The 55,891-nt window shown below is 70.6% G+C and carries 53 protein-coding genes, 1 tRNA gene and 5 pseudogenes (1 of these 59 cut by a window edge); 27 read left to right on the top strand and 32 right to left on the bottom strand.

Going from position 1 to position 55,891, the window contains the following annotated elements:
* The 4 genes and pseudogenes from GXP76_RS06410 to GXP76_RS06390 form a co-directional block, all read right to left on the bottom strand.
* Positions 1-1,068 carry the 5' portion of a glycoside hydrolase family 3 protein gene (locus tag GXP76_RS06410; protein ID WP_242570438.1) on the bottom strand. 738 nt of this gene lie to the left of the window's left edge, so only the first 1,068 of its 1,806 coding nucleotides appear in the window; it begins with the start codon at positions 1,066-1,068; its stop codon lies beyond the left edge, outside the window.
* A 223-nt stretch (positions 1,069-1,291) separates the two neighbouring features.
* Positions 1,292-2,353 carry a peptidoglycan-binding protein gene (locus GXP76_RS35990; RefSeq protein ID WP_374359941.1) on the bottom strand — a complete coding sequence of 354 codons (1,062 nt, stop codon included), beginning with the start codon at positions 2,351-2,353 and terminating at the stop codon, positions 1,292-1,294.
* 356 nt (positions 2,354-2,709) lie between these two features.
* Positions 2,710-2,904 (bottom strand): annotated as a pseudogene (locus GXP76_RS06395) (trypsin-like serine protease); the annotation flags it as partial.
* A gap of 256 nt (positions 2,905-3,160) precedes the next feature.
* Positions 3,161-4,162: an aldo/keto reductase gene (locus GXP76_RS06390; protein ID WP_242570437.1), complete on the bottom strand. Its 1,002-nt coding sequence runs from the start codon at positions 4,160-4,162 to the stop codon at positions 3,161-3,163.
* A 567-nt stretch (positions 4,163-4,729) separates the two neighbouring features.
* Here GXP76_RS06390 and GXP76_RS06385 point away from each other — a divergent pair.
* The gene (locus GXP76_RS06385) at positions 4,730-7,606 is read left to right on the top strand and encodes a toll/interleukin-1 receptor domain-containing protein (RefSeq protein WP_242570436.1); all 2,877 of its coding nucleotides are present in this window, start codon (positions 4,730-4,732) and stop codon (positions 7,604-7,606) included.
* Positions 7,607-7,765: 159 nt separating this feature from the next.
* Positions 7,766-8,437 carry a hypothetical protein gene (locus tag GXP76_RS06380; RefSeq protein ID WP_242570435.1) on the top strand — a complete coding sequence of 224 codons (672 nt, stop codon included), beginning with the start codon at positions 7,766-7,768 and terminating at the stop codon, positions 8,435-8,437.
* A gap of 400 nt (positions 8,438-8,837) precedes the next feature.
* On the opposite strand, the gene GXP76_RS06375 is transcribed toward GXP76_RS06380, so the two are convergent.
* Positions 8,838-9,203 carry a DUF6223 family protein gene (locus tag GXP76_RS06375; RefSeq protein ID WP_242570434.1) on the bottom strand — a complete coding sequence of 122 codons (366 nt, stop codon included), beginning with the start codon at positions 9,201-9,203 and terminating at the stop codon, positions 8,838-8,840.
* A gap of 229 nt (positions 9,204-9,432) precedes the next feature.
* Here GXP76_RS06375 and GXP76_RS06370 point away from each other — a divergent pair, with 229 nt between their 5' ends.
* Both GXP76_RS06370 and GXP76_RS06365 read left to right on the top strand, forming a co-directional pair.
* Positions 9,433-10,572 carry a sensor histidine kinase gene (locus GXP76_RS06370; protein ID WP_242570433.1) on the top strand — a complete coding sequence of 380 codons (1,140 nt, stop codon included), beginning with the start codon at positions 9,433-9,435 and terminating at the stop codon, positions 10,570-10,572.
* The gene (locus GXP76_RS06365) at positions 10,569-11,231 is read left to right on the top strand and encodes a response regulator transcription factor (protein ID WP_242570432.1); all 663 of its coding nucleotides are present in this window, start codon (positions 10,569-10,571) and stop codon (positions 11,229-11,231) included. Before GXP76_RS06370 ends, GXP76_RS06365 begins: the two co-directional genes overlap by 4 nt.
* Before the next feature lie 126 nt (positions 11,232-11,357).
* Here the strand turns inward: GXP76_RS06365 and GXP76_RS06360 are convergent, their stop codons facing one another.
* Positions 11,358-12,617, bottom strand: coding sequence for a DUF6357 family protein (locus GXP76_RS06360; protein ID WP_242570431.1), 1,260 nt, complete (start codon positions 12,615-12,617; stop codon positions 11,358-11,360).
* A gap of 260 nt (positions 12,618-12,877) precedes the next feature.
* Here GXP76_RS06360 and GXP76_RS06355 point away from each other — a divergent pair, with 260 nt between their 5' ends.
* The gene (locus GXP76_RS06355) at positions 12,878-13,276 is read left to right on the top strand and encodes a hypothetical protein (RefSeq protein WP_242570430.1); all 399 of its coding nucleotides are present in this window, start codon (positions 12,878-12,880) and stop codon (positions 13,274-13,276) included.
* A gap of 250 nt (positions 13,277-13,526) precedes the next feature.
* Here the strand turns inward: GXP76_RS06355 and GXP76_RS06350 are convergent, their stop codons facing one another.
* The gene (locus GXP76_RS06350; RefSeq protein WP_242570429.1) at positions 13,527-14,756 is read right to left on the bottom strand and encodes a PQQ-binding-like beta-propeller repeat protein; all 1,230 of its coding nucleotides are present in this window, start codon (positions 14,754-14,756) and stop codon (positions 13,527-13,529) included.
* 152 nt (positions 14,757-14,908) lie between these two features.
* On the opposite strand from GXP76_RS06350, the gene GXP76_RS06345 reads away from it, so the two are divergent.
* Positions 14,909-15,088 (top strand): hypothetical protein, encoded by a 180-nt coding sequence (locus GXP76_RS06345; protein WP_242570428.1) that lies wholly within the window; start codon positions 14,909-14,911, stop codon positions 15,086-15,088.
* Here the strand turns inward: GXP76_RS06345 and GXP76_RS06340 are convergent.
* The 3 genes from GXP76_RS06340 to GXP76_RS06330 all read right to left on the bottom strand — a co-directional run bounded on the left by GXP76_RS06340 (position 15,070) and on the right by GXP76_RS06330 (position 17,882).
* On the bottom strand, positions 15,070-16,077 hold the full coding sequence (locus GXP76_RS06340) for a DUF3048 domain-containing protein (RefSeq protein WP_242570427.1): 1,008 nt from the start codon (positions 16,075-16,077) through the stop codon (positions 15,070-15,072). The two genes, GXP76_RS06345 and GXP76_RS06340, sit on opposite strands and share 19 nt — an antisense overlap.
* Positions 16,078-16,755: 678 nt before the next feature.
* The gene (locus tag GXP76_RS06335) at positions 16,756-17,358 is read right to left on the bottom strand and encodes a DinB family protein (protein WP_242570426.1); all 603 of its coding nucleotides are present in this window, start codon (positions 17,356-17,358) and stop codon (positions 16,756-16,758) included.
* Positions 17,359-17,645: 287 nt separating this feature from the next.
* The gene (locus GXP76_RS06330) at positions 17,646-17,882 is read right to left on the bottom strand and encodes a hypothetical protein (protein WP_242570425.1); all 237 of its coding nucleotides are present in this window, start codon (positions 17,880-17,882) and stop codon (positions 17,646-17,648) included.
* An 86-nt stretch (positions 17,883-17,968) separates the two neighbouring features.
* Between GXP76_RS06330 and GXP76_RS35815 the strand changes: the two are divergent.
* A pseudogene (locus GXP76_RS35815) lies at positions 17,969-18,058 on the top strand (uracil-DNA glycosylase); the annotation flags it as partial.
* On the opposite strand, the gene selB reads toward GXP76_RS35815, so the two are convergent.
* From selB to GXP76_RS06315, 3 genes are all read right to left on the bottom strand, one after another.
* Complete coding sequence (gene selB, locus GXP76_RS06325; protein WP_242570424.1) at positions 18,021-19,793, bottom strand: selenocysteine-specific translation elongation factor; 1,773 nt, start codon at positions 19,791-19,793, stop codon at positions 18,021-18,023. The pseudogene GXP76_RS35815 and the gene selB sit on opposite strands and share 38 nt — an antisense overlap.
* A gap of 66 nt (positions 19,794-19,859) precedes the next feature.
* Positions 19,860-21,179 (bottom strand): L-seryl-tRNA(Sec) selenium transferase, encoded by a 1,320-nt coding sequence (gene selA / locus GXP76_RS06320; protein WP_242570423.1) that lies wholly within the window; start codon positions 21,177-21,179, stop codon positions 19,860-19,862.
* Between the two features lie 21 nt (positions 21,180-21,200).
* A tRNA-Sec gene (locus GXP76_RS06315) sits at positions 21,201-21,294 on the bottom strand.
* A 56-nt stretch (positions 21,295-21,350) separates the two neighbouring features.
* On the opposite strand from GXP76_RS06315, the gene selD reads away from it, so the two are divergent.
* Complete coding sequence (gene selD / locus GXP76_RS06310) at positions 21,351-22,394, top strand: selenide, water dikinase SelD (protein WP_242570422.1); 1,044 nt, start codon at positions 21,351-21,353, stop codon at positions 22,392-22,394.
* Between the two features lie 58 nt (positions 22,395-22,452).
* Here selD and GXP76_RS06305 read toward each other — a convergent pair whose 3' ends face one another.
* The 8 genes from GXP76_RS06305 to GXP76_RS06270 all read right to left on the bottom strand — a co-directional run bounded on the left by GXP76_RS06305 (position 22,453) and on the right by GXP76_RS06270 (position 29,263).
* Positions 22,453-23,391 (bottom strand): penicillin-insensitive murein endopeptidase, encoded by a 939-nt coding sequence (locus tag GXP76_RS06305; RefSeq protein WP_242570421.1) that lies wholly within the window; start codon positions 23,389-23,391, stop codon positions 22,453-22,455.
* 47 nt (positions 23,392-23,438) lie between these two features.
* The gene (locus tag GXP76_RS06300) at positions 23,439-25,187 is read right to left on the bottom strand and encodes a glycoside hydrolase domain-containing protein (protein ID WP_242570420.1); all 1,749 of its coding nucleotides are present in this window, start codon (positions 25,185-25,187) and stop codon (positions 23,439-23,441) included.
* A gap of 546 nt (positions 25,188-25,733) precedes the next feature.
* Complete coding sequence (locus tag GXP76_RS06295; protein WP_242570446.1) at positions 25,734-26,228, bottom strand: hypothetical protein; 495 nt, start codon at positions 26,226-26,228, stop codon at positions 25,734-25,736.
* An 81-nt stretch (positions 26,229-26,309) separates the two neighbouring features.
* Positions 26,310-26,498 carry a hypothetical protein gene (locus GXP76_RS06290; protein WP_242570419.1) on the bottom strand — a complete coding sequence of 63 codons (189 nt, stop codon included), beginning with the start codon at positions 26,496-26,498 and terminating at the stop codon, positions 26,310-26,312.
* On the bottom strand, positions 26,499-27,416 hold the full coding sequence (locus GXP76_RS06285) for a peptidoglycan-binding protein (RefSeq protein ID WP_242570418.1): 918 nt from the start codon (positions 27,414-27,416) through the stop codon (positions 26,499-26,501).
* Positions 27,413-27,943 (bottom strand): hypothetical protein, encoded by a 531-nt coding sequence (locus GXP76_RS06280; protein WP_242570417.1) that lies wholly within the window; start codon positions 27,941-27,943, stop codon positions 27,413-27,415. Before GXP76_RS06280 ends, GXP76_RS06285 begins: the two co-directional genes overlap by 4 nt.
* The gene (locus GXP76_RS06275; protein ID WP_242570416.1) at positions 27,919-28,554 is read right to left on the bottom strand and encodes a MauE/DoxX family redox-associated membrane protein; all 636 of its coding nucleotides are present in this window, start codon (positions 28,552-28,554) and stop codon (positions 27,919-27,921) included. The genes GXP76_RS06280 and GXP76_RS06275 overlap by 25 nt, the downstream gene beginning before the upstream one ends.
* A gap of 7 nt (positions 28,555-28,561) precedes the next feature.
* Positions 28,562-29,263: a hypothetical protein gene (locus tag GXP76_RS06270; protein WP_242570415.1), complete on the bottom strand. Its 702-nt coding sequence runs from the start codon at positions 29,261-29,263 to the stop codon at positions 28,562-28,564.
* Between the two features lie 209 nt (positions 29,264-29,472).
* Here GXP76_RS06270 and GXP76_RS06265 point away from each other — a divergent pair, with 209 nt between their 5' ends.
* A complete protein-coding gene (locus GXP76_RS06265; RefSeq protein WP_242570414.1) occupies positions 29,473-29,868 on the top strand; it encodes a hypothetical protein in 396 nt (131 codons plus the stop codon).
* 297 nt (positions 29,869-30,165) lie between these two features.
* On the opposite strand, the gene GXP76_RS06260 is transcribed toward GXP76_RS06265, so the two are convergent.
* Together GXP76_RS06260 and GXP76_RS06255 are read right to left on the bottom strand one after the other, a co-directional pair.
* Positions 30,166-30,588 (bottom strand): adenylyltransferase/cytidyltransferase family protein, encoded by a 423-nt coding sequence (locus GXP76_RS06260; RefSeq protein ID WP_242570413.1) that lies wholly within the window; start codon positions 30,586-30,588, stop codon positions 30,166-30,168.
* Between the two features lie 699 nt (positions 30,589-31,287).
* Positions 31,288-31,458 (bottom strand): hypothetical protein, encoded by a 171-nt coding sequence (locus tag GXP76_RS06255; protein WP_242570412.1) that lies wholly within the window; start codon positions 31,456-31,458, stop codon positions 31,288-31,290.
* A gap of 127 nt (positions 31,459-31,585) precedes the next feature.
* Here GXP76_RS06255 and GXP76_RS06250 point away from each other — a divergent pair, with 127 nt between their 5' ends.
* The 14 genes from GXP76_RS06250 to GXP76_RS06185 all read left to right on the top strand — a co-directional run bounded on the left by GXP76_RS06250 (position 31,586) and on the right by GXP76_RS06185 (position 45,338).
* Entirely contained in the window at positions 31,586-31,927 is a 342-nt protein-coding gene (locus GXP76_RS06250; protein ID WP_242570411.1) for a DUF5713 family protein, read from the top strand.
* A 326-nt stretch (positions 31,928-32,253) separates the two neighbouring features.
* Complete coding sequence (locus tag GXP76_RS06245; protein ID WP_242570410.1) at positions 32,254-33,252, top strand: substrate-binding domain-containing protein; 999 nt, start codon at positions 32,254-32,256, stop codon at positions 33,250-33,252.
* A 79-nt stretch (positions 33,253-33,331) separates the two neighbouring features.
* The gene (locus tag GXP76_RS06240; RefSeq protein ID WP_242570409.1) at positions 33,332-34,867 is read left to right on the top strand and encodes a sugar ABC transporter ATP-binding protein; all 1,536 of its coding nucleotides are present in this window, start codon (positions 33,332-33,334) and stop codon (positions 34,865-34,867) included.
* A gap of 11 nt (positions 34,868-34,878) precedes the next feature.
* Positions 34,879-35,898 (top strand): ABC transporter permease, encoded by a 1,020-nt coding sequence (locus GXP76_RS06235; RefSeq protein ID WP_242570408.1) that lies wholly within the window; start codon positions 34,879-34,881, stop codon positions 35,896-35,898.
* Between the two features lie 43 nt (positions 35,899-35,941).
* The gene (locus tag GXP76_RS06230; protein ID WP_242570407.1) at positions 35,942-37,024 is read left to right on the top strand and encodes a zinc-binding dehydrogenase; all 1,083 of its coding nucleotides are present in this window, start codon (positions 35,942-35,944) and stop codon (positions 37,022-37,024) included.
* A 3-nt stretch (positions 37,025-37,027) separates the two neighbouring features.
* On the top strand, positions 37,028-38,311 hold the full coding sequence (locus GXP76_RS06225) for a DUF4380 domain-containing protein (RefSeq protein WP_242570406.1): 1,284 nt from the start codon (positions 37,028-37,030) through the stop codon (positions 38,309-38,311).
* A 59-nt stretch (positions 38,312-38,370) separates the two neighbouring features.
* Positions 38,371-39,156 (top strand): FadR/GntR family transcriptional regulator, encoded by a 786-nt coding sequence (locus GXP76_RS06220; protein ID WP_242570405.1) that lies wholly within the window; start codon positions 38,371-38,373, stop codon positions 39,154-39,156.
* Complete coding sequence (gene dgoD / locus GXP76_RS06215) at positions 39,153-40,301, top strand: galactonate dehydratase (RefSeq protein WP_242570404.1); 1,149 nt, start codon at positions 39,153-39,155, stop codon at positions 40,299-40,301. The genes GXP76_RS06220 and dgoD overlap by 4 nt, the downstream gene beginning before the upstream one ends.
* Positions 40,302-40,383: 82 nt before the next feature.
* Positions 40,384-41,016: a bifunctional 4-hydroxy-2-oxoglutarate aldolase/2-dehydro-3-deoxy-phosphogluconate aldolase gene (locus GXP76_RS06210; protein WP_242570403.1), complete on the top strand. Its 633-nt coding sequence runs from the start codon at positions 40,384-40,386 to the stop codon at positions 41,014-41,016.
* Positions 41,013-41,978, top strand: a complete 966-nt coding sequence (locus GXP76_RS06205; RefSeq protein ID WP_242570402.1) for a sugar kinase — start codon at positions 41,013-41,015, stop codon at positions 41,976-41,978. The genes GXP76_RS06210 and GXP76_RS06205 overlap by 4 nt, the downstream gene beginning before the upstream one ends.
* A gap of 77 nt (positions 41,979-42,055) precedes the next feature.
* Positions 42,056-43,054, top strand: a complete 999-nt coding sequence (locus tag GXP76_RS06200; RefSeq protein WP_242570401.1) for an SMP-30/gluconolactonase/LRE family protein — start codon at positions 42,056-42,058, stop codon at positions 43,052-43,054.
* Positions 43,051-43,824, top strand: coding sequence for an SDR family NAD(P)-dependent oxidoreductase (locus GXP76_RS06195; protein ID WP_242570400.1), 774 nt, complete (start codon positions 43,051-43,053; stop codon positions 43,822-43,824). Before GXP76_RS06200 ends, GXP76_RS06195 begins: the two co-directional genes overlap by 4 nt.
* A 348-nt stretch (positions 43,825-44,172) precedes the next feature.
* On the top strand, positions 44,173-44,346 hold the full coding sequence (locus tag GXP76_RS06190) for a hypothetical protein (protein ID WP_242570399.1): 174 nt from the start codon (positions 44,173-44,175) through the stop codon (positions 44,344-44,346).
* 323 nt (positions 44,347-44,669) lie between these two features.
* Positions 44,670-45,338 carry a hypothetical protein gene (locus tag GXP76_RS06185; RefSeq protein WP_242570398.1) on the top strand — a complete coding sequence of 223 codons (669 nt, stop codon included), beginning with the start codon at positions 44,670-44,672 and terminating at the stop codon, positions 45,336-45,338.
* Between the two features lie 136 nt (positions 45,339-45,474).
* Here the strand turns inward: GXP76_RS06185 and GXP76_RS06180 are convergent, their stop codons facing one another.
* Positions 45,475-46,242: an ABC transporter permease gene (locus tag GXP76_RS06180; RefSeq protein WP_242570397.1), complete on the bottom strand. Its 768-nt coding sequence runs from the start codon at positions 46,240-46,242 to the stop codon at positions 45,475-45,477.
* 95 nt (positions 46,243-46,337) lie between these two features.
* On the opposite strand from GXP76_RS06180, the gene GXP76_RS06175 reads away from it, so the two are divergent.
* Positions 46,338-46,823, top strand: coding sequence for a hypothetical protein (locus tag GXP76_RS06175; protein WP_242570396.1), 486 nt, complete (start codon positions 46,338-46,340; stop codon positions 46,821-46,823).
* On the opposite strand, the gene GXP76_RS06170 is transcribed toward GXP76_RS06175, so the two are convergent.
* The 6 genes and pseudogenes from GXP76_RS06170 to GXP76_RS06150 form a co-directional block, all read right to left on the bottom strand.
* On the bottom strand, positions 46,816-48,021 hold the full coding sequence (locus GXP76_RS06170) for an IS110 family transposase (RefSeq protein ID WP_374359946.1): 1,206 nt from the start codon (positions 48,019-48,021) through the stop codon (positions 46,816-46,818). The genes GXP76_RS06175 and GXP76_RS06170 overlap by 8 nt on opposite strands.
* 571 nt (positions 48,022-48,592) lie before the next feature.
* On the bottom strand, positions 48,593-48,844 hold the full coding sequence (locus tag GXP76_RS35985; RefSeq protein WP_374359944.1) for a hypothetical protein: 252 nt from the start codon (positions 48,842-48,844) through the stop codon (positions 48,593-48,595).
* A gap of 37 nt (positions 48,845-48,881) precedes the next feature.
* Positions 48,882-49,031 (bottom strand): annotated as a pseudogene (locus tag GXP76_RS06165) (DNA-binding response regulator); the annotation flags it as partial.
* A 58-nt stretch (positions 49,032-49,089) separates the two neighbouring features.
* Positions 49,090-49,256: pseudogene (locus GXP76_RS06160) on the bottom strand (response regulator transcription factor); the annotation flags it as partial.
* A 647-nt stretch (positions 49,257-49,903) separates the two neighbouring features.
* Positions 49,904-50,467: a hypothetical protein gene (locus tag GXP76_RS06155; protein ID WP_242570395.1), complete on the bottom strand. Its 564-nt coding sequence runs from the start codon at positions 50,465-50,467 to the stop codon at positions 49,904-49,906.
* A gap of 329 nt (positions 50,468-50,796) precedes the next feature.
* Complete coding sequence (locus tag GXP76_RS06150) at positions 50,797-51,567, bottom strand: M15 family metallopeptidase (protein WP_242570394.1); 771 nt, start codon at positions 51,565-51,567, stop codon at positions 50,797-50,799.
* A gap of 538 nt (positions 51,568-52,105) precedes the next feature.
* On the opposite strand from GXP76_RS06150, the gene GXP76_RS06145 reads away from it, so the two are divergent.
* Complete coding sequence (locus tag GXP76_RS06145) at positions 52,106-52,330, top strand: hypothetical protein (protein ID WP_242570393.1); 225 nt, start codon at positions 52,106-52,108, stop codon at positions 52,328-52,330.
* Between the two features lie 247 nt (positions 52,331-52,577).
* Here the strand turns inward: GXP76_RS06145 and GXP76_RS06140 are convergent, their stop codons facing one another.
* Together GXP76_RS06140 and GXP76_RS06135 are read right to left on the bottom strand one after the other, a co-directional pair.
* Complete coding sequence (locus GXP76_RS06140; protein ID WP_242570392.1) at positions 52,578-52,838, bottom strand: hypothetical protein; 261 nt, start codon at positions 52,836-52,838, stop codon at positions 52,578-52,580.
* A gap of 496 nt (positions 52,839-53,334) precedes the next feature.
* Positions 53,335-53,940: a lytic polysaccharide monooxygenase gene (locus GXP76_RS06135; RefSeq protein ID WP_242570391.1), complete on the bottom strand. Its 606-nt coding sequence runs from the start codon at positions 53,938-53,940 to the stop codon at positions 53,335-53,337.
* A gap of 685 nt (positions 53,941-54,625) precedes the next feature.
* Between GXP76_RS06135 and GXP76_RS06130 the strand changes: the two are divergent.
* A pseudogene (locus GXP76_RS06130) lies at positions 54,626-54,746 on the top strand (telomere-binding protein TapR2); the annotation flags it as partial.
* A 710-nt stretch (positions 54,747-55,456) separates the two neighbouring features.
* Complete coding sequence (locus GXP76_RS06125) at positions 55,457-55,825, top strand: hypothetical protein (RefSeq protein WP_242570390.1); 369 nt, start codon at positions 55,457-55,459, stop codon at positions 55,823-55,825.
* Positions 55,826-55,891: the final 66 nt, after the last annotated feature.

Below are 55,891 nucleotides of genomic sequence, written 5' to 3'. Positions count from 1 at the left end.
GAGCATGTCCACCCCGGCCTGAAGCGCCTTGACCGGTACGACTTCGTCCGGATAGGTCTCCCGGACCCCGGCCATGGAGAGGGAGTCGGTGACGACCACGCCGTCGTATCCGATCTCGTCGCGGAGCAGTCCGGTCATGATCGGCTCCGACAGGGTGGCGGGGTCGCCGGTGGGGTCGAGCTCGGGGAACTGGATGTGACCGGTCATGACGGCCCCGATGCCGGTGTCGACGGCCCGCCTGAAGGGGGGCGCGTCGATTTCCCGCCACTGTTCGAGAGTGTGGGTGATGACGGGCAGACCGACGTGGCTGTCCACGTCGGTGTCGCCGTGCCCGGGGAAGTGCTTGGCGGTCGCGACCACGCCCGCACGCCCGCTCTGGTAGCCGCGCACCTGTGCCTCGGTCAGATCGGCGGCGAGCTTCGGATCACTGCTGAAGGACCGTACGCCGATCACCGGGTTGGCGGGATTGACGTTCACATCGGCGACCGGGGCGAAGTTCTGGTTGATGCCGACCGCCCGCAGCTCCGCTCCGGCGATCTTCCCGGCCTCACGCGCGTCCCGCTCGCTGCCCGAGGCGCCCAGCGCCATGTTCCCCGCGAACTGCGTCGCGGGCGGGCCGAGCCGCTGGACGATGCCGTGTTCCTGGTCGGTGCTGACCAGCAGCGGCACTTCGGCCGGCTGTCCGAGCGCGGCCTGCTGCAGTCCGTTGGAGAGCGCGGCCACTTGCTTCGGGTTCTGGAGGTTGTCGGACCAGGCGAAGTAGATGACGCTGCCGAGGTGATACTTGTCGATCGCCTGCTGTGCGTTGTCGACGCCGAGCCAGTTCTGGTTCCTCGTGACGTCGGCGGCCTTGTCGGTGTCGGCCGACGCGCCGTAGGCGTACGTGGTGAACAGCTGGCCGACCTTCTCCTCCAGCGTCATCCGGGCCATGGTCTTCTCCACCCATCCCCGCGGCGCCGGCGCCTTGGCCGACACGGCGGCGGGCATGGACAGCAGCAGACCGCACACCGCCGCCGTGACCGTGATCTGTCTGCGGAAGCGTCGGTCGCGGCGCATCGCGTGAACCATCGCGCACTCCTTTGCCGTTGGGCGGGTTGGCGTGGACTCGACAGGCCTGTGCCTGTGTCTATGGCTCATTCGCACCTCAGGTCAAGAGGATGAGCGTGCCTTGATGACAGGCATTCGCGCAGGTCAGCGGTACTACAGTGGTGTAGACCACTGGCTGCTCGCCCCTGTCCGCGCGGCTTCACCGCGCGGACAGGGGCGAGGAGGGGGTGCTTTGCGCCGTTCGCTACTTGCCGCCCTGGAGGGCGCCCCAGGTGGCCGGACCCGCGATGCCGTCGACGCCCAGTGCCCTGGAGGACTGGTAGGCACGGACGGCCTGTTCGGTCTCCGGGCCGAAGGAACCGTCGATGCCGACCGTGCTGCCGAGCGCCGCGGTCAGCGCACGCTGGAGCCTGCTGACGTCCTCACCGCTGGAGCCGCTCCGCAGCGTCGGGGTGGAGCCGTGGGACAGCAGCGCCGTCCAGGTCTTCGCACCGATGACGCCATCGACGCCCAGCCCCACATCGGCTTGGAAAGCCCGGGTCGCGGCCTGCACATTCGGTCCGAACGCGCCGTCCGGCGCCCCCGGGTCGTTGCCGGAGTCCTTCAGCCGGCACTGTGCGGCCTTCACCAGATCACCGCTGGAGCCGCTGCGGATCGTGGCGTACGCGGAGAAGTCCAGGCCGACCGCGGAGCAGCCGGTGGGGGGAGTACCGCCGCAGTCCCGGGCGACGTTGCGCCAGGTCCGGCTGTTCGACTGACCGTATTCGACCCCGCCGAACCAGGGCCTGACCCGTTCGGAGGTCGATGTGCCCCAACTGGCCTCCCCGTTGCCGTTGGCGTCGTAACCGAGCTCGAAGTGGAGATGGGGATGGCCGTTGGAGGTCGGGCCCGTCTTCCCGACCCTTCCGATCGTCTGATCCTGCGTCACGCTGGCGCCCACGCCGACGGAGCGCGACTGGAGATGCAGATAGGTGGTGAAGTAGCCGTTGCCGTGATTGATCTGGATGACGTTCCCGGCGTTGGCGTGGGAGAAGGACATGTTGACGACGCCGTCCGCCGCCGCGACGAGCACGGCCCCTTCGGTGCCGACCTGGTCGGGTTCGCGCACCATGTCCAGGGCGGGCGCGTGTGCCCAGGTGTCGAGCCGCCACTGCTGCCCGCACGTGAAGGGCAGCTGGAAGTCGATGGGCGGCGCCGACCGGGCGCGGCCGCCCTCGGCGGAAGCCGGCGCACCGCCCTGGAAGGCGAGTACGGCGGAAGCCGCGACGGCCACGAACAGCTTTCCTGAGCGAAGCAGTCGTTTCATCTTTCCTCCTCGGTGTGCCGACTTCCCGGCCGGCGTGCAGGGCTGCGCTCCGGACCGGCCCGGCCCGCACGCGCTCGGGCCCGCTCGGCCGAGGCGCGACCGCGACCGGGCACGCCGGACTGTGGACACAAGAACGCCGGGTGACGACGGATCACCTGGGTGAACGGCGTGCGGGCAGGCTCAGTTGACGGGCTTTCCGAGAATGGCACAGGAGATCCGCAGGTCAAGATGCGAGCCCAAAGTGTCAGAGGTGGCACCAATGAGCTGCCCCGTGGATGGCTCACGGAGGTTCCCCCCTGCCCTTGCCTTGCCCTGCACCCGGCCGCCCGGCACCGGGCGGCCGGGGCGAGGCCGGATCAGGTGAGGACGGCGCCGTAGGCGGTGAGGATCTCGTTGATCGGCTGCACGAAGGAGGTGCCGCCGGAGGTGCAGTTGCCGGAGCCGCCCGAGATCACCCCGACGGCCAGTGCTGTCGTGCCGTCCCCGGTGAGGGTGAACACCGGGGCGCCGCTGTCGCCGGGCTCGCAGCAGAGGGTGGTGCGGATGAGCCCGTCGAGGCGACGCCCCGCAGGCTCTCGGACGGCCCGCCGCGATCGGAAGTCAGTCCGCGTAGACGGAGATCAGGCACACAGCCGCGAACGGCACGACCGACACCCCGAGCAGCGCCGACGTCGCGGGGGCGCAGCGGTCAGCCGTTCCCTCGTGCCCAATCCCCCAGGGTGGCCGCGATTCGGTGTCGCCCGTACGTTCGGGCAGACCGTCCGGTCACGGGCCCCGGGTTCGGGGGCTCCCGGCATCGTCAGGTCGTCACGGGCCGGGGGCCGGGCGCCAGGAAGGCGGGATCACGCCCGCGTCTCTCAGGTCCGACCACATCCGGTCGGGGATCGGACGCGCGAGCAGGTTGGCCGACTCCTCGATCTCCTCCGGCGAGCGGGCCCCGACGACAACGGCGGTCACGGCGGGGTGTCCGAAAGGGAACTGGAGCGCGGCCGCCGTCGGCGGCACCCCGTGCCGTGCGCACACCTCACGGAGAGTTCTCAGCCTGGCCGCCGTCGCGGGCCCGGCGTTCTGATGTACGGCCGAAGCGCCAGGGCCGGGGTCGGCGAGAAGTCCCCCGCCTTGCAGGACTCCGGCCGCCAGGACCGCCACGCCACGCTCGTGGCACAGGGGCAGCATCTCAACGAGGCCCGACTGGTCGAGAAGGGTCCACCGCCCGGCCAGCATCACGCAGTCGGGGCCGGGTTCGGGGGCCTCGCGGAGAAAACGCGCGGCGACGTCGGCGTGGTTCACTCCGATCGACACGGCCTTGATGACTCCAGCACGACGCAGGTCGTCCAAGGCGCGGTAGGCGTCGCCGACAGAGCGGAGGAAGTCCTGCTCCGGATCATGGACATGAAGCACGTCGACACTGTCCAGGCTGAGCCGCTTCAGGCTCTCCTCAAGGGACCGGACCACACCCTTGTACGAGTAGTCCAGCCGTACTCCGAGGCCCGGGGGCGGATCGGCCCAGATCGGCTGTGTGTCGGGGCCGCCCTGTTCGACGAGCCGCCCGACCTTGGTGCACAGCACATAGGAGTCGCGTGACTCGTCGCGCAGAGCTGTGCCGGCACGGGTTTCGGAGAGCCCGTAGCCGTATACGGGCGCGGTGTCGAAGAGCCGTATCCCGAGTTCCCGGGCGCGACGGACGGTATCCAGGGCCTGTTGTTCCGGTACGGACTGGAAGAGCCCTCCGATGGAGGCCAGCCCGAGACCGAGCCGGCTGACCGTCAGACCGGTCCGGCCGAGAGGGACTTGGTCCTCAGCGCGCATGGAGCTCCTCACTGGTCGGTACGGTCCGCTCGTACCAACCATCGCCCTCTTCAGGGCGGCCCGTCCCCGATATCGCGGTATTCCGCCGGGGCGCTGGGTACGGAGCGTCAGTCGCGGCGTCAGCCTCCGAGTCCGGAGCCCGTCCGGCCGCGCCCTGGCAGAGACCTACGCCCCCTCGGCCAACTCCGTGCCTCCATCGTCCGGCGGTCCTTGGACGCACAATTCGACTCCCTTGCCAGGCCGGCGTGACGCGCGTCCTCCCGGAGACGATCCATCCGCGCCGCACGGCGCAAGGCGCTGCGCAATGGCGTCGGACCGGGCACCGGGCCGGCCCGGCGCGCAGCAGTGAGGACTTACCGCGCCGGACGGGGCGACGACGACCAGCGGGCTGTGATCGGTCAGACAGAGCGCTCCACGTTGTGCGTTCGTTTATCGCGGCCTCCTACCCTGACACCGATCCCTCCGGCCGGTTGGCTCGTACGCCTTCAATAGGCCGGGTATGCATAGAAGTCGGCCCCGCACGCAGAGGGGGCGGCACGAAGGCGGGAACGGGACACGGGGGACGCCATGGGCGAGGCTGTGGAAGAGGCAGAGGCGCGAGATGTCGAGTCGGACGGTGAGAGGCAGCGCGACGCCTTCATCTCGTACAGCCAGAGCAAGAACGCGCCGCTCGCGAAACAGCTTCAGCGAGGTCTGGAGCGGCTGGCCGTGCCGCGCTTCCGGCCCATGCGGATGAGCGTGTTCCGTGACATCACCAGCCTGCCCGCGAACCACGACCTGTGGCAGTCGATTCAGCGCGAACTGGCACGCTCCCGCTATCTCATCCTGCTCGCCTCCCCGGACGCCGCCGCCTCGCCCTGGGTGGCCAAGGAAATCGACTACTGGCTGCGTGAGCGCGACACGGAGCACCTGCTCATCGCCGTCGTGGGAGGTGAGATCAAGTGGGATGAATCGGCCGGTGACTTCGACTGGCGGAGGACCACATGTCTGCCACGGAACCTGGCCGGCCACTTCACGTCCACGCCGCTCTGGGTGGACCTCCGCGAGATCGAGAGACAGAGCCGTCTCTCCCTGCGCTACCCGCCGTTCCGCGCCGCCGTCGCCACCCTGGCCGCACCGTTGCACGGCCGTCCGAAGGAGGAGTTGGAGCACGACGACTTCAGGCAGGTCCGGTTCGTCAAACGGCTTGGCTGGTCGGGTGTGGCCCTGCTCGTGGCGCTGCTCATGCTCGCGGTCTACGGCTTCGTCGATGCCGGCAGACAGCGTGACGAGGCCGTCGCACAGGCCCGCACCTCCGCCTCACAGGCGCTGGCCGCCCGCTCCGGGCAGCTGCTCGCGACCAGTCCCAACCAGGCCGCGCAGTACGCCCTTTACGCCGACGAGACCCGGTCCACCCCCGAGTCCCGGCGCGCCCTGGCCCAGGCCGTGGCCGCCGCGCCGTATGCCAAGCGGCGGCTGCGGGCGGACGCCGACTCCGTGTTGGGCAACCAGGGCGCGGGCAACCCCGCCGACACGGACGTCGTCCTCAGCGCGGACGGTACGACAGCCGCGTACAGCTCGGAATTCGACGAGGCACCGGGCGTACGCCTCTACGACGTGCGCTCCGCCCGGCAGTCGGGCGTGCTGCGCACCGAAGGCAGGCCCAGGGCGCTGAGCCGCGACGGCCGCGTCCTGGCCACGGAGGTCTACCTCAACCGGGTCCAGCTGTGGGACACCCGGACGGGCAAGCTTCTGCGCACGATGGCCACGGGGCACACGGAGGGCCTTCCCCGCGTCGGGCAGGGGCTCTACGCCCTCGCCTTCTCGCCCGACGGACGGTGGGTCGCGGTCTCGCACCTCACTCCCGAGGGCGAGGCGTTCCTGGTCGTGTGGAGCGTGTCCGACGGGCGCGAGATCACCCGGCTTCCGGTGAGCGACGCCCGGGTGGGGCTCGGATTCTCCGCGGACGGCTCCCGGATGACCCTGGTCGACACGGGGCGTCAGGAGGTCCGGGAGTTCCTGACCGACCCGGCGCGCTGGGAGTCGGCCCGGTCCCTGCCCGGAATGACAGGCACCCCGACGGAGGCTTTGAAGCACAGTGAGGTCCTGCTGTTCGACGGGGCACGCAAAGCCCTGACCCGGACGCCGGAGCGCGCCGAGGTGTGGGACCTGGAACGGCGCCGCCGGATCGCCGAACGGTCCTTGGGCGCGTACGAGAACATGACGGTCGCCGACGGCGAGGGGACCGTTGTGGTGGGCGGGCGGGACGGCAGGGTTCGGCTCTACGACGCCGCGCTGCGGCCCAGTACGACTCTGGGCCGCCTGGTCCGGCCGGCCGGCGCTCTCGCCGTGTCGGCCGACGGCGCCCACGTGGCGGTCGGCTCGTACGGCGGCGAGCTGAACCTCTTCACCACCGGGGCCCGGCGGGGGCAGCGAGTCGCCCTCAATGACGGCGAGTTCTCCGCCGGGGACCTGACGCCCGACGGACGGATGGCGGTGCACCGGACCGAGGGGCACACCGAGTTCTGGGATCCGCGCACCGACCGCCGCCTCGGCGCGATTCCGTACGCCAACCTGTCAGTGAACGAGGACGACACGGCTTACGCGCTCAGCGCGGACAAGCGGTACGTCGGCATGCGGAGTGTGGAAGGCGGCGAGAGCACAGGGCGGTTTGACATCTGGGACCTGCGCACCGGGAAGCGCACGGGCTGCGGCCTGACCATCGACGGAGTCTCCGGCGGGCTCCGCCGCCCCGGTGTGTTCTTCCTCCCTGGCGACCGTCACGTCGTCGGCGACTGGAACGGCGCCGTGGAGGTCCTCGACACCCGAACGTGCACCCGCAGTACGGTGACGTCGGGCTCCCGCGACCTCGCCCTGAGCGGGGACCGCAAGACCCTGGTTCTCCTGGATGGTGCCAGTGTCGATGCCTGGCGCTGGGACGGCGATCACTCCTTCGAGCACACCGCCCACACCACCCTGCCGGACGGGGGCCCGGCCCTGGGCATCGGCGTCGACCACGACGGGAACCAAGCGGCCTTCTCCTACAGGGAAAGCCATGTGTACGTCGTACGTCTCGACTCCGGACAGCGGGTACGCGCCACCGGATACCTGCCGGAAATGGCCGGCGACGTGGCGTTCAGCCGGGACGGCACCCTGGTGTTCCAGGGTTTCAGCACCGAGAGCACCCAAGGCGTGCGCGTTCTGGACGCGAGCAGCGGCGATCAGCTCGATGTCTGGACCACTGATCCCCCGGCCGCCTCCGCGGAGCCCGGCGCCGGCATGCAGGTCGTCCCCGGCCCTGCCGAGGACATCCTCACTCTCGGACCCGACCGCAAAGTCGTCCGCCGTACGGTCGGCGTGGAGCCGTGGCGCGACCTGCTGTGCGGGCTGGTGAGTCAGCCCCTGCCCGCCCGCGAACGGGACCGTTATTTGGAGGGCGTGGACGTGGAGGCGCCCTGCCGCTGAACGGCGCGTGATTCTCGCCCCTGCCCCTCGTCGCGCCAGGGGTGTTCGGCATGATGTGCGGCCATGGGACGTCAGCCGGTGGGCATGGACAACCAGGAAACTCCCGGCAGCCACAGTTGACGGGGCATCTGACACGTAGAAAGCACCAGCGAGGTATCGATGACGAGGTTGTTCGGCGGACGTATAACGCGTGTGGTCCTCGCGGCCCTGGCAGGCTGCGGGGCCGGCGTCGCTCTCCACGCGATCAGCAAGGCCGACGGCAGCTACGCGTTCGCGGTCATCGGAGCCGTCGTCGGCGTGACGGTGGCTCTGGCGACGCAATTCTACCGAAGCACAGCAAGGCTGACCGAGGTAAGAATCACCGTGCCCCAACTGAGCGAGCTCACTTTCGTGGTGAACAACGACGCTCAGCAGGTGGCGTGGCAGTTGTTCGTGGAATCGGTCACCCGAACCTCCACCCAGCGTCTCGGTGACGACGAAGGACTGATCCGCGAGGCGCTCACCTCCCTCTACGGCCTGTTCGCCACCACACGCGACACTCTCAAAGCCAGCCGCCCGTCCACGCTGAGCGTGGGCTTCACCGTGGAGAACCTGGCGGTGACCCTGCTCAATCGTGAGCTGCGCCCCTTCCTCTCCAAGTGGCACCCACTGCTGCGCGAGTTCGAGAATGCGAACCCCGACCAGCCGGAGTCGGTCTGGCCCCGTGCAGCGGAATGCCGCGCTGAACTGCGCCAATTGCAGACAGCCACGCGAGAATACGTCCTCGCGTTCGCGAAGCTCGCCGGCGTGCAGGACCCGCACATCATGCTGGGAACCGAATCCGGGGATTAGGGCCTGACCGGAGGATCCTGTGACAGCCGGGCCTTCGGTTCGTTGTGCCCAGCATGTCGGGGTGATGTGACTCATGCCGGATGGGTACGACCGGAGCCGCACTTGCCGGTGCCCCCTCTGTGAACGGCACCGGCGTCGCTCGGCGGGCGGGCACCGGGGCTACGGATCGTCGACGGCGCCGGGTCACCGGCTGCGGCGGCACCCGACAGCGCGGGTGCCGGCCGGCCTCGGCGATAGTGAACTTCTGGACGTCGCGGTGGCAGAGCAAGCCGCCCGAGTCTCCCTGTGCGCCGCGTGCACCCCACGCAGCTTTCGGACCGCATCTCCCAGGTGGGCCGGTACGGTTGAACGGGCAGCTCGCGTTGTCCGTCCCCACCACGACCCGGCCGTGCTCAGCCGGTCATCGGACCGCCGGCTGCCCGGCGCCGCGGGAGCGGGTCAGTGCGCGACGGCCGAGAAGTACGCCGCCCAGCCCCAACGGCACCGCCACGACGGCGCCGACGAGCCCGTTGCCGGTGCCGGGGCCGCCACTGGAGGTGGCCAGGTGCAGCACCGCGAGGACGATGCAGGCCATACCCACCGCGATGGCCGACATGCCGCCGGTGCGCGCGTTGCCAGTGCTGATCCGGCCGTTGGCGCGACTCAGGGCCAGCATGCCGAGCACCAGGCCGACGAGTCCTGCCCCGAGGGCCAGGTTGGCCCCGGTCCGTCCGTCCCCGATGATCCCGCCCTCGGCGGCCACCATCAGCGCCACTGAAGCACTCATACCGCTCTCCATCCACTCCGTCGGTCACTGCGAGTTCCGATACGCCGTGAGCATGAACCCCCGGTCGCCTGCTGGTCGTCCAGCGGGCGCAGGCACTCCCCACTGCCGACGCCGCGGTATCCGGCTACTGCGGATGCGGCAGCCGGCGCGCGAGTACCGCACGCGCGGCAGCCGGCCTCTCGTCCTCAGGCCGGACTCGCCCGCGGCCGCGTCCGGATACGGTGCGCCCATGAACAGAGGGCGGTTCGCTGTCCCGGCCCGGGTCACCGACTGGTTGGTCGCCGTGGGTGTCGCGGCGCTTCTGCTGGGCTCCGGGCTGTCCGGTCCACACCCTTCCGGGGGACGGGAGTTGCTCGGCTGCACGCTGCTGGCCGTCGGCGGGCTGGCGCTGGCCGTTCGCCGCCGGGCACCGCTCGCGGTCCTGGCCGTCGCCGGACTGTCCGCAGTGGGCTACCAGGCGGCCGGGTTCGACGTGCTCGCCGTCTCCTACCTGGTCGCGGCCTACGCCGCCGTACGCGCCGGGCACCGCACCGCCGCACTGGCCGCCACCGTGGGACTGCTGGCCGCGCTCCAACTCGCCGCCCTGGTCTCGCACGACGGTTCCGCGCGCGAGTCCGTGACACAGGCCCGGACCACCCTGGAGATCGCCTGGCTGATCGCCGCCTTCTCCGCGGGGGAGGCGGTGCGGCAGGCCGAACGGAGGGCGGAACAGGCCGAGCGCACGCGCGAGGAGACCGCCAGGCGCCGGGCCGACGAGGAACGGCTGCGCATCGCACGGGAGTTGCACGACTCGCTCACCCACCAGATCTCGGTCATCAAGGTGCAGTCCGAGGTCGCCGTCCACGTGGCCCGGCGGCGGGGTGAGCCGGTGCCGGAGGCACTGCTGGCGATCCATGAAGCCGGCCGGGAGGCGAGCCGGGAGCTGCGCGCGACACTTGAGGCACTGCGCGACGACGACACCACCCCGCCGCCCGGACTCGACCACGTACCCCACCTGGTGAGACAGTTCCGAACGACCGTCCTGGAGACAACGCTGACGATCGACGGGCACCCGCACGCCCTGCCGTCCGCGGTGGGCCGCACCGCGTACCGGATCGTCCAAGAGTCGCTCACCAACGTCTCCCGGCACGCCGCCGCCACCACCGTCTCGGTGCTGATCGACTACCGGCCGGACACCCTGGTCATCCGCGTCGACGACAACGGAAAGACCACCCAGGCCACCGCACACGACACCACGCCAACACCCGGCCTCGGGCTGCTCGGCATGCGCGAACGTGTCACAGCCCTGGGCGGACGCCTGAACACCGGGTCACGCGGAGCGAGCGGTTTCACCGTCCAGGCCGAACTTCCCACCGGCGGAGCATCGTGATCCGTGTCCTGCTGGTCGACGACCAGCCACTCATCCGCAGCGGCTTCCGCGCGCTGCTCGAACTCGAGGACGACATCACGGTGGTGGCGGAGGCCGCCAACGGCGAAGAGGGCTTGGCGCTCGCGAAGGAGCACCTCCCCGACGTCGCGCTCGTCGACATCCAGATGCCTGTCATGGACGGCATCGAAGCGACCCGCCACATCGCCGCAGACCCGGCCCTGGCCGGCGTGCACGTCGTCATGCTCACCAACTACGGCATGGACGAGTACGTCTTCGACGCGCTGCGCGCAGGCGCTGCCGGCTTCCTCGTCAAAGACATCGTGGCCGAGGACTTCCTGCACGCCGTACGCGTCGCCGCCCGCGGCGACGCCCTGCTCGCACCCTCGATCACCCGCAAGCTCATCGACCGCTACGTCACCCAACTCCCCTCCACCCGCTCCGGCAGCGGCCTGGAGGAACTGACCGGCCGCGAACGCGAGGCGGTCGCCCTCGCCGCACAGGGCCTGTCCAACAGCGAGATCGCCGACCGTATGGTCATCGCCCCGGTGACCGCCAAGACCCACATCAACCGGGCCATGACCAAGCTCCACGCCCGAGACCGCGCCCAACTCGTGGTCCTTGCCTACGAATCCGGCCTGGTGTCGCCGCGCAACTCCTGACCCCGCGGTGCCGTCGGCCGGCCATGCACGACAGCCCGCGCCGTCCAGAACCTCGCCTGTCGGCTCCTCCAGCGTCCGACCGGACCAGATGGCGACGACGGCGCCGAGTGCGGCTGCCCCCGCGGGCTACTGGGTGTCGCGCCGCCGGCGCGCGCGTTCGAACTCAGCGACATCCGGCATCCAGGGACCGTGCCGGTCGAGTGCGGCGCAGCCGCCGCGGACGAAGGTGCTCACCAGCTTCCGGTACCCGCCGATTCCGTCGACCAGGCTGTACTCGACCCGGTACTCGGGATCCGCCCCGCCCTCGCCCTCGTGCGCCGTCGTGATCCGGGCGATGGAGTCCGCGTAGAAGTGGAGCTGGATCCCTTCGCCCATCTCCTCGTCCTCGATGGTGAACACTTCGTTGTCCGAAGCGGAGCGATCGCCGACGAACTCCCAGAACTCCGCGGTGGCACTACGGGCACTGCCCGAAGCCCACTTTTGCTCGACCCCCTTGTCGTCGGTGAACGACAGGATCGTCTTCCTCGCACTCCCGCCGAAGTCGGCGCGGTCGTCGCCAGCGTCGTCGTCCTCCATCGGTGTGCTTTTGGATCGGTCCGCGGCCTCCGAGCACATCAGGAAGCTCACGGTACGCACCGCGTCGTCGACGAGCTCAGGGTGTGCACCGCGCACTGCCGCGTCGACCGTCGTCGCCATCCGGTCCCAGTCGCGCTTGTCCGTGGCGCGCTTTCCCCGTCGCGGATCGCGGCCGATCCGCATCCCGGCGCACGCCTGTTCCGCCGAGGCGATCACACGCATGACCTCGGGCAGCAGTGCGGGGTCGACGGCATCGGGGGTCCGCCGGGGAATCGTCGCGCCGTGCAGATACTGGCCCGTGTACTTCAGAATCGCGGCGTCGAGTGGACCGAGTACTGTTCCGCGCTCGGCGCGACGGCGGTTCGCGTGGTACTCCTGACCGCGTTTCTCGTCGGACGTCTCTGTCGCCGCGCGCATCGCCGCGCAGACCTGACCGCGCTCAAGCAGATCGATGTCGGCCCCATGGGCGATGAGCCGGCGCTTGTCCCACCGGATGCGCCGGAAGAGGGCGTCGACGTCCGCGGGCGTGGAGAGGAGGATCGGGTCCAGGAGCGCGCCGGCGGCGTTCTCGTCGAGCCGGCCCCGGGTTCCGGCGGCATCGCACAGCGGAAGGACCGCACTCCACAACAGCAGATGCCTGGCCAAGTCCTCGCGGATCACCGCGAGATGGGCTTCTCCGATGGAGAACGTGAACGTGCGAGGCTCGTGGTTGGCGTCGGCCCCGGCACCGAGCACCAGCTTCAACTCACCGTCCTCGCGGACCACCTTCGGGATCCAGCCGCTCTCGCGCGTGAAAACGATGTCCCTCATGGACCATTCCTTCCCGGAACGGCACCGGCCGGACACGGTCGCCCCGGACCCATGGCGAGCATCACGGCGATGCCGAAGCCCCGCCCCGCACCATCTGTTCACGATCATTGTCACATTCGACGTCGAGGCGTGGTTCGGCGCGCACCCAGGCTTCGCCCCCGACGAGGCCTCGTTCAAGGCCGCCTGCGACTCGGGGCGCGGCAACCGCCCCTGAGCGCAGGCGCTGAAGGCCTCACGGAGATGGTGAGACGATGCCAAGCGTGACCGAACCCACCGTGACGCTTTTCAGCTCCGACCTCCTGTCCAAGTGGGGCTTCAACGACGGCGACACCCCGGAGTCGTGGCTCCACTGGTGCGAAACACAGGGGGTCGACCACAACGCGTTCTCCTTCCCCTGGGCCGCCCTGGTACGCAAGCACCTCGTCCCCGCGATCGAGCAGGACGTCACCGTCCTGGAGATCCTGACCATGCACAACCCGATCAGGGCGCAGACGGTCGACGGGATCGACGTGACCCAGTTGTGGCGCGGCGGCGGGGGAGGGGCGCCCACCCTCACCCCCGAGCTGGTAGAGGTGCCCATGGCCGAGGTACTGCGCCTCGCACTGGAGGAAGCCGGTCTCTCCGAGGCGCGTCGCCACCAAGGCCCGAGCCCGCGCTGATAACGGCGTACTGCGCGAGGTCGTGCACCGCGGACCAAGTACAAGCGGATGAACGCGCGCACCGTCGTCGTCGACTCCGGCCGCGACATCGTGATGCAGCGCGTCGAAGCGGTACGGCATCCAGGGGCGCCAGTAAAGTCCCGCCGCCCCCGGGGCCGCGTCGTGCGGGCCGACCGCTCGCGGCCGCCGGTCTGGGGCCCGCTCCGGCGACGAGGTGATCACAACGCCGCCGCGCCGGGGACGTAATCCGCTACGCGGGCAGGGCATGCAGCTTCTTGCCGTGCAGCGCGAAGACACGCTTGCCATCGGTGGCCACCAACCACGCGTGAAAGTCACCGGACTTGTCGTTGAAGGTCCAGCGCAGCTCACCGGTCTTGGCGTCGATGGCGACGACACCGCCCCGTTCATCGAGGCTCGTGGCTCCGTAAAGGACGCCACCCACCTTGACGTACTGTCGGGGCGTCTGGACCTCGTCCTTCGCGAGGGCCTTGGACTGCCAGATCTCCTTGCCGGTACCCGGCTCGACGGCCCGCAGCGTCCGGTCGCTGTCGGCGATGTAGAGCACGCCCTCCACGACGGCCGGCTCCTTGAACGTGGTGAAACGCTCGGTCTTCATGGACCACTTCTCGGTGCCGTCGGACAGGTTGAAGGCCTGAAGCGTCTGCCCCTGCGGGACGATCACCAGATCCTCGTGCACAGCGAAGAAGCCGTAGTTCGTCTTGGTCGTCTTGTGTGTCCACACCTGCGTACCGGTGGCCGTGTCGCGCACCGTGAGGTTCTTCTTGAAGTCGGTGTACACGAGATGGCGGCCCTTGACGGCGGCGTGGATCCCCATCTCCATGGTGCCGAGGTCCCGCTGTTCACTCCACGCCACCTTGCCCGTGGAACTGTTCAGCGCGGCGATCACGTTGGTCCGGGACGAGCCGTCGTCCTCCAGTATCTCGGCGATGACATACACCTGCTTCTCGTCCACCGCCATCGGCTTCGGCTGCCGGTAGCCCTTGCCCAGGTGGCTGCGCCAGGTCTCCCTGCCCGAAGCCGGGTCGTAACCGGCGACGGAGCCGTCGTACTTGCCACTGGCCAGGTACAGCGTGCCGTTGCCGACGAGCATCGGCGCACCGGGCACCGCACCGCTCTCCAGCGCCCACCGCTCCTTGCCGGTCGCCGCGTCGAAGGCGGCGAGCGGATCGCCGCTCGCGATCACCACGCCTCTCACGGCCACCAGTTCGTCGTTGTCACCGTAGGTCTGCGCCGAGGTCGTCTTCGTCCACAGCGGCTCGGGGGCCTGTCCGGCCCCGCGAGCGTCGCCCCCGGAGGGCTTGTCGTCCCCGGCTACTTCGGAACCCCCGCCGTCCGCCACGTCCTCGCGGCAGCCCGCCGTCCCGGCCGTCAGGACTGCGAGCGTGAGACCGCCCCCGGCAAGCCTCAATACTCGCCGCCGAGAAGACCTGCCACCCGACGTACCGATTCCCATGGCCATCTCGCCGTACCCCCGTGAACTCGTAAAGCAGAAACATGCACAGTCCGAAGCCGTGACGTTTTACGGCCCCGCGACCATGAACGTTAGTCACCGCCGGGCGCTACGGGAGATGCCGTTGACCAACCGGGACAACGCCGTGGACCAACCGGGACATGATCGCCGCATGCCCGGTTGACCTCGTGCTCGGCACCTGCCCGCCCGAGCGTGCCGCGCAGCTGGAAGCGGACGTCCGTACGGCGCTCGGCACCCCGGCGCCGGCCGCCCCGGTGGCCGAGGTCCTGCCGGCCGGCACCGAGCAGCCCGACGGTCTCGGTTACTTGGCCTCTTCGTAGACGACCCAGACCTGGCCCCGGTCGAAGGCCATCGGCTCGCCGTCGGCCCGGGTGAAGGTCGTGCCCGCCTCAGCGGTGGGCCGGTCCCAGACGGTCTCGTACGCCTGGCCGTCGCGCAGTACGGTGGCCGAGCCGGTGCCGACCGTCTCCTCGTACGGGGTCTCACCACCGGAGTCCGGCGGCATCGCGACCTTCTGGACCACGATGGTCTTTCCGCCGAGCCGGTCGCCGTCGCTGCTCATCGCGGGGGCGTCGTCGAAGGAAGCGAGCCAGCGGTCCTCCTCCGCCGACCAGTTGAAGGAGGTGGTGGCGGCGCCGTAGTTCACGGTGCGGTTGGCGGTCGGCGTGCCGCCCGCGGGCGCCTCGTCCCCGAAGCGGAAGCCGATGTCGTCGCTCGGGCTGGCTTCGGGAGCCTCCCCGAGGATCTTGTCGGGGTATCCGTAGAGGTTGTGGGGAGCCTCGTGGTCGGTGCCCCGGAAGTAGTCGTCGGGGAAGTCCTCGTGGGACACGCCGTAGAGCGGGGACGCGTTGATCATGTCCACGACGTCGGCCCGTGCGCCGGAGTACGCGAGCGCGGGCCGGTCGAACATGCGGAGCTGCTCGATGTTGTACTCGCGAGCGCTGCGGACGGGTCCCACAGCCTCGGGCAGCTTGCTGGAGTAGAGGCCGAGCAGCCGGCTCAGGCCGCCCTCGACCTTCTCGACGAAGACGATGTCCGCGTCCTCCAGGGCGGTCTGCGGCCGGGCGCCCTTGTGGTTGTCGATCTTTACAGCCAGTACGGGGGCCGGCTCGGCGGGCAGCCCGGTGAAGGGCGAGGTGGCTTCCGCCGGCGCGGAGTCCCCTGGCGGGGCGCTCTCTCCCGCCCAGGAGTTCGCTGCCGTCCCTGTTGCCAACGCGCCCACCACGGCCAGGGAGGCCAGCAGGCGCGGGGTTATCCGCGCACCTCGGGTTGTTCCGGTGGGGGGTGGTGAGGCGGTGTCGCCGAGCATGAACGGCCTTCCGTCGTGGGGGAGTCGGATGGACAGCTACCTCATCCCCCTCGGGGCGTCGTCGTCAATACCGTTGTCCGACTCGACCGCACTTCGCGAACGCGACCACCGGTGGCCGCGATCGGCCGTACGGGCGAGGACAACCGCCCTCCCTCGTTCCCCGACCGTGGGCCGAAACGTGGCCGAGATCGGCCGTCTGTCCGGTACTACGGAGACCGGTAGCGGCGCTGGGGCTGTGCGCGTCCGCCGTGTACGCCGCTGGGGCGTGGGACGTGCCCTGCGGGGACGGGGACGGGCGGTGCAGTGGACAGTCGGACAACTGGCGGGAGGCACCCGCGCTTTGGCGCGAACGGAGGCCGCGTCGACGATCGCTGAGGTCCAGTCCACCTCGCGCCGGGTCCCGAGTTCGTCCAGCACCGCCCGGTGCAGCCGACGCCACAGGCCGGCCTCGGTCCATACCGTGATGCGGCGGTGCGCGGTGGCGAAGGACGTGCCGAACGTCGGCGGCACGGTGAACACGGCCCGCTCGTCACGCGGAGCGGTCCCGCCACCTCGCGGTCGAGCCGCGAACGTCGGCGGTAATTGGAGCGACCAGCTCCCAGAACTGATGCTGATCAGGAACCAGACGCTTCGACAGATCAGCACTCACCGCCGGCATCATGTCGCTCGAACATCACGTCACGTGGCACAGCTCTTCCGTGCCTTGACTGATGCGGCCGATCTGGCGGCCTGCTCGATCTTCGCGCAGTAGGCGGCGCGGGCTTCCTCGTCGATCTGCATCTCGTGCTCGGGGCGCATCCCGGATCGGCCGTCGACGCCTTCGCGCAGGATGTCGGCGTGCCCGGCATGCCGGTTGGTCTCGCCGAGAACGTGAACCAGGACGGCGAACAGGTTCGTGTCGGCATGAGGCTGCGGCCACCACGGCACGTGGCCGGGGGCATCGAGGGCAAGCTCGTCGATCGTCGCGTCCGAGTGCTCCCACGTGCGCCGGTAGAACTCGATGATCTGATCGCGCGTTTCGTCCTCAGCCGCCCACAGATCGCTGCCGTCGTGGTCCTGCCACCGGGGCAGCTGTTCCGGAGACGGCCGGTCGAAGACCTCGCCGAAGTACCTGGCCTCGACGCCGGCGACGTGCTTGACCAGGCCAAGGAGGTTGGTCCCCGTCGCAGTCAAAGGTCGGCGGGCGTCGTATTCGGACAGGCCGTCGAGCTTCCAGAGCAGCGCCTCGCGGTCCCGCCGCAGTCTCCCGTGGAGGTTGTCCTTCGCGAACTCATCGATCATGCGGCATGAGCCTGCCATGGGTTACTCGTGGCCCCAAGATCCCGTACGCGGACCGGCAACGACCGGCAGAGCCGAAGCCAGGCCATGGCCATCGCCCTGACCTGCTCCAAGAAGCTCGCGGAACCTGCCACGTCAGACAACCTCTTAGTCTGCTGCTTCTCGTCGGCAGCCTCAACGGATTCGGGGAGTTGGGACTGGATGGCTGGATGGTAGGCAGTCACAACATCCTGCCTGCCTGAGTACGAACCCCAACCCGCAGCGGCCAGGTGACGGTTCAGACTCACCAGTCAGTCTTCCTCTGGCCGAAGACGTCGGCGAGCGGCCTCAAGCCGCTGGTCACAGTCAGGCGCGAACAGCCCGGCAAGCGACTTGTCCAGCGTCCCGGCGATGCGATGGATCGGCGCCCAGACCGCTGGATCGTCGACAACCCGGCTCAGCTCCGTCATCTGCAACTTCTCCAGCCGGTCGGACAACACCAGCGCCTCGTCACTCGTGAGCTTGATCGTGACCTGGCCATCACCCATGCACACCCCTCCGGCTCGGCCCCATCCTCGACCACGCCAACCTATTGGCCTTCGGCCTTGACCCAACACATAGGGATCCCCAAGTCGCGTACCCCTCTCCCGTGTCCGCGGACCGGGGCTTCTTCGGCTCGTGTCCCCTCAGCCGGGCCCACGGCCTCGGGGCGCGCACCGGCGGCGTCTGTCGGGGAGCAGTTCGGTGATGCCCTGGCCGTCGCACTGCTCCAGCAGGGGAACGGTGACCCGTCGGGTGGTGTCCAGGGCGCGGCTCGCCGCTCCCACGGTGAAGGGCTGGTCGAGTCCGCTCAGCCGGTCGGCCGCCAGCGCGGGGGCGTCCGGCAACAGCACCACGTGCTCGGCGAGTCGCAGCACCGCTCCGTGGCGGACAGCAGCGGCGAGCTCGCGGCGGCCGAAGCCGAGTTCCGCCAATCGCTGGGCCTGCGGTGCGGCGAAGGGCCGGCCGATGAGCTCCTTGGTGAGCCGGTGCACCGCGTCCGCCACGGCGACGGGCAGCGACGCGGGCCCGACGGTCACACGACCGCGGCTCAGCCGCAAGGGCGGCGTGACCAGTGCCTCCACCAGAGAGGCGGCCGGCAGCCCCAGACGGTGCCGAGCGGCCTCCAGCGGCATGCCCTCCTCTGTGGGCCGCCGGGAGATGTACCCGGTGACCAGTTCGGCCAGCCGGGCCCTCAGCGCGGTCCAATGGGCGGGGTCCGCAAGCCAGTCGCCGGCGACGGGAGTGGTACGGACGGTCACCCCCATCGCGGTCAGCTCCCCGCACCTGACCAGTAGCCGACGCCGTAGCTCGGCCGCCTCGTCCGGAGTACCACGAGCGTCGCCGAGCTCTGCCGCGCGCCGTGCCGCGGCGCCCCGGCGCCGCAGTTCCGGTGGCTGGGGGTCGAGCACCTCCAGGCCGGCCAGCACACGCCGCAGACCGGGATCCCGTAGCACCGCGCGGTCACCGATACGCAGCGGCAGTTCGGCCGGCAGGGTCAGTCGGACGACATCGGCGCCGAGCACCCGGACGCGTACGGGTACGGCCGCCGAGCCGATGTGGGCGACCGCGGTGCGGGGCAGCGCCGCGACCGGTGTTCCGCCGAGCAGACGCACGTCGCAGCGGAGGCTGGGGAGGAAGCTTTCAGGGGTGAGCAGGGCGTCGCCGCGGCCCGTCGACTCCTTGTCGAGGTCCCTGAGGTTGACGGCGACCCTGGCCGTGGCCCGGACCAGATCGGTCTCCTCGCCGAGGGCCTGCAGAGCCCTGACGCGCACAGATCGGCCTGTCCGGGCGGTCACCAGGACATCGCCCCGGCGGATCCGCCCCGCACCGAGTGTGCCGGTGACCACCAGCCCGCTGCCGCGCACGCTGAAGGCCCGGTCGATCCACAGCCGCACGGGGGAGTCGGCGTCCCCGTCCGGCAGCCGCGCGGCCAGCCGGCCGAGGGCGGCGCGCAGCTCGACAAGGCCCGTGCCGGTGCGGGCGCTGACGGCCACGGCCTCGACGTCGCCGAGGGTGCTGGCGCGGATCCGTTCCCGTGCCTGAGCCACGGCGGGGCCGGGGTCGGCCAGATCGCAGCGGGTGACGGCCAGCAGCCCATGCCGTACACCCAGGGCGTCCACGGCGGCGAGGTGCTCGGCGGACTGCGGCATCCAGCCTTCGTCGGCGGCGACGACGAACAGCACGGCGGGCACCGACCCCACGCCGGCCAGCATGGTGGGGACGAACCTCTCGTGTCCCGGTACGTCGATGAACGCGAGCCGTTCGCCCGACGGCAGATCCGTCGACGCGAAGCCCAGGTCGATGGTCAGACCACGGCGCCGCTCCTCCGCCAGCCGGTCGGGGTGGCTGCCGGTCACCGCCTCGATCAGGGTGCTCTTGCCGTGGTCGACATGCCCCGCCGTAGCGATGACCCGCATGCTCACAGCCCCGCCCTCGCGACGACCCGCATGCTCACAACCCCGCCCCCGCGACGACCCGCACGGTCACAGCCCCGCCGCGCGCAGCACCGCGGCAAGGATGTCGCCGTCGCACGCCTGCGGTACGCATCGCAGGTCCAGCAGCAGCCGCCCCCGCACCACCCGGCCGAGCACAGCCGGTTCACCGGTGCGCAGCGGCGTCGCCAGGTCGTCGGGGAGGCTGAGCGCACAGGACGGCAGGGCGGTCCCGGGGGCACCGCCGCCTCCCACCACCGCCTCGCAGGGCACGACATGCGCGTCCAGACCGTGGCGCGCCACGTCCTCGGCCAGGCGCAGCGTGCGGACGCGCAGCCGCTCCAACGGCATGTGCACGGCCTCGTGCACGGGTGGCTCGGGGCCACGCAGTGTCGCTTCGAGCGCGGCCAGGGTGAACTTGTCCACGCGCAGCGCGCGGGCCAGCGGATGGCGGCGCATCCGCTCCACGACGTCGGCCCTGCCGAGAACGAGCCCCGCCTGCGGACCGCCGAGCAGCTTGTCCCCGCTGGCGGTGACCAGCGTGGCCCCGGCGCTCAGGGCCGTGGCCGCGTCCGGCTCGTCCGGCAGCACAGGGTCGGGCGTGAGGAGACCGGAGCCGATGTCGACCACCACCGGCAGGCCCAGTGAGGCCAGTTCACCGGCGTCCACCCCCTGGGTGAAGCCGCTCACCGTGAAGTTCGACGGATGGACCTTGAGGATGAAGCCGGTGTCCGGGCCGACGGCGTCCGCGTAGTCGGAGAGACGGGTGCGGTTGGTGGTCCCGACCTCGTGTATCCGGGCACCGCAGGAGGCCAGCAGTTCGGGTATCCGGAAGCCGTCACCGATCTCCACGAACTCGCCCCGGCTGAGCAGGATGTCGCGCCCCGGGGCCAGCGTCACCGCCGCCAGGGCCAGGGCGGCGGCCCCGTTGTTGACCACATGGACATCCTCCGCGGCCGGCACCGCTTCCCGGAGGGCCGCCATGGCGCCGCGGCCGCGCGGCGCCCGTCTGCCGGTCCCGAGATCCAGCTCGACGTCGGTGTATCCGCCGGCCGCCGCCATCGCCTCCAGCGCGGCCCCCGACAGCGGGGCTCGTCCCAGATTGGTGTGCAGCACCACGCCGCTGGCGTTGTGCACGGGGCTCAGGCCGGACGCCCGTGCGGGAAGCGCGGCAAGAGCCGCACGGACCGCGTCACCCGGGCCGATCCGTCCCTCGCGTACGGCTTGCTGGGCACCGGCGACCGCGGCCTTGACGATGGGTCTGCCCAGTCGTGCGGAGGCCTCGCCCAGCCGGGGATCGCCGAGAAGCACCGTGGCGCTCGGCACCTGCCGCCGGGTGTCCGACGGCGGCCGCCGCGTCGTGTCCGCCACCGTGCACCCCGATCGAAGTCAGCGGAGGCGGACGGGAATCGAACCCGCCTGGCCCGGTTTCCGGACCACACCGATTTTGAAGATCGGGAGGGGCACCAGCCCGCCCAACGCCTCCGGGGCAAGATTCTGATCGCCGCACGCCGCTGGGGCAAGAGGTGAAATGATCGTCGTATGACGACTGTTGGCCCCGCCACCACGTCCGCCGCGCCCGTACGGCTGACCGCCTACGCGCGCGGCGGCGGCTGCGCCTGCAAGATCCCTCCGGGGGAACTGGAGGCGATGGTCGCGGGACTGCTGCCGCCCCCGAGCCCCGGACAGGCCCTGGGCGGCGACGAGGACCGGCTGTTGGTCGGCCTCGACGACGGCGACGACGCCGCCGTGGTGCGCACCGGTGACGGCACCGCCGTGGTGTCGACGGCCGACTTCTTCACGCCCGTGGTCGACGACGCCCGCGACTGGGGCCGGATCGCCGCGGCCAACGCCCTGTCCGACGTCTACGCGATGGGCGGTCGGCCGCTCGTCGGGCTCAACCTGCTGGGCTGGCCGCGTGACGTACTGCCCGCGGAGCTGGCCGGGGAGGTTCTCGCGGGAGCGCTCGACATCGCCCGTGCCGCCGGCTGCCTCGTCGGCGGCGGCCACAGCATCGACAGTCCGGAACCGCTCTACGGAATGGCCGTGACCGGCCTGGTGGATCCGGACCGGCTGCTGCGCAACGACGCGGGCAGGCCGGGTGTGCCGCTGACTCTCACCAAACCGCTGGGTACCGGGATTCTCAACAACCGCCACAAGCGGACGGGCGAGGTCTTCGCGCACGCCGTCGCCGTCATGGCGGCCCTCAACGACAAGGCCAGTGCCGCCGCCCTGGAGGCCGGCGCCGTGTGCGCCACCGATGTGACCGGATTCGGTCTGCTCGGCCATCTGCACAAACTGGCCCGGGCCAGCGGCGTCACGGCCGTGGTGGACGCCGCCGCCGTCCCCGTGCTCGACGGCGCCCGGGAGTCGCTGCGGGCCGGATACGTCAGCGGAGGCACCCGCCGCAATCTCGACTGGGTGCGTCCGCACCTCGACGAGGGACGGGCGGGCGAGGAGCAACTGCATCTGCTTGCAGACGCGCAGACCTCCGGCGGGCTGCTGGTCGCCGGGGAGATCCCCGGACATCCGGTCATCGGGGAACTGGTGCCCGCCGTGGCCGGCACCACGCTGGTGATCCGCTGAGCGCGGCGGAAGGCCGCGGGCCCGAGGGGGAAAAGCCCCCGGGCCCGCGGCCCGGCTCCTACTTGTAGCGGATGTGCAGGTGGTTGTCGTGGTTCGGGTAGCTCGTGGTCAGTCCTTCCGCGATCAGCGTCGGATCGTTGAAGAAGATCAGCTGGACATGGCCGGGCGCCTTGGCCCGGATCTCCTGCACGAGCCTGCGGGTGGCCGCGCGGTCGTAGGTGCTCGACTGCCAGGTGATACGCCCCGCGGTGCACTGCGCCGAGTCGGTGCGGATCGGCCACACGTCGATGTCCGTCCCGACCTGGTGGCTGGCGTGGCCGGGGATGGGACCGCCGTGCTCGAAGCCCGCGTCACCGACCGGCAGCTTGCCGTTGCCGGTGGTGGCGAACGTGGCGGCGGCGGCCTCCAGTTGACCGACGGCGCCGGCCGTCGCCCAGTGGGCGCCCGCGTTGCCGTCGGGGCTCTGCGCGCACATTGAGCCACCGCCGAAGTTGATGTTCTCGTAGTGCCACAGCAGGTTCTGCCAGGTCGTCGGCCCGACGACGCCGTCCGCGCCGATTCCGGCGTGGGACTGGAAGGTACGGACGGCCGAGTTGCTGGCGGGTCCGAAGGCGCCGTCGACCGTGAGGCCGGCGCCCCTCTTGGCGTTGAGCAGCGACTGGAGAGCCTTTACCGCCGGGCCGTTGTCGCCCTGTCGTACGGTGACGGCGAGCGCGCCCCAGGTGGCGGGCCCGACGATGCCGTCCGCGGCCAGTCCCTTGGACTGCTGGAAGCCCACCACGGCGCTCTGCGTGCCCGAGCTGAAGACGCCGTCCACCGTCACGGTGCGCCCGTGTGCCGCGAGCAGGTGCTGAAGCGCGACGACGTCGGAGCCCCGGCTGCCGCTGCTCGTCAGCGGGAACGCGGCCTGCGGGAAGGCGTGCGCGGGGACGCCGACTCCGAAGAGCAGGGCCGCCGTCGCGGTGAACAGCGTGATGATGCGCGCGAGTCGTCTCACGTTCTCCTGCCTCACTTTCCTGTTCGCTTCTCGGTTCACTTGCCCGCTCACTTCCCCGACTGAAGTGCGCTCCAGGTGGCCGGGCCGACGATGCCGTCGGCGCCGAGCCCGCGCGAGGACTGGTAGTCGCGAACGGCCTGGGCGGTGCCCGAGCCGAAGGCGCCGTCGATGCCCACGGTCCGCCCGAGCGCGGCGGTCAGTGCGCGCTGCAGCCGGGTGACGGCCTCGCCCGTCGAGCCGTTCTGAACGGTCGGGGTGGACCCGCGGGACAGCAGAGCCGTCCAGGTCTTCGCGCCGACCACACCGTCCGCCGCGAGCCCCTTGCTGGACTGGAAGTTCCGGGCGGCGGTGGCGGTGGCGGACCCGAAGATCCCGTCCGGGGCGCCCGGGTCGAAGCCGGCGGACGTGAGCAGGCACTGGGCCGCCTTGACCTGGTCTCCGGACGAGCCGCTCTGGACAGTGTTGTACCCGGTGAAGTTGTAGTTCGTCCCGGTGCAACTGGGCGGCGGCGGAGTGCCGTTGCCCACGTCCAGGTAGTCGCGGTCGATGTTGATCGAGTAGCCGCCGTAGGACTCCGTGACCTCACCCGCGTACTGGTGGATCCGCTGGTGGTTGGACCAGTAGTTGGACGGTACGTAGGAACCGGTGTTGGTGTCGGCCGCGCCGTTCCACCACGCGTAGAAGAGGTGGTCGACGCGCGTATACGCGCCGTTGTTGTACTCGCTGGCGGCGTCCTTGATGCCGGAGGCGGCGCTGGAGTAGAGGCCCGACAGGTAGCCGCTGGTGTGCAGCCGCTCGGTCCAGCCCGACAGGTACGACATCACCGACGCCTTGCAGGAGGCCGTGGAGGTGTACGCCTCGATGTCGCTGTATATGGCGCTGCCCGCGGGGATTCCGAGGTTCGACGCGGCGGTGATGGCGCCGGCGGCGGCGGTGACTCCCTGGGACTTGGCCGTGGCCGGATCGGTGGAGATCTTCAGCGAGTAGCTGGTGCACGGTGCCTGGCGGCCGACGTCGATGGGGAACAGACGCCAGCCGTTGTTGGTCTGGGCGGTCACCCAGCTCGCCGTCAGATTCGGCTGGGAGCAGGCCCGGAAGGAGCCACTGATGTAGACGCCGACCGCGCTGTACGGCGAACTCGTCTGCCAGGCGTTCATGGCGGCCTGCGAGGGCGCGGCACAGGCGTCGAAGCCCTTGCCCAGGTAGCTGCCCGGTTGCGGCCCCGCCGCGGCCAGGGGGGTGGCGTCGGACCGCTGGGCCGCGCGGGGCAGCGCGGTGCGCTCGGCGTCGCCGGTGAGGTCGGCCGAGGCGAGAACGTCGCGCACCAGGCTCTCGGTCCGCGGGGTGTGGGCGGCGGTCACGAGGACGCCGGCGTCCTCGACCGCGATCTGGATGGTGTCGTTGCTGGACGCGGCGGTCGGGGCGGTGGCCTTGCCGCGCTGGGTCCGCGCGGTCGCCGCCGTCGCCTGGCCCGCGGAGCGGGCGGTGATGGGCTCCACGACGATGCCCGCCGTACGGCCGACGACTCCGGAGGGGCAGTCGTTCTGGTCGGCGGGCTCGCCCAGGTAGACGGCGGGTCTGTCGAACCGGAGACAGGCGCGCGGGTTCTCGGCCAGATCGACCACCTGCCATTCGGCGGGCACCTCGATGCGGTAGCCGTGGTACGTGACGGTCTGCGGGCTCTCGGACGGGGCATCGGCCGCGGCGGAGCCGGGGACGGCGAACGCGCCGATACTGGCGAGCACCGCCAGAAGGGCCGTTCCGGCGCGGGCGCGCCAGGGGGTGCGGGACGACATCAGAGCACTCCTACTCGGAAAGTGGGGAAGAGAGCACGGGTGGAGCGGTGCGGGGGAGGTGCGCGTCGGATGGTGCCGTTCGGACACCGCGAGCGGTCGGCGCCGGCCAGGAGCGGCTGGTCCGCGTCGTCCATGGGGGGCGGCACACCACGAGAGGAGCGCCATGGTCATGACAAAAGCCATCAAGTCGGCTTGAACGCCTCGGCATCGCACCCCCGTGATGAGTCCTTCCCGCGTCCCCGCGTACGGGCCGAGGCGAGTTTGACGTCCATGACCGCCGCGTGTCCACATCGCCACCATCTGCCACAGGACCAGACCTCCGACACAACTGGCCCGCAGGCCACAGCCGTTGCGCCAAGTCACGGCATCGGACGATGGCGCCGGGCCGTGTCCGCCAAATCCCGTCTGGCTCCCGACGCCTGGCACGCGCCCCCGCCGCGTTGTCTTCAGTCGCTCAAGTACGTCCCGTACGAGAGCGATCCTCCGTGTTGCGATGCACCGCATCCGACGCCGCGCGCTGATCCACCGGGGATTACGGGACAGCCCTTAGGAGAAGAGCGCACAGGCGGCAGCGGCGATCAGCACGGAGCACAGAACGGTCATGCCGGTCAGCCGCCGCGCGAGCAGGCCGTCCCAGCGCCCCCCGTCGCCGGAGAGTCTGCGCAGAGCCGGGGTGAGCGCCCGGCCCGCTCCGAAGCCGAGCCCCGCCGCCAGCGCGGGCACCCACGAGCCGCCGGACAACAGCACCGCGACCGCCAGCGCGTACGGCGCACTCGCCGAGACATAGGTACGCACGCCCGTACCGAGCTCGAAGCCGAACTGCAGGGCGCCGCGCGCCAGATGACGGCGCAGTACGTCCTGCGGTATCTGCCGGGCGTTCTGCGGCAGCCGAAGCGACAGCTTGCCCGCGTCACGCAGCGCGGCGAGCAGCGCGACGGCCACGATCAGCCCTTGCCGCACTCCGGCAGGCAGCGGTGTGAAGAGACCGGACAGGAGCCACAGCACTCCGGCCGACAGCACCCCGCCGGCCAGCAGGCCCATGGTGAACACGCCGAGGACCAGCGTCTGTCTGTACGTTGCTCGCCAACCTGGCGAGGCCAGCGCGAACGCGCTGTTGCGCGTTCAAACGGAGCCGGAGAGCGAGTAGCCGGCCAGACCGCCGGTGATCGCCCAGGTCAGCATGGGGGAGTAGAGGGCGGCGGCGACCGCCGCGATGCCCAGGACCGCGAGCGGCAGGGCGGGATCGGTGAGCAGCGCCCGTACGGCACGGACGCCGCCCGGCCGGGCCGCGGGACGGCCGGACTCGCTCATCTACACCGTCCCGGTCAGCGTGAGCCAGGTCTTCTGACCGACCACACCGTCGGCGGTCAGGCCGTGCAGGGACTGGAACGAGACGACGGACTGCCGTGTGAGCGAACCGAAGTTGCCGTCGACCGTCAGTACGGAGCCGTGCTTGTTGAGCTGCCTCTGCGCGCCGCGTACGGCATCGTTCACGTCTCCTTGGCGCACGGTGACGACCAGGAGCGGCCAGGTGGCCGGGCTGACGGTGCCCGTGGGGCTGAGTCCGTTCGCCGCCTGGAACGCGTCGACCCCCGCCTCGGTGTCCGCCCCGAATATGCCGTCGGCGGTCGTCGGATGGCCGTGGTGGGTCAGCAGGTGCTGCACGGTGTGGACGTCGGGCCCGGTGGCGCCGCGGCCGAGGGTCGGCCAGCTGATGGATCCGGGGCAGTCGCAGTCGGTGGTCCAGCGGCAGATGGACTTCACCCAGCCCGAGCCGGTGTCGCGGTACCCGTCGTGGCAGCGCCGCTCGATACCGCAGCCGCAATTGCCGCAGGCCGCGCTGTAGCGCCACAGCCAGCCGTCGTAGGTTCCGGCGTAGCACTGGTTGGGCCGCAGTATCCAGGTGACACCGTCCGTCCGGTGGAAGCCGGTGTTCGCCCCCGATGTCACGCACGCGTCGGCGTAGATGGTGCTGGGCCCGCAGCCCGGGGAGCAGTTGTGGTCCGTGGCGTAACTCGGGCACGCACCCGTCCAGATGTCGTAGCCGTCGGCGTACGCCTGCCGGGCGGCGGTGAACACCCCGAGAACGGCGAAGCCCGCGGCGGTCGCCGCCTGCAGCACGGTGCGCCTGGACGGCGCGAAGGACGGCAGAGCCCCGCGCCTGGTCCGGGGTCCGCGGCCACCGCTCCCGGAGTGGCGCAGCGTGGGCACATCGTCCAGTGAAGTCACGGCAGGCTCCTCGGCGTTGCGGGGTGGATGTCGTCGAGCAACCGCAACAGCGCGGTGGGTGAACCGAGCGGCTCCGAACGGGCGATCCGGCCTTCCGGATCGATGGCCACCGCGTAGGGGGTGGCGGGGATGTCGTAGGCGGTGAACAGCTCCGGACGGTGATCTCTCACCGGGAAGGCGCCTTCCTCGGCCTGTGGTCCGGCGCCCGCGTAGAACCCGAGCACCTGCGGGGCACCGGTGTCCTGGCGGACCGTCCAGGCCCGGGCCTCCGTCAGCACCTGTCCGCAGGTGCGGCAGTCGGCGTCGAGGAAGAGCAGCAGCGCGGCGCGTCCCGGTGTCAGGAGGCCGTCGAGCGCGGCCGGATCGAGCCCGGGCGCCGACGCGCCTGGTGCGATGCCGACCCGCCCGGGGTGGTGCTGCTGCGTTCGTGACAGCTGGTGCACCTGCCTGATCAACCCCGAGACGACCAGCGCGAGCAGCGCGATCGCCGCCCACGAGGCGATCAGAGCGCTGGTGGTGAAGTCCATCGCGTCGACACTCCTTCGGCACTCCGGTGCGCGGTTGTCTCGGTCGGCTGGTGAACGGCGGCCCTGGCCGGCCGGGGAACGGATGCCGGGGCTGGCTCATGCATGGCGGCGGGCAGGGACCACAGCAGCACGGTGCAGGCAGGAGCCGCGAGCAGCAGGGTGACGAGCTCCGCCGTGGAGAGCTGTACGGGCCCGGCCTTCGCCAGGGCCGCGCCGGCCAGTGCGAGCCCCGCGAGGGCCACGGCCCGCCGGGTCACCCAGCGGCTCAGGGGCACATCCTGGTGTGAACACCCGCACGGCCCGCCGCGGCCCAGGGCGAGAACGTGCCGCGTGTAGCCGGCGTACAGCCCGAACAGGGCGATCCCCAGGGCGAGTACGGCCTGCAGCCCCCGCTGGTGACCCGTCAGCAGCGCGGCCGCGCCGCCCACTCCCAAGGCGCCCTCCGCGAAGGGCACGACGGCGGCGGCGAACCGGCGCAGCCGCGGGCCCAGGACACCGTGCGCCCGCAGCGCCTCGTCCAGGGCAGCCGGACGGGCGGCGTGCGAAACCACACCGATGAACAGGCTCAGCACGACGATCGAGGCGGTCAGCCCGCCGTAGAAGCTGGTCACCGCCGGCTCACCCGGTGTGCCGCAGCGTGAGCCGCCCGACGAGCTCGGGCACCCGCTCGACGTGAGTCGACGTCAGCGGTACGAGCGTGGCCCAGATCTCGGTGGAGGAGAGCACGAAGAACGGACTGCCGTTGGAGAGCGTGTCGCGGAACAGCTCACCCGACGCGACCCTCACCCCCTTCCAGGGAGGAAGCTGGGCGGTGTGCTCCTTCGTCCGCCGGGACAGCTCCAGCAGCCCGAGCCCCGACACCTCCTTGATCACCGTCGCGGGCCGCGCGAAGGCGCTTTTGGCCGACCGGTCCGGCTGGAGGGTGAGCCCGTGCTCCGTCTCCGCGATACGCACCGACCGGAGCAGCCCGAGCACCTCGGCCACGCCCAGGCCGTAGAGCCGGGTCACGAGCGCGTGGTGCCGACCGCGCCACACGACGAGCGACGGCCGCTCCACGATCCCGGAACGCGGCTCGCGCTCGACCGACTGGAAGACGCGCAGCGTGCCCTTCTGGAAGGTGAGCTCGGACTCGGGTGAGGCGAGGCCCAGGGAAGCGGCTACGTCGTCCCCCAAAGAGGCCGGCCCTGCGGTGAACTCCACCAGCCGGCCACCGACCACCACCTCGACGGCCGAGGTACAGGGCAGCCCGAGGTCGAGGTCGCCTTCCAGGTGGTACGTCCCGCCGTCGAGGGCGCGATGAGCGACGAACGATGTGACCATGTGCATCCTCCCGGGGAGGGCGGGGGTCCGTGCGACACCGCGGCCGCAGGGCAACCTAGACAATAGTCATGCCCCTGTCAATCACTCCCGGTCCGACCAGGGCGCCCTCACCCGGCGGGATGAAAGCGTCGGCGCTGGTCCCGTGCCTCCACCCGCACCATGCGGCCGGAGTACGCGGCCGTACACGGCCAGAAGGTCCCGCCTGCCAGATGCTCGTCGACAAAGGCGAGTCGGGGCAGCAGGATTCGAAGATGACGAACCTGATCGACATGAGCGAGCGCGAGTACTTCGCCCAATTCGCGAAGCGGACCGGTATGTTCATCGGCCGCACGTCCCTCACCGGTGTGACGGCGTTCATGGTGGGCTACGACCAGGCGGCCCAACGGCACGGCGGGCCGGGCCTGGACGGCTGGCGCGAATGGCTGATGGAGAACTTCCAGGTCAGCGGCAACCTCGTCTGGGAAGCCCAGATCCGCCAGGTCGCCCTGCCGGGCCGGGAGGGCAGCTGGGAGCTCACGCCGGAGGAGGAAGCGCAGGTCCTCACGGTGCTCTTCGAGCAGTTCGACAAGTTCCTGGCCGAACGGGATGCCTCTTCGGGGTCGTAGGGCACCTTCCACTAACGAGGGACACTTGTGTACTTCACCCACGAGCAGCTCGAATGCTGTTCCCATGCCGCGAGTTGCTGGGCGAGTTGACGTACGCGCGGTTCGCCGGTGCGGCTCGCCGAGCCGAGCAGACCTTCGCCTCGCTCCACCAGTTCAAACGCCTTGCCACCCGATGGGACCGACGTCTCGAACTTCCCGATGCCTTCGTCTTGTTGGGCTGTGGCCTCATCTGCTGGAGGCGACTCGAGAAGGCCAGATTCCGTCCGCGTCAACAGCTCACGGAGTCACCGTGCCCCCTCATGAAGCGTCCGCCGCGCGACACCGTTGGATCAGGTCGGTCGTGGAGACGCCGGCCGTGTACCGCACAAGCCGCAGCTTCCCCGCATCGGCCACCGGACCGAATACTTCCTCGACCGCGTCCGCCGTGAGGTCGTCACCGTGCACAACCACGTCGATGCCGTGCCGGTCCAGGAACTCGTTCGTGACACGGTAGGGCGCGTCCGCAAGCACCACATCGACGTATCGACACGCCTCGATCACCGCAACCCGCTCCGCCAGGGTCATGATTGGCCTGCGCTTGTACCTGGCCACGACCTCGTCCGAGAGCACCCCGACGATCAGCCGTTCCCCGAAGTCCCGCGCGGCCCTGAGCAGTGCGACGTGTCCCGGGTGGAACAGGTCCCCGACCATGTCGACGTAGACGGTCCCGCGCTCAGCCATGCCTGTTGCCCTCTCGACGGTCTCAAGCCGACCAAGACTGGGCGAACCGCCCCGAGCCGTCAACCATCATCCGCAGGCTGTCTCCGGACCAGGCCGCACGTCACGACTCTCATCCGATGACGGCATGCTCGCGGTCGCGAGCGACCAAGGCGCCCTTCAGGTCTGGGACACCTCCACCAACCAACCCGTCGGAACCCGCCTCCCCCCCACCGGGAGACTCCATCCGGTCGCTCGCATTCAGCCGGGACGGGGGAACGCTCTACGCCTCCGGGGCCCATGTGGCCTTTCAGTCGTATGACATCAGCGTCGCCGGAGCTGCTGGGGCAGTATGCCGACGTGCCGGTGGAGGGTTGTCGGCGACGGAACGGCAGAACCACGTACGCGGTGTCCCCTGTCGAGAGACCTGTTCCCCGCAATCAGACTGACCCGTACCGCGCGGCCGGGCAGGAGTCGAGACGACCGCCCGCGACCGCGCTCGGGACGTCATCTCTCTGCCGGTCCCGGATGGGTGCGGTTGACGTCGGCATGTGCCGCAGACGCGGCGGCGGAATGCCCGATCTGGTGACGAGGTGTTTGGCCCTGTGCGGGGGGCCTTTGTCCACCCGGACGGAGACTTTCGGTGTCGGTACCGACACCAGCAACGCGACCGGCGCCGCATCTGTGGGCAGGCAGGGGGCCGTGCGCGGGTGCGGGCCGGATTCAGCCGACGGCTTGCAACGAGCCGCACCTCTTGGCGGCCGCGGCCTTCTTCGCAGCGGCGGCGGCCGGGCGCTCCTTGCGCTGCTCGGCGAGCTGGTCCTGAGAGGCGGCGACGGCCCGGTGGTGGTCCGCCACGTAGGTCTTGCTGTCCAGCCGGTCCGCCTTCGGCATCGCCTTGACGGCATCCAGGGCGTGTTCTGGTAGTGCTGGTCACAAGCGGCCCGGCGTACGTGGGCGTCGTTGTCAGTGGTGTCGTACATGATCGGCGCGTCAGTACTTCCAGGGATGGGGAAGCGCCGTGTCGATCACGAACCAGCAGGTAGCAGGGCACGCGTTTCTGCGGCAGATGTATGCGGACTCGTACTTCCCCGATCACGTCGTAGACCGGGGCAGGGCGATCCTGTTGCGGCTGTGCGAGCGGATAGAGGCCGAGCATCCGTCGGATCTGGAGACCATGTACGCGCTGGCCCAGGCCGCGACGGAGGAGTTCAACCGCCTGGAGGCGGAGTTCGAGGCAGCCGGGAGTGAGATCGAGACGGTTGCTCGCGAGGTGATCGCTGAGGATTTCTGGTTTGTCGCGTCGGCATACGGGTTCACGGACGCGGATGTGGAGGAACTGATCGCCACACGGGACTGGTGAGCGACGACCGGACCGCACCCGGTCCGCGTCTGCCACCGTATGCCGCCAGCAACGGCTCAAGCCGCGCCCACCGGTCGTTCGTCAGATCACCACGGCCCGGGGAAGTCGGTCATTCACGTGCGGCAACGAACCCGGCGTGGGCGCCGGACCCGGACCGGAGGCGGCACGCGTACCAGGGGCGCTGGCACCGGCGTCGATCAAATCATTAATTAGCAATTAATCTTGACCTTACTCGGGTGAGCCTCCCATACTCGGAGCACGCAGCCGCGGCGATCCGCACCGATTGCGGTCGTACGCAGCTTTTGTATGTGATTCGGAGTGGTGTCATGAGGGACGGCAGGAAGCGGCATCGCACCGCGTTCGCCCTATGCCTCGGCCTTGCGCTGACGATGGTCGCGCTGGCCGGGTGCGTGCCGCGGGCCGGGGACGGCGGCCGGGTCGGGCTGGTCTACATGGACGCCCAGGGCTACTACGCCGGCGTCCGCAAGGGCATGCAGGATTCGGCCGGCCGCCTCGGCGACGGGGTCCAGCTGCTGGAGCTCAACGCCCAGGGCGACGCCTCCAAGGAGAGCACCTTCGTGGACGCCGTGAGCGCCGCCGGGGTGGAGGCCCTGGTGCTGTCGCCGGTCTCCACCACCGCGTCGATCCCGGCCGTGCGCCTGGCCCACGAGAGCGGTGTCAAGGTTGTCTGCTACAACACCTGCCTGACCGACGAGGCGACGAAGAAGTACGTCAGCGCGTGGGTCCTGGGCGACCCGGTCAAGTTCGGTGAGCTGGCCGGCGCGGAAGCGGCGAAGTACTTCCGGGCAGAGGGTATCGACGATCCCCGGATCGCCGTGCTCAACTGCGAGACGGTCGAGGTGTGCATCCAGCGCCGGGTCGGCTTCGAGAAGGCGCTGTTCGCGGAACTGCCCAAGGCGAAGATCGTCACCAATCAGCAGGGCACCACGATCGACCAGGCCGTCGAGGTCGCGGACCGTATCCTGAGCGCCCAGCCCCGGGTCGACGCCTTCTACGGCGAGTCCGGCGGCGCCACGATGGGCGCGGTGCGCGCCGTCCGCCAGCGCGGCTTCGCCGGCCGGACGGTGGTCTTCGGCAGCGACATGACCACCGACCTGGCCCGGGAGCTGGCCAATCACGAGGTGCTGAAGGCCGACGTGGACATCTCCGGTGTCGAGGTCGGCGAGTTGGCGGCGCGCACCACCGCCAGGGTCATCGGCGGCGAGAAGCTCGACGACCCCGTCGTCCCCGCCCCGGTGAAGCTCTATTCCACCCCCGAGCAGGCCCGCGAATGGCTGCGCGCCCACCCGGACGGCCTGCCGTGACGGATGTCGCGGCACCGGCCGCCGCCGGCACCGCACCTTCCGTCCCCCTTCCCGTCCCTCCGGTTCCCGTGGAGCGAGCATGACGACCTCCCCACCGCAGCCCGGTGAGACCGGCCTCGTGCCGGCCGCCGAGGCGAGCGGCCTGAACAAGCAGTACCCGGGCGTCCGCGCCCTGGTGGACGTAGATTTCCGGATCGAACAGGGCGAGGTCCGCGCCCTCCTCGGACGCAACGGAGCGGGCAAGTCCACGCTCATCCGGATGCTCTCCGGCGTCGAGGTCCCCGACAGCGGCGAGGTCCGCATCGGCGGGGAGGTCCTCGGCGAGGGCGGGGTGCGCCGGGCGGCCGAACTGGGCGCGGCCACGGTGCACCAGGAGCTGAGCCTGGTCCCCGAGATGACGGTCGCCGAGAACCTGTTCCTCGGGCAGTGGCCCCGCCGCGGCGCGTCCGGGGTGGACTTCCCCCGGATGCGCCGCGAGGCCGCCGAGGTGCTGGCCGAACTGGACGTGCGCGTCACCCCGGAGGCCACGGTCGGCTCCCTTTCGCTGGCCGAGCAGCAGCTCGTCGAGATCGCCCGGGCCGTACGCCGCCGGCCGCGGCTGCTGATCCTGGACGAGCCGACCAGTGCGCTGGCCGCGGGCGAGGTGCGCACCGTCCTGGACGCGGTCGGCCGGATCTCCGCGTCCGGCGTCGCGGTGATCTACGTGAGCCACCGGCTGGACGAGATCCGGCAGGTGGCGCGCAGCGTCACCGTCGTCCGGGACGGCAGCGTGGTGGACACCGTGGACGTACGGGAGGCGACGACCGCGCAGATCGTCGCACTCATGCTCGGCCCGGCCGCGCGTGAGCGGGAACCGTTCGCGCCGCGCGCGGTGGACCGCACCGGCACCCCGCTGCTGTCCGTCCGGGGGCTGACGCTGCCGCCGAAGCTGGAGGACGTCACGTTCGACCTGTACGCCGGGGAAGTGCTGGGCATCGGCGGGCTCCTGGGGGCGGGACGCAGTGAACTGCTGCGCTCCGTCGCCGGCTTCGAGACCGCGGCCGAGCGCACGATCACCTTCGAGGGCCGGCCGGTCGCCCGCCCCACGGCGGCGGCGATGAAGCGACTCGGCGTCGGCATGACGCCCGAGGACCGCAAGGGCGAGGGCATCGTCCCGCTGCTGGGCGTCGGCGAGAACATGACGATGTCCTGGTTCGCCGGGATCAGCGGCCGGACCGGCCTCTCGCCCCGCCGGGCCGGTGAGGCCGGCGAGGACCTGGTGCGGCGGCTCGCGGTGAAGACCCCGGGCCTGGACACCCCCATCGTCAACCTCAGCGGCGGCAACCAGCAGAAGGCCGTCATCGGCCGCTGGCTGCACGCCCGCAGCCGGGTGCTGCTCCTGGACGAACCCACCCGCGGTGTGGACGTCGAGGCCAAGCAGCAGATCTACGGCCTGATCCGGGCCCTGGCCGACGAGGGCGCCGCCGTCGTCTTCGTCTCCGGCGAACTGGAGGAGCTGCCGCTCGTCTGCGACCGGGTCCTGACCCTGCAGAACGGCCGTTTCACCCGCGAGTTCCTCGCACCCGACATCACTCTCGACGACATCATGGCCGCCACCATGGCGGTGGAAGTGTGAGGCAGACAACCATGTCCTCGACCCTCGTGGCCGGCAAGCCGTCCGGCCCCCCGTCACCGACCGCCGGCGCCGCCCGCGTCCGCCGGACCCGCCACCTCAACGAACTCGGGCTGCTGGCCGCGGTCGTGGTGCTGTACATCGCGCTCGGCGTCACCGCGGGCGGGTTCCTCAGCTCCGACAACCAGCTCGGCATCCTGCGGGACGCCGCCATGGTCGGCATCCCCGCGCTCGGTGTCACGCTGGTGATCATCGCCGGGGAGATCGACATCAGCATCGGTCCAGCGGTGGCCTTCGCCTCGGTGCTGTTCGCCAAGGGCGCCACCGAATGGGGCCTGGGACTGCCCGTCGCGCTGCTGCTCACCCTGGTGGCCGGGGCGCTGTGGGGATCGGCGGCAGGCTGGCTGCGTGCCCGCTTCGGGGTGCCGTCCTTCATCGCGACGCTCGGCCTGTGGAGCGCGCTGGGCGGTCTCGCGCTGTACACCACGAACGCGCTCCCGGTCGCCACCCCGGGCGGCGGATTCATGGACGCGCTGGGCGGCAAGATCATCGGCATCCCGACCCCGGCGGTCGTGCTGGTGCTGCTGTTCCTGGCGTTCTGGTACATCGCCCGGCGGACCGCCTACGGGCGCTCCGTCTACGCCGTGGGCGGCAACGCGCCGGCCGCGCGACTGGCCGGTATCCCGATCAGCCGGGTGCGCGTCATCCTGTTCGCCACCACGGGGCTCCTCGCCGCGCTCACGGGCATCCTGATGGCGGCCCGCCTGGGCTCGGGCAACGGCGGCGCGGCCGCCGGCCTGGAGTTCGACGTCATCGCCGCCGTCGTCATCGGCGGCACCGCGCTGGCCGGCGGCCGGGGCAGCCTGGTGGGGACGATGCTGGGCGTCGTCTTCATCTCCGTCATCGCCAACGGTCTGGTCCTGCTGGGGGTCAACTCCTTCCTCCAGGACGTCGTACGCGGCGTGATCATCGTCGGGGCCGTGCTCATCAACGTCGTCATCTCCCGCAAGGGCCTGGCGACGCGGGCGACCTGACTGCCCGCCACGACCCCCGCCCGACCCGCACGAAGGAAACACCATGAGTGAGACCACCACCCCGCCCGCCACCATGCGCGGCGTGTACCTGCCGGGGAACAGCACCGCCGAGGTGCGGGAGATGCCGGTGCCGGTGCCCGGCCCGGGACAGGTGCTGCTGCGCGTGGGCGCGGCCGGAATCTGCGGCAGCGACATCGGCTACATCTACCGCGAGCACAAGACCCACCGCGGGGTGGACGGTCCCGCGTACCGGGGCGTGGTCGCCGGCCACGAGCCCAGCGGCACCGTCGTGGCGACGGGCCCGGGTGTGCGGCGTCACCGGCCGGGCGACCGGGTGGTGGTCTACCACATCGCCGGGTGCGGACTCTGCGACAACTGCGCCCGCGGCTACCAGATCAGCTGCGCGGATCCCGGGCGCGCCGCCTATGGCTGGCAGCGCGACGGCGGCGCGGCCGACTACCTCCTCGCCGACGAGCACACCCTGGTGCCGCTGCCGGACGAGCTGAGCTTCGTCGACGGCGCGCTCGTGGCCTGCGGCTTCGGTACGGCCTACGAGGGCATCCGCCGGACGGGAGTGAGCGGTGACGACGACCTGCTCGTCGTCGGCCTCGGCCCGGTGGGGCTGGCCGCGGCCATGACCGGCCGGGGGCGCGGGGCACGGCGGGTCATCGGTGTCGAGGTCTCGCCCGAGCGCCGGAGCTGGGCGGAGGGACTGGACGTCTTCGACGCCACGGTGGCGCCCGAGGAAGCGGCCGACGCCGTCGCCGCGCTCACCGGCGGGCGCGGGGCGTCCACCGCGATCGACTGCTCGGGCAGCCGCGCCGGCCGTTCCACCGCCATTGCGCACATCGCCGAATGGGGGCGGATCTCACTCGTCGGCGAGGGCGGGGCGCTGGAGACGGAGGTCTCCGACGCCCTGCTGCACAAGCAGGTCACGTTGCACGCCTCGTGGGTCACCTCGGTCCCGGTCATGGCGGAACTCGCGCGCAACCTGGTGCGCTGGGGCCTGCGGCCGGAGCGGATCGTCAGCGACCGCTTCGGGCTGTCGCGGGCGGACGAGGCGTTCGCGCTCGCCGCGGGCGCGGCACGCGGCAAAGTGGTGCTCGAACCCGGCCTGGACGGCTGACCGGTGGCCTCCGCGGACGGGTCGGTACGGGTGCGGCGCGCACCGGCCGCACATGGAGAACTGATCACGCTCGACGCCGGCGACCTGACGGTGACCGCCGCGCCCGGGCTGGGCGGACGGCTGCTCTCGGTGACCCTGGCCGGCGCGGAGTTCCTGTACCGCAACCCCCGTCTCCTGGACGGCGCGTTCGCGCCGTTGCCCGGCGTGCGACCCGGCCCGCACGACGGTCCGATGGCCGACTGGCTCAACTGGGGCGGCGACAAGACCTGGCCCGCTCCGCAGGGCTGGGACGGCCCCGAGGAGTGGGCGGGTCCGCCCGACCCGGTCCTGGACTCCGGTCCGTACACCGCCCGGGTCGAGCAGCGGGACGGCGCCGCGGCGGCTCTCGTCATGACCAGCGGCGACGATCCGCGCACCGGCCTGCGGCTGGAGCGCCGGATCTCGCTGCACCCGGGCAGTACGGCCTTCAGCCTGGGCCTGACGATGACCAACACCGGTGCCACGGAACGCCGTTGGGCCTTGTGGAACGTCACCCAGCTCGCCGGGGCGCCGGCCGATCCGCTGGGCGTCGAGGGCGTGTACCTCGGCCGTGCCGGCTCCGGGCGGCCGGCCACCGTACCGCTGGTCGCCGGTACCGGCCGGCCGCGGGTGCGCGAGGCGGCGCCGGGTGTCCTGCACGTACCGCACCAAGACGTCGTCGGGAAAGTCGGTTTCCCCGACTCCGCGGGGTGGTTGGCCCACGTCGGCCCCGGGCGCACCCTGGTGCAGCGCTTCACCGTGTACGAGGGCGCCTACCCCGACGAGGGATCGCGTGCCGAGGTGTGGCTGGAGTGTCCGCTGGCGGAGGGGCTTCCCCATCTGGGCGGGCTGCTGCCGCGCGACCGGGTCGTCGAGTGTGAGGCGCTGGGGCCGCTGACGACCCTGGCGCCCGGCGCGTCGGCCTCCCTGGACGTGGAGTTCGGTGTCGGCCCGGCCGTCGGACCGGTGGAGGCGGCGACCCCGGCCGGTTACTGGGCGGGGCTGCCCCGCGCGGGGGAGGACGGCCGGACCGTGGGAGTCTTCGTGCCGTACGCGGCGGGCCGGCTGGAGGCCCGCGGTCCTTCGGGCACGCCGCCGCTCACGCTCGGCCGGCTTGAGCCGGGCCACGCCTGTCACGTCCGCCTGCCGGACAGTCAGGACCCGTGCGGGCCATGGGAGTTGACGGCGCCGCTGCCCGGCGGCGGCACGGCGCCCGTGTTCCGTCTCACGGCCGGGGAGAACGGCAACGGAACCACTTTTAATTCATAAATAATATAGGGTGGCGGTGTGCGCACCGCGCGGAGCGCACAGCGGAGGAGGAACGGAACATGGCCGAGTACGTGGGCAGGGGCCTGCACGGGCAGATCGTGGAGACGGTCGGCACCCGCATCGTGCAGGGACGTCTGCGGGTCGGGGAGACCCTGGACATCGCCTCCCTCATCGACGAACTCGGCATAAGCCAGACGGTGTTGCGCGAGGCCGTCAAGGTACTCACGGCCAAGGGCCTGGTCGACGCGCGGCAGAAACGCGGCACGTTCGTCCGCCCGCGGGAGAACTGGAACCTGCTGGACGCCGACGTCATCCGCTGGCAGCTCGTCGCGGACGCGCCGGAACTCGTCCTGCGGGACCTCGCCGAAGTCCGCCTCGTGATCGAACCCGCCGCCGCCCGCCTCGCCGCCGAACGACGCACCGAGGAGGACCTCGCCGCGATGGAGGAGGCCCTGGTGCGCATGGGCGAGAGCTCCGGCGACGCCGGCGCGGCGGCCGAAGCCGACCTCGCCTGGCACCGCGCCCTGCTCCGCGCCACCCACAACGAACTGCTCCAGCGCATGGACGTCTTCATCGGCCCGGGCCTGGCCGAACGTGACCGGCTCGTCCACGCCGCCGAGGCCGACGATCCGGTTCCCGCGCACGAGCCCGTCCTGCGGGCCGTCCGCGACGCCGACCCGTCCGCCGCCGAGCAGGCCATGCGCGCGTTGCTCGCCCGCGCCGACGCCGACCTCGCCCGCACCGCGGGCCTCTCCCGTGCCCGCACCACACCGGGGGCGGACAACGACCGCACCGGTCCCGGCAGCGGGCACGACACCGAACCGGAGGACCGGAAAGCACCGTGAAGATCACCCGCATCGAAACCTTCCGGGTGCCGCCCCGGTGGCTGTTCTGCCGCATCGAGACGGACGAAGGGCTCGTCGGCTGGGGCGAGCCGGTGGTCGAGGGCCGCGCCGACACCGTCCGCACGGCCGTCGGCGAACTGGCCGAGTACCTCGTCGGGCTGGACCCGAGGCGCATCGAGGACCACTGGCAGGTCATGACCCGCGGCACCTTCTACCGCGGCGGACCGGTGCTCTCCAGCGCCGTCGCCGGTATCGACCAGGCCCTGTGGGACATCCGGGGCCAGGCCCTCGGTGTCCCCGTGTACGACCTGCTCGGCGGCGCCGTCCGCGACCGGGCACGCGTCTACAGCTGGGTCGGCGGCGACGACCCGGCCGAGATCGCCGACGCCGTCAGCGCCCAGGTGGAGGCCGGATTCACCGCCGTCAAGATGAACGCCACCGGCCTCAGCGGCCGCCTGGCCGGCGCGGCGGACGTGGCCGCCGCGCACGCCCGCGTGGCCACCGCACGCGAGGTGCTCGGACCCGGGCGGGACGTCGCCGTCGACCTGCACGGCCGGCTCGGACCCGCCGGGGCGCGGCGCCTGCTCGTCGCGCTGGAGGAGCTGCACCCGCTGTTCGCGGAGGAGCCCGTCACGCCCGAGCACACCCGGCTGCTGGAGCCGCTCGTCCGCTCCACCACCGTGCCCGTCGCCACCGGCGAACGCCTCTACTCCCGCTGGGACTTCCTGCCCGCGCTGAACGCCGGTATCGCCGTCGCCCAGCCCGATCCCTCACACGCCGGCGGCATCTCCGAACTGCGCCGGATCGCCGCCCTCGCCGAGACCTTCGACGCCCAGCTGGCGCCGCACTGCCCGCTGGGACCGATCGCGCTGGCCGCCTCCCTGCAGGTGGCCTTCGCGACACCCAACTTCCTGATCCAGGAACAGAGCATCGGCATCCACTACAACGACGGCGCCGAACTCCTCGACTACGTCGTCGACCCCGAGGTCTTCCGCTTCACCGACGGCCACGTCGCGCGCCCGACGGGACCGGGGCTCGGCATCACCGTCGACGAGGACGCGGTGCGACGGGCCGACGCCGCGGCGAACGCCCCCTGGCGCAGCCCGCTGTGGCGCCACCCCGACGGCTCGTTCGCCGAGTGGTGACACGCCCCGGCCCCCGGCCTCGGCCGGGCCAACCCACTCCTCCCGCACCCACTCCTCCCGCACACACCCGAGGACAGACCGCATGAGCTTCACCGACCGTCTCCGCCGCGAACGCGTGATCGCCATTGTCCGCGGCACCGACCCACAGGCCGCCGAGAGGACCGTGCACACCCTCCGGGAGGAGGGCGTCGCCCTGATCGAGGTGTCCCTGACGACCCCTGACGCGGCCGGGATCATCGCGCGCTGCGCGCGGGAGGGCGGCGACTCGCTCATCGGAGCCGGGACCGTCCTCACCGGCGACGACGCCCGCGCCGTCCAGCAGGCCGGAGCCGCCTTCGTCGTCACACCGGCACTCGCCGAGGGAAGCGTCACCGCACACGCGCTCGGCCTGCCCGTCGTCGCAGGGGCGCTGACCCCCACCGAGATCGTCCGGGCGGTCTCCGAGGGCGCCGCCGCCGTCAAGCTCTTCCCCGCATCCGTCGGCGGACCGGCCTACCTGCGCGCACTGCGCGACCCGCTGCCGGACGTCCCGTTCGTGCCGACCGGGGGAGTGGACGCCGAGGCCGCCCGCGCCTACCTGGAGGCCGGGGCGCTGGCTGTCGGTGTCGGCTCGCCCATCGTCGGGGACGCCCCGCGCGGCGGCGACGTGGACGAACTGCGGGCACGGTGCCGCGCCTTCCTCGCCGCCCTCGCGGCCCACCGGGATCAGCCGTGACCGCCGGGGCGGCCCCCGACGTCGTCACCCTCGGGGAGACCATGGCCGTGCTGAGGGCCGGCGGGCCGCTCCGGCTCGGCGGTGACCTGTGCCTCTCGGTCGCCGGCGCGGAGTCCAACGTCGCCGTCGGACTGGCCAGGCTCGGACACCGGGCCCGCTGGGTGGGCCGCGTCGGGGACGACGAGCTGGGCACCCTGATCCTGCGCAGCCTGCGCGCCGAGTGTGTCGACACCGCCGGCGCCCGCACCGACCCCGACGCGCCGACCGGACTGCTGCTGTCCGAACCGCGGATCGCCGACCTGACCCGTATCCAGTACTACCGGGCGGGCTCGGCCGGCTCCCGCCTGTGCCCCGATGACGTGCCGGCCGAGACGCTCGACGGCGCCCGCGTCCTGCACGTCACCGGCATCACCTGCGCCCTGGGCCCCGGGCCGCTGGCCGCGGTGCGCGCCGCCGTCCGGGCGGCCCGGGCCTCCGGAGTCCTGGTCAGCCTGGACGTGAACCACCGCGCCCGGCTCTGGGGCGCGTCCGAGGCCGCCGACGTACTGCGCCCGCTGGCCCGGGACGCCGACATCGTCATCGCCTCCGACGACGAACTCGCCCTGGCCGCCGACCCGTCGGCGCGCACCACCGCTGATCGCGTCCGGTCCCTGCTGGCCGGCGGTCACACCCGCGAGGTGGCCGTGAAGCTCGGCGGCGAGGGCGCCGAACTGCATACCCCGCACGGCCGGGAACACGCGCCCGCCCGGCGCGTCACCGTCCGCGACACCGTCGGCGCCGGGGACGCCTTCACCGCCGGCCTGCTCTCCGGCCTGCTGGACGGACTCGGTCCGCGCGAACGCCTGGAACGCGCCAACACCGTGGGTGCCTTCGCCGTCGCCTCCGCGGGCGACTGGGAGGGACTGCCCGAGCGCCGCGAACTGGCCCTGCTGGAGCGGGAGGACGGCGCCACGGTGCGCTGACCTCCCGCCGCACCGCCCGTCCACGCCGCCGTACCGCGCCCGTCCCGGCGGGTGCGTCGGAACCGGAAGGAGAAACCGTGACCCGCCACCCGCACCGGGCGACCGCCACAGCTGCGTTCCGCCCCTGGACCACCTCCCGGCGCGAACTCGGCGAGGGCCTGCGCCACACCGGAGGCCGCCTGGTGACCGTGGACATCCTCGACGGCACCCTCACCGCCCTCGACCCGGCGGCCCCCGGCGACGGAACCGTACTCCTGCGCCTGGACGTCCCGTTGGGCGCCGTCGCGCCGCTGGCCGGCACGCCCGGCCACTGGCTGGCGGCGGCAGGCACCGGTGCCGCCGTACTTGCCCCCGACGGGGGCCTCACCTGGCTGGCCCGGCCCGGCGACACCGACCCCGTGCCCAGCCGGGTCAACGACGGCTGCTGCGACCCGGCCGGACGCTTCTGGTTCGGCACCATGGCCTACGGTCCGGAGCGCGGCCTGGGCCGGCTCCACCGGGTCGGGCACGACGGTTCGGTCACCACCGTGCTGGACGGGCTCACCATCCCCAACGGTCCGGCGTTCACGGCGGACGGGACGGTCATGTACCTCGCCGACAGCGCCGAGGGCCGTATCGACCGCTTCCGGGTGGACCCCGGCGGAGGGCTCCACGACCGGACCGCGCACATCACGTTCGCGCCGGGCACGGGCAGCCCGGACGGCATGACCGTGGACGACGACGGCCGTCTCTGGGTAGCGGTCTGGGGCGCCGGAGCGGTCCACCGGTACACACGGGACGGCGCGCTCGACGCCGTCCTGCCGCTTCCCGCCGTCCAGCCGGCGAGCCCCGCACTCGTGGACGGCACCCTGTTCGTGGCCACCGCGACGATCGGTCTCGATCTTCCGCCCGACGCCGACGCCGACGGTGCGCGGCCCGACGGCGGGTTCGGACACGACGGGCGCGTGCTGGCCGCCGACGTGGGTACGTCGGCCCCGCCCGCCCACGCCGCCGTACTGCACCCGGGAGCCCCCGGGGTTCCACCCACCAGCGCCGCGCGTCAGTCCGCCGGCCGTACCCACGGGGAGGCACCGTGAACCCGCTCCAGGACCGAACCGCCGTCGTCACCGGCGGCGCGCAAGGGATCGGCGAGGCCGTCGTCGATGTCCTGCTGGCGGCGGGTGCCGCCGTCGCCGTGCTGGACCGCGACGAAACGGCACTCGACCGCGCCACCGCCCGGCATGCCGCGCACACGGACCGGATGCTGCCGCTGGCCGTCGACATCACCGACGAGGAGGGCGTCGTCGCCGCCACCGCGGCCGTCGCCGAGCGCTTCGGCCCGCCGACGCTGCTGGTCAACAACGCCGGGATCAACGCCTACTTCGACCCCGCCACCATGACCACCGAGGAATGGGACCGCGTCTTCGCGGTCGACCTCAAGGGCGCGTGGCTCGTCGCCAAGCAGTTGATTCCCGCCATGCGCGAGCGGGGCACGGGTGCCATCGTCAACGTCGCGTCCCTGCACGCCCGGCTCACCTCCGCCGGGTACTTCCCCTACGCGGCGGCCAAGTCCGGACTGGTGGGCCTGACCCGCAGCCTGGCCCTCGAACTGGCGCCGCACGGCGTGCGGGTGAACGCGGTCAGCCCGGGCTGGACCCGGACGGCCCTGGTCCGCGACTACTTCGCCGCCCAGCCCGACCCGGCCGCCGCCGAGGGCCAAGTGGTGGACGTGCACCCGATGCGCCGGTTGTGCGAGCCCCACGACGTCGCCGAGGTCGTCGCCTTCCTCCTCGGCCCGGGCGCCCGTGGAATCACCGGCGCCGACATCCCCGTCGACGGCGGCCTCGGCGCCCGCTTCGCGGGCTGACCCCACGCCACGAAGCGGCCCCCAGCCCGGCATGCCTCGCCCATACCGGGCGGGCATGTCCTGTGCGCACTCTTCCTGAACTCCGGCGAGCATTTGATTCTCCTCAAAAGAATGCCCTCTGAAAGCACGGACGGGCTTCACCGACGATCCGGCGGGCCCGTGGAAACGCTTCGGCCCGCAGGTCGGAGGCACCGGAGAAAGGAAGGAGAAAAAAATGGCGCGCCGCCACGGCGCCGAGCCAGGAGAAACCGGAGCAATCGACGGTAGCAGGCGCCCTCGGCGGCGGCGAGCGAGCGGAGCCTGTGCCTCGCCCTCCTGGGAGCAGTTCTCTGCGCCGCGGTGATGGCCGTGCCCCAGACCGCCGCGCAGGCCTCACCGATCAACCACGAGAGGTCCTCACCGGTCAACCACGACGTGGCCCCGACGTGGGCCGCCGCAGCGGCCGACGGGTATCTGTACTCCTACAACGAGATCAACTACGTCAACAACTGGGCCAGTTGGGCAGGCGACTCATCCAACTGACGCTCCTGTCAGGACCGTTCCAGCTCGCTGTGGAACCGGGGCTTCCCCGGGGCCTACGACGTCTGGGTGTTCGAGGGGATCAACTACACCGGTGCCAGGCGCGGGTTGTACCAGGGGGCGGAGATCCCCGACAACGCGGCGTCCCCCGCCGCCGTCCCGGAGTGGGAACGCATCGCGCAGCCGGCCGACTCGACCGGACCGTGGACAGCCTGCCGAGAACGAGGCCGCCTACGGCCGGCGCTGCGCTCTTCACTCTCTGCTCTACCGGAGGCACATTCCGTACGCCATAGTGGAACAAAGGGAGTCGCGCGGGGGGATCTTTCATGATCAAGCAGGCGTACGTTCAAGCTGTCGACCAGACCACACCGACGACGCAGGTCATCAGGGCTCGGATCTCGCAGGCGGTGGACGCGACGGCGGGCCCCGTTCTCGATCGCCTCAAGTTCTGGTTACAGATGCCGACTGATTCCATGTTCATGGGAATGATGGACAACGACTGCCAGGTGCGCGCTCAAAGGGTCGGCGCTCTGTTGAGTCCCGGAGCAAGAGGGCTGTACGAGCCCTCGGATCTCTCGGTGCCGTTGGGGATCGAAGGCAAATGGGCCGCTATCGACGAAGCTGTGAAGGCCGACCGTGCCGTAGTCGTCACCGGTTCGACCGGACACGTGGGCGGGAGCGAAAGCAACTTCAGAAACAAGCTCAACACCGGTTTCCACGTGATCGTCTTCTTGGCCGTCGGGCAGGAGGCCTCCGGACGCCGCTACTATCTGGGCTTCGACCCGGACGTCAGCGCCACGCCGGAGTCCCGGGCGAAGTGGAAGCCGTTGGTCCTCGGTGGCACCGAGACGAGGGCGCAGAAGTTCGATGACGCGAAAAGCGTTCAGGTCGTCAAGGCCATGATCCTCGGCGACTCACAGGGCGAATTCGGCCCGCTGGTCCGCAAGTACTACGTCGAGACGGACGAGGCCTTCCCCAGGGTCAATCACGCCTGAGCGCGCTCCACGCGGTGACCCGCCTTTAACTATGCTCGGTTTCGCTGGCTCGAACCCGGTTTCTCTCGACCGGGCGAAGGTCGGCACAGCTCGAACCGGCCCTCGGCGTGGGCATCCGCCGAACTCAAACGCCTCGTCAGCCGAGGCATCCTCGCCGAGCTTGAACCCGGCCTACGGCATGCCCCATCACCGGCATGACGAGGCCGTGCAGCGCATACCCCGCCGGGACGCCGATCAGCCCGCCGATCACGGTCACCGAGGCGAGCACGAGGCTCAGGGTCTGGCGCGGCGTCATGCCGATCGCCTTGCAGACGCCCAGGTCGTGGATGCGTTCCCGGGTGTCGAGGACCACGGAGTTGAGGACGCCGAGACCGGCCACGCTGATCAGCATGAGGGTGAACAGCACCGCCATCGCGGCCATGATGAGGATGACGCCGTCCTGCCCCGACTCGGAGCCGGTCGTTGCCTCGCCCCCCAGTGGCTGTACGACCGCGGCGACCTTCCGGGCGTACTCGTCGGCGGAGACGCCGGACTCCGTCTCGACGAGGAAGGTGCTGGGCTCGGCCGACTTGAAGTCGGCCGTGTCCGCGTGGATCTCCAGTCGGCTGCCCGACGTGTCGAAGGACTCGCCCACGAACCGCAGGTTCGCGGTCTCCTTCTCGTAGGTCACCCGCACCGTGTCACCGAGCCTGGTGCTGGTCCTTTCCAGGAAACGTGAGGACACCACGACCTGCCCCTTACCGGTGACCCAGTGCCCGGAGAGCATTTCGTACCTGCCGGAGCGCGAATCGCCCTCATAGAGGCTGGCCTCAACCGATCCTGAGACCCCGGCCACGGCGACCTCCATCTGGGCCTTGCCGTAGTACGACTTCATGCCCGGCTGCGACGTGACGGCGGACCGCACCTTCGCCGGGTCGGCGGCCGCCGGGGGGTGCCCCTATGTCTTTGGTCAAGGGAAACCGGGCTGCGGTGGCTTGAGTGGGCGGGCAGCATGGCGGCATGGCTGATCTGCTGTGGGGCGACGTGAGCTGTTTCTTCGATCCGGACTTGATGGGGTCGCTGCCGGATGTTCGTGTCCCGAGTGCCTCGGTGGTGGAGTGGCAGTCGGTCCTCGATCTTGTCGTTGAGAGGGGCTGGAAGTGTCAGTACTCCGAAGGTGAGACGGTGCTTCCCGTGCCTCGCGCGGAGGTCGTGCTGGCTCGTCCTGTGGATGCCGAGTGTCCGAACCTGCGGGTGTGGCCGGTTGCCGGTTTGCTGGCGATTTTCCGGTTCTATGCCGACGGCGAGATCGACTTCGACGTCAACCTGCGGGAGTTGCAGGGACAGAAGCGACTGGATGCCTTCTGTGGCTTCCTCCGTGACATTGGGCGGCACTTGGGCAAGCCGGTGCTGATGGACCCGGAGAGCGACCCTGGGCATCCGGTGCTCGGTTTCGATGTCGAGACTGATCGAGTGGTCCTCCTCGCGGAACCGCTGGTCAGGTGACCGCTGCCGTCGGCCGAGATTCGTAGAAGGTTCCGTCGCGGAGCATCGCGTAGAGCACGTCTGCTCTGCGTCGGGCGAGGCAGAGCGGGGCTTGGGTGTGGTGCTTGCCCTGGCCGATTTTCTTGTCGTAGTAGGCCCGGGATGCCGGGTCGCCGAGGGCCGCGAACGCGGAGAGGAAGAAGGCCCGTTTGAGCTGCTTGTTTCCTCTCCGCGAGGATTGTTCGCCGCGGATCGAGGAGCCCGAGCTGCGGGTCGCGGGGGCGAGTCCGGCGTAGGCGGCGAGGTGGCCGGCGGTCGGGAAGGTGCTGCCGTCACCGATCTCGATCAGGATGCGGGCGCCGGTCCTGACGCCGATGCCCGGCATCGACCTCAGGACCTTCGAAAGAGGGTGGGCCTCCAACAGTTCTTCGATCCGCCCGGCCAGCAGCTTGCGCTGGTCAAGGACGGCGGTCAGCGATCCGGCCAGGCTCGGGACGATCAGAGCGGCCGCCTCGGTCCCGGGAACGGTGACGGTCTGCTCGTCCAGGGCAGTGAAGATGTCCTCGACCAGCCGCTCGGCCATCCTCGGGGCCTTCGGCCTCATCAGCGTGACCAGGCGTCGTCGTCCGGCCTTGCGGATCTGGGCTGGTGATCCGAACCGTTCCAACAGGCTGAGTACGGCCGGGTGTTGCAAGCGCGGGCCCAGCACCCGTTCCAGCGAGGGATGGATCTGGGTGAGCAGGCCGTGCAGGCGGTTCGCGACCCGGGTGGCTTCCCCGGCGAGGTCGTCGTCGAAGCCGACGATCATCTCCAGCTCGGCGATCGTCTCGTCCTCGCCCTCGATCGCCCGCAGCGTGTGGGGCATCGCTCGGGCGGCGTCCGCGATGATGAACGCGTCCCTCGCGTCGGTCTTGGCCTCGCCCGGGTAGAGGTCGGCGATCCGCCGCATCGTCAGTCCGGGCAGGTAGGCGACCGGGCAGCCCATGTTCCTCGCGACCGCCAAGGGCAGGGCTCCGATGGAGGCCGGCTGGTCGACCACGACCAGCACCGTTCCGTGCTTGGCCTGCAACTTCGCGAACAACTCGCGGAGTTTCGGTTCGGTGTTGGGCAGGCGCTTGTCGAAGGCCTTCTTCCCGGCCGGGGTGACGGCGGTGGCGTGGAGTTGGCCCTTGCCGACGTCCAGGCCGAGGAAGACGTCGATGTCGCCGGTGTCGATCACGTGCAGGGCCCTCCGGTCGCGCTGTTCGTCCGGCCTTGCCTCGGCACCGAGCTGCCACACCCACGTTACGGAGAGCTCTTCCGGCCCGGGTGAAGCCGGTGCTCAAGCCCCTCATCAGCGGTCCGTCGATGCCTCCGGGCCTGGTGACACCACCCCCCGGATCATCAACCGCCACAAGGGGGGAAGTCATGCCGGACCCGAAGACCGGAGGCCCCATTGCGGAGCCACGAAAACGGTAACGGGGGGGGCGGCGGAGGGGGAGCGGCTTCCATCGCCTTGGACGTCGTGACCGTGACCGCGGCACGGTTCTCGGGGTCCTGTGAGGTGCCGATCGCGTTCAGGGACGAGGTCAGCCCCACCGCGAACGTTGCCGCGACGGTGCCGAACGCCACCGCGAGCAGCATCGCGAGGGTACGTACCGGATGTGTGAAGGGTGCGGCGAGACCGTAGGTCACCGGCCGCGGCAGCATCCCCATCGCCCGGTGCGCCAACTGGCCGCGCCCCGTACGCGGCGCCCGGCCGACCGCGATGGCCTCGACGGTGCGCAGCCTGCCGATCCGCAACGCGGGAATCAGCGCCGCCGACCACACGACGACCAGGGCGGCGGCCGGCACGGCGACGTCCACCCACCAGGCCACCGAGAACGAGACGCAGCCGTACACCGACTCGGTGTCGGCCAGCAGCGGCACAGGATCAGCGCCTGGGCCACGTAGGCGCGTACGACCTCGCGCGGAGTGAAGCCGATCGCCTTGAGAATGCCGATCCTGCGCAGGCTGGTGCCGACCTCCCCACTGATCACATGGCTGACGATGATCACCGACATCACGATGCCGAGCGCGCCGAAAGCCATCACGAACGGGACTCGCGAGGAGGCGGAGCACTTCGAGCTCGCGCGGGGTCAGGCCGGACAGATCGCGGTGCGGGGCGATGGTCTGCGGTTCGTCGTGATGGGCGAAGCGCTCGATCAGGCGGCGAGTGATCGTGGGCGCGAGGAGAGCGTCGCCGGTCTGCTCGCGGGTCATGTCCCCGCCCGCATACGCGCTGGACGACCACTGACCTTGGAATCAGTCATCTGGGCGCCTCGCCCGGGGCGATCAGGCCCGTCTCGTAGGCGAAGACGACGGCCTGGACGCGGTCGCGCGCAGGTCCAGCTTCGACAGAATGCGGCCGACGTGGCTCTTGACCGCGGTCGGGCTGAGGAACAACCGGGAGGCGAGTTCGGCGTTACCGTGGCCCGTACGGTGGTCGCTGCGGCTGACACGGTTGGCCTCTGAGGAATGCCTACCGCCACAACTCCACGGGCAGAGCCGGGGGTTTCGGTACCCAGCCGTGACAGCACCGGCCACGGGCAAGGCCAAGCCGCCCGCACCACTGGGTTCGGGTCTCACGCAAGCAGCGACAACAACACGTTCGGGGTGGGAACTTCACCAGTGCGTTCGGTGATCAGTTTGCCGACGGGCCCCGCCAAATCCGCGCAACCTGACGGAGCAGCAGCCACCGACGCTGACGACACCTCGGACGACCGCAGCACTCCGGAGCTCAATGCAGATTCGACGCTTCCGCACGACGCGGCCAGGGAGGCCGAGAAGCAGGCCGCCGCGGTGAGCGACGCCAAGGCCGAGGCTGCGAAGTTCTCGACTTCGGCAACGGCGACCGGTCTACAGCGATCCTTCCTGATCGGGGACTACGCCTCGGCCGTGCGCCAGATGCTCGGCAGGAGGATGGACGGGCCCACCGCTGCCGCCGGCCCGTGTCACGGGGCGCTCGGCCGGGTGACAGCAGAACGCCCTCCGGGCCGGCCCGGAGGGCGTTCTGCTCACTGCCGCGTCGCGCTTCCGGCGGCGGTGGGGGAGCCGCGGGCCGCGCGCGTAGGGGGAGTGTGTCAGTACTTGTTGGGACGGTACGCGTCGTACTCGTCCGCCCCGATCCCGTAACTGAGTGTGCGGTAGTCCGTACCGTGCCCGCCGCGCTGCTCGTACGCCTTGTAGCTGGTGTGGGCGCTACTCGTCCACTTCTCGAAGATCACGACGTGCCGCGTCGTGCTGCTGCCCGCCGCGTCGATGATCAGGTCGCCCTTGGTGAGCTGCGACATGTTGATCGGCGTGGTGAAGTCCGAGCTTGCGAGCATCACCGTGTTGGCGCCGGGCTTGCCGTACTGGAGCGCCATGCTGACGTATCCGGAGCAGTCCGCACGGTATCCGCCGAACGTCGCGGTCTGGCTGTAGGGCACCTGACTGCCGTTGTTCGCCGTCAGCCAGGTCTTGGCCCGCTGGATGACGGAGTCGCGGCTGACCTTGGCGTGGACATCGCCGGCGGCCTTCTTCCCGGCCGCGGCGGGGGAAACACTACGGGTGTCGGTCTCCACCGCGGTGGCGGAGTGTGTCAGCGGCACCAGCAGGGCAGCGCCCATGGTGAAGGGCAGGAGAGTTCGGGTTAAGCGGTTCATCGTGCTCCTTTCGACGGTCTGCCTACCGGTCCCGGCCGAAGCGTGTGCCGCTCCGGCGGGCACGGAGAGGGGCAACTCTCCAAGTGTGACGTGCGCATGTCAATGGGCCTGAAGATCCCCGACGCAGCGTCCCGACCGCCCGCCGTAAGGCTCCGGCGCACCACAAGGCCCCGAAGGTGTCCGCCTTCGGCCAGTTCGGTCCCGCCGGCCGTGAGTGGGCTCGTACGGATGTCGCCGCGGGAAGCAACCGCGCAGCGCGGCGGACGCCCGCCCCGGACCGAAGCACCGGAGCGGGCGTCGCAGGCACACGCGGTGCGTGAACCGATGGATCACATACCGCAACTCGGGGCCGACCAGAAGCGGCCGTCGCCACCGGCGACGTGCGTGTGATCGTCGTGACCCGGGTAGCCCGGGCCCAGGATCTCCGTGAAGCCGTGGTTGCGGGCCGCCAGAGCCAGGGCACAGAAGCCCTGCGAGCCCGCGCCGAGGTCGGCCGCGTGGCCGTACATGTGACGGCTGTTGGCCGCGCCGCCGACGTTGCTGTTGCAGGTGACGCTGCGGAAGCCGCCGTTGACGGTGATCGGCCTGTCACCCATGGCGTGGCGCATGGCCTGCAGCTTCCACATGGTGACCAGGGCGTTGGCGCGGGCCGTGGCCGCGCTGACCTTGCCGCCGGACCAGTCCGAGTTGCAGTTGTTCAGCTCGCTGTAATCGAAGTTGGCCGGGGAACAGTCGTCGTCCTGAAGCTCGTAGATCTTGCCGAAGGTGGCCGGGCCCGCGACACCGTCGGCGCCGAGACCGTAAGCCGACTGGAAGCGCTGCACCGCGGCCTTGGTTGCCGGGCCGAACTGGCCGTCGATGGCGAGCTGGCTGCCCGAGCCCGGGTATCCGGCGACCCGGATCTGGAGCTGTCGCACTGCTTCGCCGGACGAACCCTCGCTGAGCGTCCCGCTCCAGGTGTAGCAACCGTCGGCGGCGGACACCTCGGCGACGGCGGCCGGCGCGGCGTTCGCGACCGCGGGCAGGGCTGTGGGGGCGGCGAGCACCAAGCCGGCACCCGCCAGTACCGACACAAGCCGTCGGACAGTACGTGAACTCATGTGGGGGGCTGCCTCTCCTCATTCGTGGCACCGATCAGAGAGGCATGAGGGTGGCGTTACTCGCAGCCCTTGTCAAGAACACCTCACGGAGTGGTAAATCAGGTAAAGCCCTTGGGAGTTGGAGGCGCGCGGCCGGCCACGGCCTGCGACGCGACCGTGAGGGAACCGCCCGTTGATGTGCGGTCCGGGCGTCGGGGGGCGGGTACGTCGCGGTCGGCTTAAGCGGTGAGCTCGGCGGCCAGGCGCTCGGGCCCCATGGTGGCGCGGTCGATTTCTACGAACACGACCACGGTCTCGGTCACCGTGAGGGTGTGCCCGGCCCCCCAGCTTCGCTCCCGCCCGCCCCTTCTGCCCTGCCGCTGTTCCGGCTGTCCCGCAGGCGGGAAACAGTATCCGCACGCTGCACGCCTATCTCGGCGTCGCCCATGTCTCTCTGTGAGTACGGTCAACCAGCGCGTGAACGGGCCCGAGGAGCGGCTTTCGACGGGAATGGCTTCTGGATCTTCGGGCACGTGAACCGCGTTACGGTTTGGTCTAGTTGGAGGACGACATGGGCAGTCGCACGTGGCAGATGATCCCGTCGAGCCGGGGCATGAGTGCCCTCTACCTGGTGGCCGGCATCCTCCTCGCCATCAGCGCTGCGAATCAGCTGATGAACGAAATGGCCGTGCTGCCCCTACTCTCCGGCCTTGCCGCGGTGGGGCTCGTGATCACGGCGATCGCGGGTCTGGTCCGCCACGGGTCACGCACCCCCGCCCGCTGATCCGACCGGGCCCGTCGGGCCGTATGTCTGCGAAGACACGAGAGGTCCGCCCCCTCCCCAGCCGGCACGTTGAGCTCGAAGTGACCGGCGGGGGATTCACGCGGACCGAGGCGAGCAGCCAGTCACTCAAGAATTCACGATGGGCACCTCGGTCTGGCCGGCGATCAGCGCGGCGTTCTCCGCGACGATGACGTCGGCGCGCAGCTAAGGGCTGTCTCGTAAATTGCTGGCGCCTACGGTTCGGTGGTTAGCCGAAGATGATCTCAACGTCCTTGTCCAAGCAGAACTTCATGACGGTGACCAGCTGGCGGGTGTCATCGATGCGTCGTTCGAGAGCGGCGTCGCTGCCATCATGTTGCCGCTCGTTGATGATTGCTTCCAGCCGGGGCAGCATGGCCGCGCATTGAGCGGGCGTGAGGTCTGGACCAGCGTCATCTGGATGGTTGAGCAGTGGTGCCAGCGTTGTGGAGACGCTGCTCCACGGGCAGTCTCCGTCGAAGCCGCGCATCTCGGAGAGGGTGAACCCCTCGGCGGGCCAGCCACTCCCTGAACATGTTGAAGCCGGTGCAGGACCAGGAGATGTCCGGGCTGGTCACATCGTCGTCCCCGGGGAAGAGCACGAGCCCCATCCTGTCCTCCTTGTTTGTCCGGTGCTCAGGATCGGTCGTGGGGAGCCTGTCGGCAACTGAAATGATCGGCGTTGAATCGTTGTCACGGCGTGCGGATAGTTGAACGGCGAGAACCCTCTTCGCCGGGACCGCCGACGGCCGACCGCCTTCCAGCCCTTCCTGGACCAGAACGAGATCCCCAGGTCGAAGTCCTGCCGGATCTCCGGAAGTTGAGCCCGACGATCCAGATCCCCGACATCTCCAGCCGCTTGACGATCTATAGAGCTTTCAGAGTCAAGTGAGGAACGCAGGAAGCCCCGTCGGGGCAGGGTGACCAATTTGGGTCCCTGCCCGGACGGGGCTCGGTCGGCCGGTGCCGTCTGCGTGCTTTGCGGCTCAGCCGAAGTTCACGTCGCTGCACCACATGTAGGCCTGGTCGATGTGCGAGGCCTGCCAGATCACGAACAGGATGTGGTGTCCGGTGTAGCCGGAGGTCTGGACGGGGAACGTGATGTCCTGTGCCGGGGCGAAGCGGCCGGTCTGCGTGATGAAGTCGAGGTTGCTCCAGCCCAGGGTCTGGGTCTTGGGGTTGAAGCCCTGCTTGCTCACGTAGACCTTGAAGTAGTCGGCACCGTGGGACGCCTGGTCGTACATGTGGACCGAGAAGTTGTTGCCGATGGTGGTGGTCTTCCACGGTCCGGGCTTGTCCAGGCTGGCGTTCCTCGAGAGGTTGTTACTGCAGAGTGTCCCGTCGGGGGTCCGTGCCTGGAACTGGCCCCCGAGGCCGTCGCGGAGCGCGCTCATCCAGTTCCACATGGTGTCGGGGTTGGCCTGGAAGGCCTGCCAACACATGGGGTCCTGGGTCTGCATGGCCGGGTTCGTGTGGTCGTTGCCCCACGTCTTCCAGCACTGGTACGCGCGGGTGGCGGGGCCGACGACGGTGCCGTGAGCCTGGGCGGGGGTCGACCAGGTGAGGGCGCCGACCGCCACGGCGAACAGCATGACGAACGCCTGGAGAGGCCGGCGGAGGGACGCTCGCGAACGCCCGGTTAACGGACTCTTTTTGCGCATGGTGGGGGACTCCTTCCAGTTTGCAAGGCTGTTATGGGAGCGCTCCCAAAGATAGGTCTTCCGAGTGAGATGTCAATGAAGCAGACGGAGTTGATTACAGGGGTGGGTGGCGAGCAGGGAATCTGCCGTGAGCCGGAGTCAGAATTGTTCGCGGGACCGGAAATCGAGGATGCGGCCTGGGCCGGTGTGCCTGGCCGACGATGCCGCCCTCTCCTGGCGCGGCCCGATGTGGTGGGCTGTGGCGAACAGGAGGACAAGATCACCTACATCCTGTTCGCCGTCGCCGGCTCGCTGCTCACCCTCCAGACCCTGACCGCGTGTACTGGGCGCGCGCGGCCGGCGCGTCCTGCACGGCCTCGGTCACCGCGGCCCCCGCGTCGGGCCGCCCGAGGAAGAACCACCGTGTGGCTGTCCGCGAGCCGACCGTGGCGCCGCACCTCCTCCAGCAGGGCGACGGGCAGACCGTAGCGCTCCAGCGCGGCAGCGGTGAGGACGAGGATCGGGTCGGCGTCCCTCCGCTGCGGTGCAGACGGGCTTCGCGATCTCCACCGTTCTGACATGGGGCTACTACGGCCTCAAGGCGTGGTCGTACCTCTTCGGCCGCAGCAGGGCCCACCCGGCCGACCTCGCCCGCTATCTCGGCCTGTACGCGGAGCGGGTGATGACGCCGCGCGGGACGACCGCGACGACCGGCCTGGAGCTGATGGTCGCGTTGCGCCCGCCGACCCGCGCGCAGAAGGACGAGGCCACCGGGGAATTCAGGCCCGCGCTCAACGACGGCGCGCTCACCGCCGTGTATCCCCACGTGGAGTGCGAGGAACTCGCACTGCCAGACGTTCCTTGGCAGGTCGATCTGGAAGCCGCGGCCACAGGAAGGAGATCTGCGCCGACCGGCCACTCCTGGAGACGGGCCACGAACAGCCCCGCCTTGGTGGGTGGTTGACCGCTGAGGCCACTACGCTCCTTCAGCCCTGCCAGAACTTCGGCCAACTCCCTGGATCTCTCCGGCCCGTCCCAGACCTCACCCCCGTGACTTCTGTCTCCGACTCCCCTCCCACCTTTCCACGGGCGTCCCAATCCGTCCCTATCACTACAGGTGAACGGCGGATCGTGCGTCCCACGCCGACTTGGAACGCGAGATCACTGGCCCTCGGGCGGGTCGGACCAGCACAGTTGCTCTCGCCGACGCGGACATAACGGGTTGGCATCGCACCGAATCCACCTGCTGCCATTGCCCCATCGGGCGTGTAGCGGGACGGCCACCGCACAGATCGGGGGATCGAGAAATGAAGCTCTGCCTGCACATTCTCACCGCGGCCACGGTGGCCGTCTCAGGATGGGGGAGTCCGCGGCTGTATCAAGCTGAAGGCCGCGGACATCAAGGACCTGTACAGCGAGGCCAAGAACGTCGGCTTCCCGAAGGCCCTGGATGCGAGCTGATATGGATATGACCCAACGCACACTGCTCAGCACACTCGGCACGGCCTCTGCGGCCGTAGCCCTCGCCCTGTCCACGGCCGGCGCCGCCCACGCGGTGTCGTACGTATCGGTCGAAGAAGGTCAGGACTGGGGCAGGATCTCCAGCGGGGGCGACTACCTGATTTGCGACAAGGAAGCGGATAGCCACCAGGCGTACGCCCTACTCCGGTGGGAGAGCGGCGGGGCCACGAGGCTCAACGACTCGAACGGCTCGACGGCGGGCTGCAGCGGCGCAAGCACCTCCAGGGTGTCCGAGATCAGCCGCTTCGTGGTGTGCGAGGACATCCCTGCCTGGCCCGACAGCTGCAGGTGGAAGGACATCACCTGGGGCGACTGACGGGCCGTGAGCCAGAGTCCGGGGAGAAGTCTCCGGGGCACCGGGCGGGCTTGCGGGGAACGGAAC

Source organism: Streptomyces sp. NP-1717 (genome assembly GCF_022695985.1).
Taxonomy (GTDB): domain Bacteria; phylum Actinomycetota; class Actinomycetes; order Streptomycetales; family Streptomycetaceae; genus Streptomyces.
This window is presented reverse-complemented; position numbering and strand designations above follow the sequence as displayed.

Bases quoted from the DNA above. Each gene is read 5' to 3' on its own strand.
- GXP76_RS06255 (WP_242570412.1), bottom strand. From the start codon at position 31,458: ATGCCGAAGGCGGACCGGCTGGACAGCAAGACCTACGTGGCGGACCAC.
- GXP76_RS06210 (WP_242570403.1), top strand. From the start codon at position 40,384: ATGAGCTTCACCGACCGTCTCCGCCGCGAACGCGTGATCGCCATTGTC.
- GXP76_RS06265 (WP_242570414.1), top strand. From the start codon at position 29,473: ATGCTCGTCGACAAAGGCGAGTCGGGGCAGCAGGATTCGAAGATGACG.
- GXP76_RS06270 (WP_242570415.1), bottom strand. From the start codon at position 29,263: ATGGTCACATCGTTCGTCGCTCATCGCGCCCTCGACGGCGGGACGTAC.
- GXP76_RS06345 (WP_242570428.1), top strand. From the start codon at position 14,909: ATGATCGCCGCATGCCCGGTTGACCTCGTGCTCGGCACCTGCCCGCCC.
- GXP76_RS06245 (WP_242570410.1), top strand. From the start codon at position 32,254: ATGAGGGACGGCAGGAAGCGGCATCGCACCGCGTTCGCCCTATGCCTC.
- GXP76_RS06125 (WP_242570390.1), top strand. From the start codon at position 55,457: ATGACCCAACGCACACTGCTCAGCACACTCGGCACGGCCTCTGCGGCC.
- GXP76_RS06175 (WP_242570396.1), top strand. From the start codon at position 46,338: ATGGCTGATCTGCTGTGGGGCGACGTGAGCTGTTTCTTCGATCCGGAC.
- GXP76_RS06370 (WP_242570433.1), top strand. From the start codon at position 9,433: ATGAACAGAGGGCGGTTCGCTGTCCCGGCCCGGGTCACCGACTGGTTG.
- GXP76_RS06220 (WP_242570405.1), top strand. From the start codon at position 38,371: ATGGCCGAGTACGTGGGCAGGGGCCTGCACGGGCAGATCGTGGAGACG.
- GXP76_RS06235 (WP_242570408.1), top strand. From the start codon at position 34,879: ATGTCCTCGACCCTCGTGGCCGGCAAGCCGTCCGGCCCCCCGTCACCG.
- GXP76_RS06295 (WP_242570446.1), bottom strand. From the start codon at position 26,228: ATGGGCCTGCTGGCCGGCGGGGTGCTGTCGGCCGGAGTGCTGTGGCTC.
- GXP76_RS06230 (WP_242570407.1), top strand. From the start codon at position 35,942: ATGAGTGAGACCACCACCCCGCCCGCCACCATGCGCGGCGTGTACCTG.
- GXP76_RS35990 (WP_374359941.1), bottom strand. From the start codon at position 2,353: ATGAAACGACTGCTTCGCTCAGGAAAGCTGTTCGTGGCCGTCGCGGCT.
- GXP76_RS06375 (WP_242570434.1), bottom strand. From the start codon at position 9,203: ATGAGTGCTTCAGTGGCGCTGATGGTGGCCGCCGAGGGCGGGATCATC.
- selB (WP_242570424.1), bottom strand. From the start codon at position 19,793: ATGCGGGTCATCGCTACGGCGGGGCATGTCGACCACGGCAAGAGCACC.
- GXP76_RS06340 (WP_242570427.1), bottom strand. From the start codon at position 16,077: ATGCTCGGCGACACCGCCTCACCACCCCCCACCGGAACAACCCGAGGT.
- GXP76_RS06385 (WP_242570436.1), top strand. From the start codon at position 4,730: ATGGGCGAGGCTGTGGAAGAGGCAGAGGCGCGAGATGTCGAGTCGGAC.
- GXP76_RS06330 (WP_242570425.1), bottom strand. From the start codon at position 17,882: ATGGGTGATGGCCAGGTCACGATCAAGCTCACGAGTGACGAGGCGCTG.
- GXP76_RS06300 (WP_242570420.1), bottom strand. From the start codon at position 25,187: ATGTCGTCCCGCACCCCCTGGCGCGCCCGCGCCGGAACGGCCCTTCTG.
- GXP76_RS06350 (WP_242570429.1), bottom strand. From the start codon at position 14,756: ATGGCCATGGGAATCGGTACGTCGGGTGGCAGGTCTTCTCGGCGGCGA.
- GXP76_RS35985 (WP_374359944.1), bottom strand. From the start codon at position 48,844: ATGTCGGTGATCATCGTCAGCCATGTGATCAGTGGGGAGGTCGGCACC.
- GXP76_RS06335 (WP_242570426.1), bottom strand. From the start codon at position 17,358: ATGATCGATGAGTTCGCGAAGGACAACCTCCACGGGAGACTGCGGCGG.
- GXP76_RS06280 (WP_242570417.1), bottom strand. From the start codon at position 27,943: ATGGACTTCACCACCAGCGCTCTGATCGCCTCGTGGGCGGCGATCGCG.
- GXP76_RS06360 (WP_242570431.1), bottom strand. From the start codon at position 12,617: ATGAGGGACATCGTTTTCACGCGCGAGAGCGGCTGGATCCCGAAGGTG.
- GXP76_RS06290 (WP_242570419.1), bottom strand. From the start codon at position 26,498: ATGAGCGAGTCCGGCCGTCCCGCGGCCCGGCCGGGCGGCGTCCGTGCC.
- GXP76_RS06260 (WP_242570413.1), bottom strand. From the start codon at position 30,588: ATGGCTGAGCGCGGGACCGTCTACGTCGACATGGTCGGGGACCTGTTC.
- GXP76_RS06155 (WP_242570395.1), bottom strand. From the start codon at position 50,467: ATGAACCGCTTAACCCGAACTCTCCTGCCCTTCACCATGGGCGCTGCC.
- GXP76_RS06390 (WP_242570437.1), bottom strand. From the start codon at position 4,162: ATGCGCGCTGAGGACCAAGTCCCTCTCGGCCGGACCGGTCTGACGGTC.
- GXP76_RS06380 (WP_242570435.1), top strand. From the start codon at position 7,766: ATGACGAGGTTGTTCGGCGGACGTATAACGCGTGTGGTCCTCGCGGCC.
- GXP76_RS06135 (WP_242570391.1), bottom strand. From the start codon at position 53,940: ATGCTGTTCGCCGTGGCGGTCGGCGCCCTCACCTGGTCGACCCCCGCC.
- GXP76_RS06240 (WP_242570409.1), top strand. From the start codon at position 33,332: ATGACGACCTCCCCACCGCAGCCCGGTGAGACCGGCCTCGTGCCGGCC.
- GXP76_RS06150 (WP_242570394.1), bottom strand. From the start codon at position 51,567: ATGAGTTCACGTACTGTCCGACGGCTTGTGTCGGTACTGGCGGGTGCC.
- selD (WP_242570422.1), top strand. From the start codon at position 21,351: ATGACGACTGTTGGCCCCGCCACCACGTCCGCCGCGCCCGTACGGCTG.
- GXP76_RS06140 (WP_242570392.1), bottom strand. From the start codon at position 52,838: ATGCGCGGCTTCGACGGAGACTGCCCGTGGAGCAGCGTCTCCACAACG.
- GXP76_RS06185 (WP_242570398.1), top strand. From the start codon at position 44,670: ATGATCAAGCAGGCGTACGTTCAAGCTGTCGACCAGACCACACCGACG.